The organism is Mariprofundus micogutta, assembly GCF_001895085.1.
Lineage (GTDB): Bacteria > Pseudomonadota > Zetaproteobacteria > Mariprofundales > Mariprofundaceae > Mariprofundus > Mariprofundus micogutta.
The window spans coordinates 1-52,787 of sequence record NZ_BDFD01000018.1 but is presented as its reverse complement, the minus strand read 5'-3'; the positions used below and the strand labels follow the sequence as shown (position 1 = coordinate 52,787).

The window sequence follows — 52,787 nt, the reverse complement described above, 5'->3', positions numbered from 1 at the left end:
AATGTGCTTCATGGCCTGAGTTCTCCGTTCTGTGAATTTGCTGTCTGGATAACTACAAATTTACCATAATCGTTGGGAATTCAGGCCTGTTTTCTTGCTGCTAATTCCTTAACCGGACAGCAGTGATATGCGATTTAGATCACAGAAATAAATTCACCTTTCTTCAGCATTGCCTATATCGTGGCCGAGTGCTGCCGGAGGTTGATCATGGCGACAGCAAGAAAACAGGTGAAGAAAAACAGTGACGTGAATGTGGTGGCTATTCCCAAGAAAGCTCCAGCACGTACAAGAAGAGCGGCTAAAGAAGCTGCTGTTGATCTGGTGGTATCATCCGGAGATCTTGCCACACCGCCTAGAATGGTGGCGTCGCGTCCGGCCAGCCGTGTCAATGCCAAACCCATGAATCTGGATGTGATGATTGAAACTGTAGCGCGAGCCATTGCGACAACACAGGATCATTATAAATGTATCATGTTCACTGACCTTGAAAGCTCAACCGAATACAAACGTTCGATGGGTCATACCAAAGGTTATATGCGCAACCGACTGTTCTGCGATATCTGTGAACAGGCAGTTGAACGTTATAACGGTCATGTCGTGAAACATCTGGGCGATGGTATTATGGCTGTGTTTGAACATGCTATAGATGCTGTTCTCGCCTCACTTTTGATCAAGCGCAGCATTTCTGACGGGCGTAAAAAACTGAAGAAACTTGTGGGCGGCATGAACTATCGCGTCGGTATTACCTGCGGTTATGTGAAAGAGATTCCCGGGCCTGCACAGGATTATATTGGTCATGCGATGGATAAGGGTGCGCGTATCCAGTCCAGTGCACTGCGTAATCAGATTCTCATCGATGAGATCGTTTTTGGTCTGATTCACACCAAGATCCGCGATTATTCAGGGGATATTCTCATTGGCGCACCGAAAAACATGACACTGAAAGGTGTGGGTGTGAGTACGCTGTATGAGGTATCACCCAAGCAGATGGGGCTGGAATCAAGTATCTCTACTCGTTTGAAGACCATATTCCATTAAACAACACCTCAACTAGCCGGGCCCCTGACATCGCAGTGATTTCAGGGGCTTTTTTGTCTCTGAGATTAACTATCCTGCCACTAGTGCTTCGGGCCCCTGCCCTTGTGTCAGATGAACGCACATGATGACAGGCATCACAGTTTCCGTTTGCCGCCCTTGCTAAGCTCAAAGCAAGCTGATGAAACATGCAGCACAAGGCCGAAGCAAGGAGGCTGTTATGAAAAGTATTATCTTAATCTCATCGTTGGTGCTGATTTCCGGTTGTGCAACAACACAGCAGGATCCGGCAGTCAGCAAAGGGACCGGGTCAGGTTCAAGCATAGAAAGTCAGGATCAGCCCTGCCATTTGCCAGCTTCCAGCAGCCGTTATCACAGACATACGTATGATGAGCAGGCCTATCTGAGTCGTATCTCCTACAGGTACTAAAGCGGATGAGTCACCGTTCAGAGCTTAAAGCGTTCCAGTAACCAGCTTCATTAATTCACCGGATGTGGTCGTTTGATATGAGCCGGCTACAAGTTTTGTTTCATTCAGCGATAGCGCTCCGATATGAGTGCGGCTTAATGTGTTCACATGATTGCCAACGGCAGCAAACATTCTGCGTACCTGATGATAGCGCCCTTCATGTAATACCAGAGAAACCTCTGTGTCGTTGATGATTGTTAATTCTGCGGGCAGGCATGGCCTGTCGTCGGCTTCCAGCATCAGCTTTCCACTGGCAAAAAGTTCAGTTTCATTACCGTTTAGCGGCCGCTCCAGTGTTACGGCATAAGTTTTAGAGATATGTTGTTTGGGGCTGGTCAGCTGATGATTGAGTTGTCCGTCATCCGTCACAATTAACAGGCCGGATGTCTCTTTATCCAGTCTTCCGACAGGCGAGAGTGGCGGTTTGCGATCGATCCAACGCTCGGGGAAATCAGCATAGATCAGCTGTCCATCCTCTTTGCGCGAGCAGACTGCTCCAAGAGGTTTATGGTAAATGATTGTCAGACCATGCGGATGATCGAGCTCTTTACCTTCGAGCCTGACCTGATCGGCCAGCACCTTCTGGGCCGGTGAAGTGGCCGGCTTTCCATCCACGCTGATCCAGCCTTCCTTGATCCAGAAGCGTACATCTTTTCTGACCCCGTAACCGAGATTGGAGAGCAGTTTATCCAGCCGTTCTTCTTTTTTCATTTCAGCGTATTCCCTTGATGACTTTAAAGCCGTTTGCTTCGATCAATTTCTGACCCTCATGTAGTTCAGATTCCAGCACATGCTCATAGGGAAGCTGGCGATTGGCTACCAGATAAATCGTGCCGCCTTTTTTCAGGCTCTTGCAGGCGCGTTTGATAATCGTCTGGCCAAGATCAACATCCCTTGTTTGACCTGTATGGAATGGTGGATTGCAGACGATCCAGTCGAGTTGTGTCGGCAGCTCATCCTTTGTTGCATCAGACCATTGCAGTTGAACCTTGTCCCGCCACTTGGCTGTGTTTGTCCGGGCGCATTCAACAGCGAGGAAATCGGCTTCAATCATGTGCAGGGTTTGAATGCCAGGTGAACCGGCAAGGATCTGTTTGCCCAGTAGTCCGTAACCGCTGCACAAATCCATGCCGGTGCCAGTAAGCTTGGGTAGTTGTTCAAGCAGGAGCAGGGAGCCAATATCTGCGCGATCCCAGCTGAACAGGCCGGGCTGTGAAATAAGCCCCGGTAATTCAATCTTTCGTGGCTGTCCGGCCTCCATCCACTGCGTCATCCATTCAAAATTAAGAGAATCTGTTTTTCTCGCAGAGAAGATGCGGCACTTGGATTTGGAAGACGAACTGACATTGCCAGCCAGTTTTTTCAGGCTCGATTCATAACTTTTGGCCCCATGGTTATTGGCACAGGCAATCAGTAACTTGCCATGATCAGCAAGTATTTTCATTGCGGTAGCCATCCAGCCAAGCGTCTGTTGTTTGTTTTTGGCAGGCAGCATCAGAACCAGATCGAATGCTTGGTCAGAAACAGGCAATTCGGGTGAAACATTCAGCCCCATATATTTAATGGCATCATTTTCCGGCTTAAAATGCTGTCGGAGATCAAGCCGTTCTGTCTGTTTGTTCAGCTCTGCCAGCAATGGGTGAGCATGCGCGTTGATAACCAGCATCTTCGTTGCCGGAGTCTTCAGTGCGGCCTGATATAAAAGTTCAACAGCTGACATGGTCTGGGACTGTAGAAAGTGATTCAACAACTGTCCAACGCTCTGAGTGTGAAATAAAAAAGGAGCTGCATTTCTGCAGCTCCTTTTCATGTGGTGGGCAGGGAGGGAATCGAACCCCCGACACGAGGATTTTCAGTCCTCTGCTCTACCGACTGAGCTACCTGCCCTCAGTCGCCCCTTTCGGGAGGCCGGATTATGGGATAAAAGTTGTCAGATGCAAGCCTGAATTATCTGCGCATGGTGTTAGCCTGTTATGCGCTCATGTTGATGTACCAATCCAGGCAAATAGAGCCGAAATAAGCTAAGGCAATAAGCCAGATCAATACAATGACAACCACCACCTGAGTACGGTAGGGCGTTTCCATAGTCAATTCATTTGATGCCTGTTGCCGGCAAGCGTGCCAGACATCTTCGGGAACCGCTCTGATTACCAGGGCAATAGCGAGCGGCAGAAGCAGCAGATCATCGAGATAACCAATCACCGGAATAAAATCCGGGATCAGGTCAATCGGGCTGAGGATATAAGCGACAATCATCGCAATGAGAAATTTAGCGAAAGGTGAAACTTGCGGATTACGGGCTGCCAGATAGAGGGCATAGCTGTCCCGTCGTAATGATTCGGCCCAGCCTTTAAGGCGATTCATCTAGGTTTACAGTGAAAAAACACCCTCGAACGTCTGTGAGACTGGACCTTCCAGCTTGATGTTTTTCGGGCACCCAGAGATTGTCACAGTGCCACCGGGCATCTCAATGGTCAGCGGGCGTACTTCACCTTCGTTTGACCAGATAGCAGCAGCTGTTGCACATGCCCCGGTTCCACATGCCAGAGTATGGCCTGCACCGCGTTCGATAATGTCGATATAAACATGACTGGCAATCTGACCGGTAACAATTTCAACATTGCGGTCAGACGGGAAGGCTTCAGTGGTTTCAAAGAAAACCCGGTGTTCGTTACCGATATGGATATCGACATGTGCAGAGCTTGAATCAGTCACTGTAGCAGCTCCCATATCAACGCAGATGCCATTAATTGTAGCCTCGGCGTTTACATTGCGGTCAGCAAGCGCAATAGACACACACTCTTTACCAAGCTGCTGTATGAGCAGATGACCCACGCAGCGCAGGCCATTGCCACAGTTGGCAGCCTGGCTGCCGTCGTTATTAAAGATACGCATGGCAGCATCGGCTTTGTCAGACTTCTCAAGCACAAGCAACTGATCACAGCCTATGCCGTAACGGCGTTCGGTAATGCGCCGTACGAAGGCTTCCGTAAGTGCAGGCAGCTCCGATGTAAGGCCATTAAGAACAATGAAATCATTGCCTTGAGCCTGCATCTTGGTGAATGGAAGGGTGCTCATTTACTGTGTTCTACTTCAACAGTGGTGTAAACACCGCCGCGCACATTGAATACTGCAGTCACCTTGATCTGACGCGGATCAAGCAGCTTGATCAGGTCATTGGCAATCATATTGGTGACCTGTTCATGGAAGTGACCTTCATCGCGGAAGCTCCAGTAATAGAGTTTCAGAGATTTCAGTTCTACACAGACTGCATCCGGAATATAATCGAGTTTGATCTCGGCAAAATCCGGCTGCCCTGTTTTCGGGCAGAGGCAGGTAAACTCAGGAGAATCGATGCGGATATGGTAATCACGCTCGGGGTTCGGATTTTCGAATGTTTCCAGATAACGTGTTGGCTTGTTTAAAACAGCGCCCAGCTTCTCACTCATCGTTTAAAACCTCATTGTCTCAATAATATTGGTATAAATCTTTGTCAGCATAGCCAGCTCGGACACGGCCACACATTCACCCACCTGATGAATAGTGCTGTTGGTGAGCCCGAGTTCCACTACAGGAACACCGGCTGCGGCAAGGAAACGGCCATCCGAAGTGCCTCCTCCGGTATCACGCAGGGTATCAATGCCCGTAATGGTCTTGATACTATCACAGACCAGATCAAGGAAGGTGCCATCGGGTGTGGAAAAGGCAGTGGCTGAATGATCGAATTCCAGTGTCACATCGCAGTCAGCACAGGCAGTTTCAATGGCATTTTTGATGCTGTTAAAATTATTGGCCGGATTGTATCTGATATCAATCAGTGCTTCACAAAAGCCGGGAATCACATTGGTTGCGCCTGTGCCGCCATTTACGTTGGTGATTTGGCATGAGGTGGCAGGGAATCCATCGGCAGCTTCACCCCAGTCGATTGATGCAATGTTTGCCAATGCGGGTGTTGCATGATGTATGGCATTATCAGCATCCTGCGGATAAGCCGAATGCCCCTGTTTGCCGTGGAATGTAGCCTTGATCTGTACCACACCGCGTCGACCACGGCGGATGGTGTCACCCACATGTTTAAAGCTCGACGGCTCTCCGACAATGACAGCATCGGGCAATGTGCCATTTTCCTGCATCTGCTCGACGATGCGAATTGTGCCATCAATGGAGTCACCTTCCTCATCGGAGGTAATCAGCAACTGGATGGTTGGTAGCGGTGTATATTCACCACACAGTTCTGCAACTGCGGCAATCCAGCAGGCAATACCTGCTTTCATGTCCTGTGCACCGCGTCCATGCAGCATGCCGTCTTCAATCAGCCCGGAAAATGGCGGATGCGGCCACTGTTCTAGCGGGCCAGTCGGCACGACATCGGTATGGCCTGCATAAGCCAGTGTGCCTTTCAGTTCACCCGGTCGGGAGTAGATACTGTTGGTGATACCCCCTTCATCCACGGATGTTCGCACAAAACCCAGAGGGGCCAGCAGTGATTCGATATAATTCTGGCAGCCGCCATCTTCGGGAGTGACGGATTCACGCTGGATCAGTTTAACGGCAATGTTAGTGGCAATTTCGGACATGTGCGGACCCTAATCAAAACCCACTGCCGGTGGTACTGCTTATCTGTCAGGAGAATATTCAGGCTCGCCCTGAATAAGTCATAGCAACCCTGGAAAAGAGTAACTCAGAGTTTATCTATTCGCATAAAGCTTTCGCAGCGACGTTCGATATTCGTAAATACAGGATGTTGTGCAGCATGTTTCTCGATGCGAGTGATCGTTGAAGTCGTTACATCACTATAGGATTCCATGAACGTTGTTTTGCCATCATCCTTACGGACAAAGAGTTTGCCTCGCACGCCTGCTTTATCTTCGATTTCGTCAAGCCAGCTCATCAGTTCGGATTCCAGTTTTTCATGCGCATGATACCAGATAAATGCATCAGGCATGGCAGGCCTCCAGAGTTTCTACGGTCACACCATTATCCAGCGTCAACTGGACCGTTGATTCAGCGACTTCAATCGGCAATAGCGCAATGCCACAGCAGTTTCCTTCGTGGTCGATAGCTGCCGACTTCAATTCACCGATTTTCGCCGTTGTATGGACAGGGCAGGGAAGGGTGTCTGGTCGTCCGGCTATGGATACGCGGTACAGTTTCTTCTTGATGCCGCCGCGCCAGTTCATACGCGCAGTGATTTCCTGGCCGACATAACAGCCTTTTTTAAACGAAACGCCATCAAATTCGATTAGATTGGCATTTAAAGGGTGCAGACTCTCATCCCATTCCACGCCGAAATCGGGAAAGCCGCGAATAATACGCATGGCTTCCATCTCTTGTTCAGCAACCTGTTCATGCTTTTGAAGTATGGCATGGATTTGATCTGGACTACTGATAATCCAGAATCCGTGGGGCTTTTCAGGCATCACGACAGCAAATGTATCTTCACCAGCTTTCCGGCTACTGGATAACCAGCGTTCGCCGGGTTCATCCAGACCAAAATCATTCAATAACGTATGAGCATGCGCTCCCTGAACAGAGCAGATTGAGAGTGTTTTAACCAGACCAATACGGAGTTGGTGGCCGAGCGCGAACTGGCGCAAGCGGGCTACGGTAGTCTCGGCATGCGAGGCCGGAACAAGCATGATTAGTTCGTTATCATGCCCTTCAAGAATATAGAGCTCTGAAACTGCTTTTCCCTGAGGTGTTAACAGACAGCTATGAATGCCCTGCTCAGCAGTGATTTTTTCCATGTCCTGCGTCAGTTGTCCCTGCAGGTATTCTCGAGCAGTGGGGCCTGATGCCTTTAGAACTGCCCAGCGAGTGCGAACTGAGATAGTCATACTGTTTAGCAGTTGCTCTGCTGTTTGTGGCGATAGACGGGGGAGATCAAGATTCATCGAGCTATTCTAGCGTCTTGTGGGAAAAGTCCACCCACATCCTTGCAATGGTTTTCAGGATAGTTGCTATGCCCTACGCTCTCACTTCGGTATAGTTCCGCCCCCCGAAACTCGGCGTGGGCCGGGTATCGAGACTGGAGGTAAGATGACAACGCAGGCAGACAGCACGGATCTCGCAGAAAATCACTACGATGCTCAGCAGCCATTTCCCAATTCCCGCAAGGTATTTATTGAGGGGTCGCGACCTGATATTCAGGTGCCGATGCGTGAAATCACACTTTCTCCAACTCAGACCAGCGATGGTGTTGAGGAGAATGCTCCGATTCTTGTTTATGATACCTCTGGGCCTTATACCGATCCGAATGTGGAAATTGATCTTGAACAGGGTCTTCAGCCTATTCGTGAGGCATGGATTGCCGAACGCAATGATACCGAAGAGTTGGCAGGCCTGACGTCTGAATACGGGCGTGAACGTCGTGATAATGAAGGTCTGGATGATCTGCGTTTCGCGCATGTGCGTAAACCGCGTTGTGCGAAATCGGGTAAAAATGTTTCTCAGATGCATTATGCACGTCAGGGTATTGTGACGCCTGAGATGGAGTTTGTGGCGATACGTGAAAATCAGCGCCGTGAACATCTGCGTGAAATTACCAAACAACATCCGGGCCAAAGCTGGGGTGCAGCCATCCCTCAGGTGATCACTGCAGAATTTGTCCGTGAAGAGATTGCCCGTGGTCGTGCCATTATCCCGGCCAATATCAATCATCCGGAACTGGAGCCGATGATTATCGGTCGCAACTTCCTGGTGAAGATCAATGGCAACATCGGCAATTCAGCTGTTTCATCATCTATCGAAGAAGAGGTTGAGAAGATGACCTGGGCGACCCGCTGGGGCTCGGATACCATTATGGATCTCTCAACCGGTAAAAACATTCATGAAACCCGCGAATGGATTATCCGCAACTCCGCTGTTCCGATCGGCACAGTGCCGATTTATCAGGCTCTGGAAAAAGTGGATGGCATTGCAGAGAACCTGACCTGGGAAATTTTCCGTGATACATTGATTGAACAGGCAGAGCAGGGTGTGGATTATTTCACAATACATTCCGGTGTGCTGCTGCGTTATGTGCCACTGACTGCGAAAAGACTTGCCGGCATTGTATCCCGTGGCGGTTCGATCATGGCCAAGTGGTGCCTCTCGCATCATAAAGAGAATTTCCTCTACACCCATTTTGAAGATATCTGCGAAATCATGAAGAAGTATGATGTTTCATTCTCACTCGGTGACGGTTTGCGTCCGGGTGCGATTGCTGATGCCAATGATGAAGCACAGTTCGGTGAACTGAGAACGCTGGGTGAGCTGACAAAAATCGCCTGGAAGCATGATGTGCAGGTGATGATTGAGGGGCCTGGTCATGTGCCGATGCATATGATCAAAGAGAATATGGACGAGCAGCTCAAGCATTGCGATGAAGCGCCGTTTTACACCCTCGGCCCCCTGACGACTGATATTGCACCGGGTTATGATCATATTACTTCCGGAATTGGTGCTGCCCAGATCGGTTGGTATGGCTGTGCCATGCTCTGTTATGTGACGCCGAAAGAGCATCTGGGTTTGCCGAATCGTGATGATGTGAAAGCGGGTGTAATTACCTATAAAATCTCTGCACACGCAGCTGATCTGGCCAAGGGTCATCCGGGTGCACAGCAGCGTGATGATGCGCTCTCCAAAGCACGTTTCGAATTTCGTTGGGAGGATCAGTTCAACCTGTCACTCGATCCGGATACGGCTCGCTCGTTTCATGATGAAACCCTGCCGAAAGACAGTGCCAAGGTGGCACATTTCTGTTCCATGTGTGGGCCGAAATTCTGTTCGATGAAGATCACGCAGGATGTTCGAGATTATGCCAAAGAGCACGGCATGGAAACGCGTGAAGCCATCGAAGCTGGCATGAACGAGCAGTCGGAAGAGTTTGTTCGTACAGGTTCGGAGATTTATCACAAAGCTTGAGTCATGAACGGATGAGCAAAGCGACTGATAAAATCGGTCTGATTGAGATCGAATATATCAGGCGCGTAATCGGACTTACCTTTGTGGTAACCATTGTGTTCGATGTGATTTATCTGTTTCTGGGACGCGCGGATCTGTTTGCCCTGACGCTGCTCGAATCAGTCGTGTTTGCCGTGGCATTGTGGCTGATACATATCGGTAAAGTTCGCATAGCCATGCATATGGCTGCTTTCGTGCTGTCTACTGCAGTCATCATACAGTGTTATCTGGAACCATCGACCGGTTTCTGGATCTCAGTGATGATGGTAGGCATCGCACTGTTTCTTGGCAGAGAGGGGCTGGTATGGAGTATCTATACCTTCTCCGGCCTGTTGCTGATGTTATACCTCGATGCAGTACGGGAACTGCCTCTGTTCAGTCTTCAAAGTCGTATGAATCTTCTTATCAGTCTGGGGATTCTGTTTATTCTTAATATGCTCTTTTTCGCCAAGCTCAAGCAACAGCAGCAGGATACTGCACAGGTATCCGAACAACTGGCGGGTGAAAAAGCCGAGCGCAAGAAAATGGAAATGGCTCGCAATCTTGCCGGAGGCCTGGCGCATTTAATTAATAATGAGATGCAGGCGGTATCGTTGAATACCCATTTAATCCGACTTGAATCCGATGAAGAAACAGGCAGGAAGCTGGATCAGATAGATAATATTGCCAGCAAAGCCAGCCTGCATGCCAATCAGTTGCTCGCCTATTCGGGGTACAGTCAGAAATGTGAATTTGAAAGCCTTGATCTGCATGGGTTTCTGGATGACTGTATTGAGGAATATCGTGTGCATATGCCTCCATCTATCAGTTTGCAGCTAAGTGCATCGGACAAGCAGGTCTGCAGTGCCGGTGTAACCGGGATCAAATCAGGCAAGTGCTGTTCAGTCTGCTGGAGAATGCAGTCGAAGCCTGTGCTCAGGATGGTAAAATACAGGTCAGCTATACTGTGCAGAGTGAGCCATCATCTGTGAACGCGGTGATTCGAGTCAAGGACAATGGCTGTGGCATGGGTGCTGATATGCTGGAGCAAATATTCGATCCTTTTTATACCACGAAATTTACGGGGCGTGGGCTGGGTCTTGCTGCTGTTTCAGGCATTGTAAAAGTGCATGGCGGTGAAATCGATGTTGAAAGTATAGATGGCTCCGGTTCTGAATTCACCATTCGTTTGCCTTTGCTTGCAGACTAACTGCTCACTACATTCGGGCTTGAAGCATCCCGTTGCTATGTCGCTGATGGCATAGCCCTTTTTGTATCTGAGTTAAATGTTCTCCTCCATTATTTTCGGGTGTGTTTGTGCTTGCCTGAATATAGTTGCTGTTTATGATAACCTGATTGTTCGCGCGTGGTTTAATCCCTGTGCGATACGGTCTATAATCAAGTTATCAGGAGAGTGCTATGCCTTATTCAACAGTTCTGGCTCGTGACATCATGGACGACCATCCGGCTTACTGCCATCTGGACACACAGATTTCCGACATTGCCAAGCGCTTTGCTTCGGAAGATCTGACCGGCATGCTGGTGCTTGATGATGATAAACGTCTGCTTGGTATTATCACTGAAACGGATTTGATTGATCAACAGAAGAACTTGCATGTTCCGACTGCTGTGGCTCTGTTCGATATGGTGATTCCGATGGGTGAATCTCAATTTGAAGAAGAGCTTGCGCGTCTGCAGGCCATGACAGCCGAGGATCTGGCCCATACTGATGTGGTTACCATTCATGCGGATATTGATCTGGGTGAAGTTGCTACGATTATGGGTGATAAACATGTTCATCATCTGCCAGTGCTCGAGGGTGATTCGGTAGTCGGCATGATTTGCAAACATGATGTCATCAAAGCTCTGGTAAGCGCCTGATTCCACTGGTGCGTATTAGCCACAACGAATCTGAAACTGTATCTATTGCGGCTGAACTGGCTTCATCACTGAAGCCTGGCGATGTGGTTGCACTGTACGGAGAGCTGGGAGCAGGTAAAAGTGTGTTTTGCCGTGCAATCCTGCGTGCGCTCGGGGTGACTGATGAGGCTCTTCCAAGCCCAACCTTTGCGATTATTCAAGAGTATCAGGGCGAACATTGTCAGGTCGCACATATGGACTGGTATCGTCTGGATGCTGCTGATGAAATCGAAATGCTTGGGGTTCGGGATTTTTTTCAGCCTCCGTGGATTGCGCTGATTGAATGGCCGGAGCGCGCACCTGATATGCTGCAAAGTCACGTTATCAGGGTGTATATTTTACCCGATGCAAATGATCCGGAACTCAGAAGTATAGAGATTGAACGGAGCTGATATGCCGAGTGCGGCATACGAAGCAAGAATCCGGCAATGGAGGATGGCATATGCCTGATAAGCAATCAGAGGCTGCTGATTCGGTCACATACTCAGCCATGATGAAACCCGCATACGCTATTGCAGCGGCGGTGGTTGCACTGGGCCTATTGTTTGTTTCACTGTTGCCGCTGGCTGTGGAATATGCAGCAGAATCATGGTTGAAAGATCATGGTGTCCAACAGGCTGAAATTGAGAATATAGACATCAACCTCTTTACAGGCGAAGTGCTGTTGCAGGAATTGAAAGCAGGGGACGGGCTGAATATCAGTCATCTGGCAGTGAATATCGATTGGCTGCCATTGTTTAAAAAGATTGTATATGTCCGTTCATTTGAATTGCATTCGGCCAACTTTGATCTGCATCAGGATGACAAGCGGCAGTGGCAGTTGGCTGATATTCACTCTGAACCGGCGCAAGTCGATGCAAAAGAAGGCGAAATGGATGAGCAGGGTGATCCCTGGCTTACTGTTGTGGATGGTCTGGATATTCAGGCGCTGCGTGTAAATGTGAATGGAATCGATATGCAACTGAAGCTGCCGGTTGAATCATTGCATCTCAGTTTGTCGGGCCTGTTAAACAGGGAGCAGTCATTGAATGCCGAGGTGAAGCTCGGTGAAACTGACTTCACCAGTTTTGGATATAAGGTCAGCAATGAGAATCTGGAGTTGGCTGCAACATTATTCTTTTCCGTCAGTGCTGAAGATATTGCTTCTTCACTGAGAACTGAAAATACAGGGCTAAAGCTTTCAGGGCTGAAGTTTGCTCAGGATGATGGCAAAAAACTGGCGGCGATTGATGCGATTAAATTGGTCAATGTCCAGTCATCAGGTTTAAACAGGCATAAGGTAGAGGCATTAAATCTCGGTAATATTAGTATGCAGCCGCAACTTACCGGTGCAGGCGCTGTACAGCTTGCGAGCATTGATGTGCAAAACATAGATGCGAATCTGGACGGAAAGCTTGCTTTTGCATCGCTGCTATTGAAACAGTTGCAGGCAAGCGGCATGACAGGTGATGATGACAACATATCTTTGCGTCAGTTGAAGCTTCAGGGATTAACCACACAGCCGGGTGAAAACCTCAACCTGGACTCGCTTTCCATGCAGGGCTTTGATCTACATCAAAAGCAGGGTAAACAACTTCTTGCCGCTATCGAACAGCTTACTTTGAAGCAGTTTGCTATGAGCGGCACTGATAAGGGAGCTTTTGATTCCCTCAGTTTGAGCGGCATAAAGTTGCCTGCTTCAGGTAAAAAATCACTGGGATCAATCGGTGGCATTGTTGCCAGTGGCGCCACACTGGACACGGCAGGTCTGTATCATCTGAATAAGCTGCAGTTTAACGACCTGAACACGAGGCTGATCAAGAAGAAAAATGGAAAACTGAGTGTGCTGGATGAATTGAGCGGCAGGTCCAAGAAGAAGCCGAAAAAAACATCTTCTCAACATGAATCAACTGATAAGTCCGCTGATAAAAAGGAGAGCAGAAAAGAACCTGTGGTCATCATCGATGAGCTTTTGCTGGGTCGGGGTAGTAAAATCAGCTATCGTGATGAATCGGTGTTCCCTCCTCTGGATACGCGTATGACAGTGAAGAAGTTCCGTTTTGCCCCGCTGGATATGTCCGGCAAACGTGATGGAAGACTCGATATGTTGATGAGAATCGGAAGAAATGGCGAACTGAGTGCCAAAGGCAAATTGCGGCCGAATGGAAAACGACTGAAAACCGATCTGGTGATCGGTTTGAAGAATTTCGATATGCCGGGCTTAAGTGGTTTTGTTGAATCGGATTTCGGCAAATCCATCCAAACCGGTCAGTTTAATCTGGATACCAGTATCAGCATCAATAATAATAAAATCGATGCGAAAAACAGGTTGTTGATGCGTAAACTGACACTGGGCTCTTCCAAACAACTGGGAAAGGCCGAGCAGAAGATCGGTATGCCGGTCAATATGGCTCTGGATATGCTGCGTGATGATCGCGGTGATATTGAGATGAATGTACCCATTTCAGGCAACCTTGATGATCCGAATATCAATATTAATGAGATTATTAATAAAGCGCTGATGTCATCGCTTAGCAGTGGGGCCATGACCTACGCTTCGTTGGTTCTGCAGCCCTACGGCAGCATTATTTTGGCTGCAAGCCTTGCGGGTGATCTTATGAAAGAGGCAGGTAAGCCGAAGCTGACGCCTATCGCTTTTGAGCAGCTTGAGGCAACATTGAATCCGCAAATGCAGGATTATACATCGAAAATTGCCGGTCTTCTGAAAAAAAGTAAGGCATTCCGTCTGCAGTTATGTGGGGTAGCTTCACGTTATGAGGGTGTATCAGCAGATGGGCCTCAGGGTGAAGCCGGGCAAGCAGATGTGCCAGTGCCGGTAAAAACAGATGAAGAGTTATTACAGCTGGCTCAGGCCCGGTCTGACGCGGTTATGAGCGCGCTGCAGCTGCATGGTATTGAGAGCGAGCGTCTGTTTACCTGTCGAGGCAAGATTGATGAGGCCAGGAAAGTTGTAAAAGCCAGGGTGGAGTTGACGCTGGATTAATACTGGTTCCGTGGGGGAGATGGTGTGGGGAGTAAAGTCGTAAAGCTTGTTGTGACAGGGCCCGTGAATGCGGGAAAAACAACATTGATTCGAGGTCTCAGTGATGTACCAGTGGTCTGTACCAATGAGATGGCTACAGATGTTGTGAGCGAAGTAAAAGAGGGCACCACTGTGGCAATGGACCATGGTATCTGTTACCCGAGCGAAGATTTAGAGTTGCATCTGTACGGTACACCAGGTCAGCGGCGCTTTGATTTTATGTGGGAAATTCTGGCTGTTGGTGCCAATGGTGTGTTGTTTCTCGTTGATGGCTCAGATGAAACATCGCTGGAAGAGCTGAAATATATTTATAATCACTTTGGCGAGCGTACCACCTTGGGGAGACTGGTTGCAGTGACAAGGCAGGATGTCAGTGGGGCTGTTCAGTCGGAAGATCTGGCAGCGATGCTTGGAATCAGCTCTGATGATGTCTTCGGGCTGGATGCCAGAAGCTGTGATCATATCAAACCATTACTGTTATCCCGCTTTTCCGATACTGAATGAACGGGGTGACTCAGGTCTGTAAGACGATATCTGGATTCTAAAAAGCTGCGTCCTGCACTTTTTCAGAGTATCCCCCCCCGGCTGATAATGAACTCCTGAAGGTAGTTTTCCGGCTTTCAATAGATTTTGGCATGTGACTTGATAGTAGAATCAAACGGATGATTCAGCCGTCATTGAAGGGAGATGTGTATGAGGCTTCGCCAGAAGAGCCAGTTACTGATAATGATTAGCACTATAGTGATCACAGTACTGTTTTCAGCTGTCTCATTGATGACATACCGGGTCTATCATTTTGACGCTCTGCAGGAGCAGGGGCGTATGGCTGCAGAGATGATTCGGCTGGCCGTTACGCATGAGATGGATGAAGGAAACCCGGAACACAAAAATCCCTATGTGGAAAGCCTGATTGGCATAACCAGTTTAAAATCTGCACATATCATTCCATCGAAACAGGTTGTTGAGCAGATGGCGATTGACACCTCTGGCCGTGATCCGGTGAGTGATGTGGAACTGAAGGTGATTGAAACAGGCAGTGAATATGAGGAAATTCTCTATGGAGAAAATGATATTCGTTTTCACTATACGATCCCTTACGTGGCCAGTAGTGGCGGAAAAACCAACTGCTTGAATTGTCATGACGTCGCTGAAGGTACGATTCTCGGCGCGGTGAGTCTTGAGATTGATGTGACAGGGCAGTTTTATGCAGCAATCAGGAACACTGTAGGCATCGTATTTCTGTTCGTGTTGTTTGGTTTTGCCCTGGCTATTGCATTGCGGCGGTTGCTCAAGCCTGTGGATATCACTGCCGATGAACTCAAGCATACCGTATCTCTCGCGGAAAGCGGCAATTTCTCCAGCCGTATCACCAAATACAGCGATGACGAGATGGGTGAGATTGCTGATCGTACCAATCATTTCATGGATACGCTGGAAAACAGTATCGGTTCGATTGCCAATGATGTGGACACCCTGATGTCCCATCATCAGTTCACTGAAAGAGATAATCTGCTCAATACGACTGTATCTGTGGTGAATACCATGGCCATGGTTTCCCGCTTCAAACAGGTGATTGAAAACGACCGCACGCTTGAAGATGTATACGAGCGTTTTCAGGCCCTGTTGAGGCAACAGTTTAAATTAACGCGCTATTCGTTCTATGAACTTTCCGAAGACAATAATTCCCTGATTCCGGTGTTTAATAGTGGTTTGGCAGAAGGTGAGGAATTATGGTGCACCAAAGAGATTACTGAAAACTGTGATTATTGCAGGGCTTCACGCACAGCCCTGTTAACGTCATCACTGGATGAGATGAACATATGCCCCTCTTTTAATCCGGGTGCGCAGCAGGATAAATTATACCATGTCTGCATGCCGATGATTCTATCCGGAAAGGTTGGCGGTATCCTTCAATTGGTATTTAGCGAAGAAGAGAAGCAGACAGTCAGCGATGATCTTCCAGTGCTGCAGGCATTCATACATGAAGCAGCACCGGTGATCGAATCGAAGCGTTTGATGAAATCGCTGAAAGATTCTTCCTTGCGTGATCCGATGACCAACTTATACAACCGCCGTTTCCTGGATGAGTATCTCTCCTCATTAACAGGAACCATTAAACGCAGGAAATCCCAGATTGGTGTAGTGATGTGTGACATTGACCACTTTAAGATGGTCAATGACACCTATGGTCACGAAATTGGTGATGACGTACTCAAAGGGGCCTGTTCGATTATCACGAACACGATTCGTAATTCGGATATTGCAATTCGCTTTGGAGGTGAGGAATTCCTGATACTGCTTCTCGATTCTACGGAAGAGGGATCACTGATGGTGGCGGATCGCATCCGCATTCAGCTCGAAGCATTCAAATTCAAGACTTCTCAGGGTGATATTACCAAAACCATGTCATTGGGTGTTTCCATGTTTACTGCTGAAAATGAAGATTTCTGGGCAGTGGTGAAACAGGCCGATGTGGCACTGTATCAGGCGAAGAACAGTGGTCGTAATCAGGTGATTCGTTACATCGACGGGATGAAATCTGAAGATTAATTATCGGGGCGCAGTTTTCTCATATCTTGAGTTCAAAATCTCCATCCGAGTCATCGTCTGATCGGATTTCCTGCCCGGCTTCCAGAATACTTTCTGCAGAGCCATCTACCGTGGCCAGTTTCATCTTCAATCTCAGGTTATTTGCTGAATCAGCATTTCTGAGAGCCTCAATTTCAGAGATGATGCCACTTTCCCACAACTGGAATAGTGCCTGGTCGAAAGTGCGCATGCCATGTTGTCCGCCGGACTCCATCGCCTCTTTGATGTCGCCGACATCGCCTTTAAGAATAAGGTCGGAAATGCGAGGTGTATTGATCAGAATTTCAATAGCAGCTACCCGTTTGCCATCGATCGTTTTGACCAGTCGCTGAGACAGAATTGCACGCAGGTTCATGGCCAGGTTCATATAGACCTGTTGATGCTGCTCTTTGGGAAAGAAGTTGATAATGCGTTCCAGCGCCTGATTGGAATTGTTGGCATGTAATGTGGCCATAGCCAGATGGCCGGTCTCGGCAAATGCGATGGCGTGTTCCATAGTCTCCTGTTCGCGAATTTCACCGAGTAGAATGACATCGGGTGCCTGACGCAGTGTGTTTTTCAGGGCGGCATGAAATGAAACCGTATCGGAGCCGACTTCACGTTGAGTGACAAAGCTTTTTTTATGGGTATGCATGAACTCAACCGGATCTTCAATAGTGATAATGTGGCCTGCCTGATTGCTGTTTCGCCAGTCGACCATGCCGGCAAGCGATGTGGATTTACCCGAGCCGGTTGCACCTACCATCAGCACAAGCCCGCGTTTGGACATTGAGATATCTTTAAATACCTCCGGCAGTCCCAGGTCATCGAGACTGGGAATATCGGTGGTGATCTGACGAATCACCATACCAACCGTGCCGCGTTGACGATAGATATTTACCCGGAATCGCCCAAGCCCCGGATGAGCGGAAGAGAGGTTCATCTCCATGCTGGAAGCAAAATCACCTTTTTGTTTTTCACTCATCAACTCACTGGCCAAATGCTCTACAGTGGCCGGGTTCAGGTTGTCTTTGCCCAGTCTTTGAATGGTGCCCTGAATGCGGTAACCCGGAGGTGCACCAGCCATCAGATAAAGGTCTGATGCATCCTGATCCACCATGACCTGTAACAATTGTCGAATCGAAATGGTTTCGCCCATGTTTTTGCTCCGGGTTTGAAGTTGTTATCATGAGAATCAAGCAAATCACATACCATTAACAGCATGTGTCAGGAACTGCATGCAGGCAGATGCTGTTTATGTATGATTCCCAGCCATGGATGCATCAACTGAACAAGCATTACCGCTTCGCCCGATTCTGGTGGGATTGATGGGCTCCGGTAAAAGTAGTATTGGAAAACGTCTGGCTGCAAAGCTGGATCTGCCACTGATTGATCTCGATGAATACATCGTTGAGAAAGCAGATCGATCTATACCGGAAATCTTTGAGCAGGATGGTGAGTTGGCTTTTCGCAAGATGGAAACTGAGGCGCTGTGCGAAGTGATTAGCAAGCCGGCAGTCATTGCCACGGGTGGTGGTGCGGTCTTGTCTGAGACCAATCGCAGGATTCTGCAGGAGCATTCTCCGGTGATATGGTTGAAGGCAAGCCCCGAGTTTCTGGCCAGGCGTATTGAAGGTGACAGCAATCGGCCATTGATTGCTGAGGGTGATACATTGAAGAAACTTCAGGAACAGGTTGAAGTCCGTTATCCGCTCTATGAAGCCTGCGCAGATTTTGTACTGCCACGTGGAGATATGAAGAAAAAGCAGGTTTTACAGGCTATTCTTGAATTTCTGGGCGACTGGCAAGCAAGACGATAGCTGTAGATGGCTTTGCAGGGCGGGATGGCTACACTGCCCGGGAATCCGAGATTATGGAGGGGTTAAGTGTCCGAAGACAATTCCGGCAGTGGTAAGCAGGGGCAATCATCAGCACAGGTGGATGGCGAACAGGCAGAATATCTGGATTCGCTGATTGCTCAGTTTCAGAGTGAATCCGATGCGGATTGGCCGCAGGCAACAGCCAATGATGGTGTTGCAGAGAACGAACCCGAAATATCCGAGCCGGATCTTTCCCCCGCAGATGCTGCAACAGCGAATGAACAGGTCGGAGTACCCGAGCCCGGGCAGCAGAGCAACACGCTAAACTATCTGTTGGCCGGTATTGTCTCGATAGCCCTGATCGGCGTTATCTGGTCGGCTTCAGGTGGAGATGATGACAAACATGCTGTCAATGATGTCGCCCAATCAGAGACAAAGACGATGCCCGTACTGAAGGGGGCGTCTGCGCCCGTAGTTGCAAAAAACAGGCCGCTTCAGGCCGACAGGTCTGAGCAGGTCGAGTCATCTGCATCTGTGAGAAAGCAGGCACAAGCGGATGTTCTGGAAGCCAGGGAAACGGCTGGCAGCGCTCAGCATCCGGAAGACGCTCCGTCATCATCCCCTGTGGTCACTCCCCGGACCGGCAAAACTGCATGGGTAGTCAATTTAACATCGGTTTCCACACTGGCTATGGCCGGGCAAATTCAGAAAGAGCTTGGCAGCAGAGGGATTGAGACCAAACGGGTGCAGGTCACCGTTGCTGGCAAGCCATATTATCGCATATTTGTTCCCGGCTTCAGCAGCAAGCAGGAGGCCGGACTGGCACGCTTGCCATTTCTTAAAGAGAGTGAATTCAGTGGTGCATGGGTCACCAGATACCAGACAGCGATTCGATCACCGGAATAAGGTCACCACTCGATTGAATTGATGACCTTGTGGGCTTTGGCCGGTTGATTGGGTTATCGTATTAATACAGGCGTAAAACCCACATGGATTTTTCGCAAGGAAGCAACAGCGATTATAAAACCATCTTCACAGAGGGGTGGGCATTGATAGCACGATAGAGCTCATCGATCTGAGCTTTGCTGGTGGCAATGAATGTAACCGTTACAGCGAGATATTTGCCGCCGCTGCTTGGTCTTGATTTGATGGCCGCTTCACTGAGATCAGGCACATGCTTGCGAGAAATGACAGCAATCTCATTTTCAAAATTCGCCGTATTGGTACCCATCACTTTGATCGGGAAACGGCAGGGGAATTCCAGCAGGGTCTCTTCACTCATGGGGCGCTACTCTAGCTCTCATTTTTTGATTGTGTAGTGCACAGGAGCACCTTTGCGAAGGCCGTCAAAAATCATGATCAAACTGTAGGCTTCGGTAGTTTCCGAGAGCAGGGCCAATCCTTCGGCTTTGCCGCTGTCGGGTCTGGTGATTTCGCTCAGCAGTTTCATACGACCAGCGCCTCCCGGTATACAGTCCTTGCCATTCCAGTGAAGCAATTGAAAGGATACAGCTTCGTCACCAACCGGGCCTGCCAGAATCAGGAAGCCATCGGACACGGCGGCGATATCACGTATGCCGCGCCCCTCGAGAGCAACATAAAGAAGCTGGTAACTCAGTTCGGGCTTCTCAAATTTCAGCTGCATCACCGGCACATAACCATCACGCAGTACCGGCCCACGAAAACCGAGATAGAGTAGTCCGTTTTTTGTGGCAAGGCCTTCAATATCGATACCATTTTCTTTGCTAGGAATGTTTGTGAAACGCGATAACACCGGGTCACTATTGAATAGGGCTGACAAACTGACCTGTTCACGGCTGTTGATTTGATTTGAGTCATTCAGTGTGAGACGAAAGAGCTGATTGCGGCTGCTTTCATGTTTGATGTTGCTGAGGCGCAATCGGTTATCTGTATAGCTGTTGCTTTTTTTCAGACGTTTTCTGGCCAGAGAATGGGAGCCGATAACGTACAGGTATTGATCTTCAGCGGCGATGGCCTCGATATCGAGTTCTTTTCCATCCAGCTTGTTTCCCCGATAGATTAGTATGTCATTAACGGTACGGTATGCGTGGGGATTTTCCTGCTTGAGCAGCTGGATATAGTTTTTATTACTCTTGTTGCCTACAGCTTCATCGCTACCGATAACAAGCATGCCTCTGAATATAGCGATAGCACTGATGTCTTTATCAGCAAGGATGTTTCCGTGAAATGAAACCGCTTTTGTTGTGGCGGTCTCAGCATGTGGCATTGCAGGCCTCAGTAAGATGGTCGCGATGATGGCGATGCCGTATAGATAGCTGTTCACTGCTTACAGCATAAGCCAGACGATCGAACTGGCAAGAAAAAGGGCTGCCGAATCTGTCGGCAGCCCTCAATTGATCGCTGTTATTTTTTATCTGAGAATTTGCACTCTTTCTTTTTACCGTAACGAGCCTTTTTAGCAGCAGCATATTCTGCCTTACTCAAATTGCCGTCTTTATTGGTATCGGCAGCAGAGAAGAAATCGTCGATACGTTTGCTTCTGCGTAGTTCACTATCGGCATCGGTAATGAAACCGTCACCATCAGCATCCAGATATGCAAACTTGGATTTCATGCGTGAATCATGTGCTGCATTAAACTCTTTCATGGAAACCTTGCCATCTTTATTGGAATCCATATTGCCTACTGTACCTGCCTTGCCGCAGTCATGTTTTCCCAATGGGCAATCCTTATGATTGGCACAATCCTTTTGCCCGAGAGGGCAGGCCTGTTTGCTGTCGCATTGATGACCATCGCCATGATGGCCACCATGACCATGACCATGACCATGACCATGACCGGCGAGCGCAGCCGTTGGCAGTGACAGTAGTGCGAGCGCAGAAAGTGTTAGAAAAAACTGTTTCATTTATTCACCCCGGAGGAAATATTTGTGAAATTCAGATTGCGATAATGAATGATGAATCTGCAATTCGTCAACCTGAGACTAATCAGTATGTTGTTCGCGCATTGTAAAAAAGCGTAATTTTTCTTTCTCCAACATATAAAAGTAAGGGTTTTCTGCGGTGTACGGGACTGGCAGAGCGCCCTATACTCCCGCACCATGACCGAAATCGCCCTTATTTTGCTCTCATCCGTGCTGGTGAATAACTTCGTATTGACGAAGTTTCTCGGCATCTGCCCGTTTCTGGGCACCTCGAGCAAGGTGGAGACGGCTGTGGGCATGTCATTTGCCGTTATGTTCGTCATGACTGTGGCCTCAACCGTATCATGGCTGGTGCAACAGTATGTGTTGATTCCGTTGGAGCTGGAATATCTGCAGACGATTTTCTTTATTTTGATTATTGCCTCACTGGTGCAGTTTATTGAGATGATGATCCACAAAACCAGTCCTGTGCTGTATCAGGGGCTGGGTATTTTCCTGCCGCTGATCACTACCAACTGCGCAGTACTTGGTGTGGCTATTCTCAATGTGCAGCAGGAACAGACCTTTCTGACTTCGGCGTTGTACGGTTTTGGCGCAGCCGCAGGTTTTGCGCTGGTACTGATTCTGTTTGCAGGCCTGCGTGAGCGCATTGAGATTTCACCTGTGCCTGAACTGTTTAAGGGATCACCGCTGGCATTAATTACAGCCGGCATGATGAGCCTGGCATTCATGGGCTTCTCAGGCCTGGTAAAGTTCTGATTCCATGATTTCGTTGCTGTATGCTTTAGCCAGTCTTGGCGCCTTTGCACTTGTTGCCGGTATTGTGCTGGCGATTGCCCAGAAGGTGTTCCATATCGAGGGCGATCCGATGGTGGACAGACTCGATACTCTTTTACCTCAGACCCAGTGTGGTCAGTGCGGTTATCCGGGTTGCAAACCCTATGCGATTGCTGTGGCCTCTGGTGAGGCTGATGTGAACCACTGCGTGCCCGGTGGTGAGCGCACCATGTTACAGATTGCCGACCTGATGGGCGTGGAACCCAAGGATCTGGAAGAAGAGGCAGCAGCACCCATGCTGGCATTTGTGCGTGAAGATGAATGCATCGGTTGCACATTGTGTATCAAGGCATGCCCGGTGGATGCCATTATCGGCGCACCGAAACAGTATCACACTGTCATCGCTGATCACTGTACCGGTTGCACGCTATGCATTGAGCCATGCCCGGTGGATTGTATTGATATGTTGATGAAACCGGAGTTGATCGAACACTGGTCCTGGCCGTTGCCGGATACCAAACGTGCTCAACTCGGTCACGAGAGGCGGGAACAACATGCCGGCCATAGTTAGAAAACTCGCCCAGAGACTGGGTATGCTGCAGCACAGCTTTGTTGGTGGTGTGCATCCGAATATGCACAAGTTATCGGCAGATTGCGGCATAGAGGATTGCGATCTTTCCCCGGTGCATGTGCTGCCGATGAAACAGCATATCGGCGAAATATGCTCGCCACTGGTTGCAGTCGGTGATCAGGTACTGCGCGGCCAGAAGATTGCCAAGTCGGAAGGGTACCTGTCCGTACCGGTGCATGCGCCGACTTCGGGGCGTGTGGTGAAGATTGAAGAGCATGCGATTGCGCACCCGTCCGGCATGGGTTTGCCAAGTATCTTTATCGAATCCGATGGTGATGACACCATAGATGAGAGCCTTTCACCCATCAGCGACTGGGCGAATAGTGATCCGACACAGTTACGCGAGCGCGCCCGTATGTGTGGTCTGGCCGGTCTTGGCGGGGCTGTATTTCCAACGTTTATCAAGCTGGTACAGGACAAACGTTTTCCGATTGAAACCGTTGTACTCAACGGAATTGAGTGTGAACCCTTTCTGACCAATGATCATCGCCTGATGCTTGAACATGCTGAAGAAATTCTCGAAGGCATGGCTATTCTCATGCATATGGTAGGAGCAGCATCCGGTATCATCGCAATTGAGAATAATAAACAGGATGCAGCTGAGGCCATGCAGCTGGCTTTGGACGCACGTAGTGATATGGATGACGTTGCAGTGATGGTGCTGCCAACCCGTTATCCACAGGGTAGTGAAAAGCAGCTGATTTATACACTTACTGGCCGGGAAGTTCCGGCGGGTAAGCTGCCCATGCATATAGGCGTCCTGTGTCAGAATGTAGGTACCACCAAAGCCCTGTTTGATGCAGTGGTACACGGCAGAGCGTTGACCGAACGTATTGTCACTGTCAGTGGTGATGCCTTGCCGAATCCTGCGAATTTGCGTGTTCGGCTTGGCACATCGGTGCGTACCCTGTTTGCCCGTCAGGGGCTGGAAGACTTTTCCGGCACTCATATTGTGCATGGTGGCCCGATGATGGGTGAGCGACTGAAACATCCTGACTTCCCTGTTGTAAAATCATCAACAGGGCTGCTGGCGATGAGTTCACAGTTCATGGGCTCTGCACATACGGTTGAACAGCCTTGCATCCGTTGCGGTCATTGCAGTGAGGCCTGTCCGATCTCTCTGGTACCCAATCTTCTGGCTGACCAGTGCAGGAGCGATCAGTTTGACAAGGCTGCCAGCTATGACCTGTTTGATTGTATTGAGTGCGGTGCCTGTTCGTATGTCTGTCCGTCCAATATCCCGCTGGTTCACTATTTCCGTTATGGCAAAGGGCAGCTGGCCCTGCAGCGCCGTGAACAAGCCTTTGCCGATGCATCGCGCCAAAGATCGGAAGCGCGTGATGCCCGTATTGAACGTGAAAAAGCTGAGAAGGCGGCACGCCGGACACGTGTACGCCAGACTCATGCTCCGAAAACAGATCAAGCCAAGGCTGACACGGATAAACCTGCAGCAGTTGATTCTGGTGCTGCAGCTGTAAGCAAGGAGAGCAAAGACTGATGCCGTTGATTATGTTGAGCTCCCCGCACGCGCATGGTGGTGATTCGGTGCGCATGATTATGTTGACCGTTATTCTGGCTCTGCTGCCGGCAGCGGCAGTGAGCGTTTACCTGTTTGGCTGGTTGGCTCTGCTGCTGATCATGACCTGCATGCTGAGTGCACTGATCACAGAGGCTGTATGTCTGAAATGGATGGGGCGTCCTGTTTCCACTCTGCTGGATAATTCGGCAGCACTGACAGGTTTGTTCCTGGCGCTGACGCTGCCAGCGGCAACGCCGTGGTGGATGGCGGTATTAGGTTCCGTGTTTGCCATAGTTCTTGGCAAGCAACTCTATGGTGGCCTGGGTTATAATATTTTCAATCCGGCACTATCGGCACGCGTGATTCTGCTGATTTCATTTCCTCTGAATATGACCACATGGATCATGCCGATGACAGCCGGAGATCCGGCCATCAATCTGTACGACTTCTCAACATGCGCTACACTGTTTTTAGCGGGTCCCGGTGCATTGCAGCTGGGCTTTGATGCGATCTCCATGGCCTCACCACTGGGTTACGTGAAAACCGAAGCAACGCTTGGTGTGCCGGTATCTGAGGCGCTGAAGGCTTACGACTATAGTTATCTGGATGCATTCCTCGGCTTTGAAGCGGGCAGCATTGGTGAGACCAGTGCCCTTGCACTTTTAATCGGTGGTATCTTCCTGCTCGCCCGTCACTCGATTACCTGGCATATCCCGTTCACCTATATCGCTACGGTACTGCTGTTGTCGGGTTTGTTTAACACACTGAACCCGGATCAGTTTGCACCGCCGATGTTTCACCTGTTTGCCGGAGGCCTGATTCTCTGCGCGTTTTTTATGGCGACTGATCCGGTTTCATCACCGGTTACCCCCCTGGGGCAGGTGGTGTTTGCTGTGGGTTGCGGTGTAATTACCTGGGCCATTCGTACCTGGGGTGGTTATCCGGAAGGCGCAATGTTTGCAGTGCTTCTGATGAACTGCGCGGTACCGTTAATCGATCACTATTTCAGACCGCGTGTGTACGGGCATGATCACAGGAACGAGTCATGAAGTTTGATCGCGAACAGATTCAGATGGTGATGGCCCTGTTTGTTGTGGCGGCAGTCGCAGCAGTATTGCTGGGGCTGACCGATATGCTTACACGCGAACCAATTGCGCAGGCCGAGAAAGAGGCACTGCACAAAGCACTTACGCAGGTTTTGCCGGCGCATGCCAATGATGCGCAGTCGGACATGTTTAAAATCGGTAAAGACAAACAGGCTGTTTCCGTCTATCCGGGTAAAACCAAAACAGGTCGGATTAGTGGATTTGCCTGGGAAGTCATTGCCAGGGACGGTTATGCGGGTTCGATTCGCATCCTTGTCGGCGTCTCTCCTGATGGCAATATTCATGCGATTCGTGTGACCAGCCACAAGGAAACGCCGGGGCTGGGTGACGGGATTGTGAATAATGATAGCTGGCTGGCAGCTTTTGTTGATCAAACCATCGATAGTCGAAACTGGAAAGTGAAAAAGGACGGTGGTGATTTTGATCAGTTTACCGGAGCTACGATTACACCGCGTGCTGTGGTCAAGGCAGTCAGTCGTGCTTTACAGTTTTTTAACAGCAACCGGGAATTAATGCTTGCCACCGTAAACGGTGAAAAAAGTGGAGGTGCGAAATGAACAAGTCTGAAGTATTTTTTGATGGCTTCTGGCACAACAATGCCATCTTTGCACAACTACTTGGCATGTGTCCGCTGCTCGGCGTGACCACTTCTGCTGAAAACGGATTCTGGATGGGTGCAGCTACCATGTTGGTGCTGCTGGGCTCCAATCTCGTGGTGTCATTGATTCGCGGAGTGATTCCAAAGAATGTCCGTATTCCTGCTTATATCACCATTATTGCAGCATTTGTCACTATCGTCGGCATGGCTATGAATGCATGGATGCATGAAATGTATCTGGTGCTGGGGCTGTTTATTCCATTGATTGTAGTGAACTGCGCCATCCTTGGCCGTGCTGAAGCCTTTGCCAGTAAAAACAGTCTTTCCGATTCGCTGGTGGATGCGATTGCCGTCGGCGCAGGATTTACTTTTGCACTGGTGTTGCTCGGTGGTGTTCGCGAGCTGTTCGGTCAGGGCGAAATTTTTGGTCTGTCTGTATTCGGCAGCTCCTATCCGGACATGCTGATGTTTATCCTGCCGCCGGGTGCATTCATCGCGCTGGGATTTATTCTTGCAGGGGTGAACCTGATCAATCGCAAACTCAAGGCTAGAGCTGAGCAACAGGCACAGCTTGTACAGAATGAAGCTGTGGAGGCGCAATCGTGAGTACTTTGGAGTTCTGGTCGATTGTCGTTGTTGTAGGCGCTTTTCTCTGGTGGATTTCTTATGTTGCCACTGCTCGCATGCGGCACGGAAAAAATCAGGAACGTGAAGAGCAGGCAAAAAGGAATCTTGAATGGCTGGCTCAACAGCAGTCTTCTGACCAGCAGTCAGAGATTCAGAAAGCTGACAGTCAGAAAGAAGTTGAGGCTGCGAAGAAGGAGGAAAGCTGATGCCATATTTGCATGTGCATACCAATGTGGTGGTAGGAAACCACACTGACTTTCTAACACTCTGCTCTCAAGCAACAGCTGCTGCACTATCCAAGCCTGAGTCGTATGTCATGGTTGAACTGAGCGATCAGCAATCCATGTTGTTTGCAGGTTCTGATATGCCACTGGCATTTGTAGAACTGAAAAGCCTTGGTCTGACTACGGGGCAGACTGCAGCATTATCCAAACAGATTTCTGAACTGCTCTGCGAACAATTACACATTGATCCGGCGCGTATCTATATCGAGTTTGCTGCACCGGAACGTGCCATGTTCGGCTGGAAAGGCGGTACATTCTGATGGCAATTCGAGACATTCTTATTCATCCCGATGATAAGCTGCGCGAGATAGCAAAAGAGGTGGAATTTCCACTCTCTGATGACGTTAAACAGCTGATTCAGGATCTGGCTGACACCATGTATGACGCGCCGGGTGTGGGGCTGGCTTCTACGCAGATTGGTGTACCATTTCGCGTAGCAGTTACCGATATTCTCTGGCGTTCTGAAGAGGTGCGCCATGATTCGGATGAGGCGGGTGGCAAGCGCGATTTAAAAGTGTGGATAAATCCTGAGTTTGTCTGGAAATCAGATGAGATGGCAAGCTGGGAAGAGGGATGTCTGTCGGTGCCGGAACAATATGCCAATGTGTCACGCCCTGCGGCTGTCCGTCTGCGCTGGTTTGACGAAGAAGGGACGCAGCACGAAGCCGATTTTGAAGGTTTCCAAGCCGTGGCTTTACAGCATGAATTCGATCATCTGGATGGCAAATTGTTTATCGATTATCTCTCGCCGCTCAAACGAAGAATGATCACCAACAAAATGAAGAAACTGTTTAAGCAAGGCAATTAAACCAATGGGTATTGGTTTAATTGCTGCGATAGTGAAAAGGAATCAGCGATGCGCATAGTGTTTGCCGGTACGCCCGGGTTTTCCGTTCCCTGTCTGAATGCCCTGATAGAGGCAGAAGGCATGGATGTAGTTGGTGTCGTCTCACAGCCTGATCGTAAATCCGGTCGTGGCATGAAACTTAGCCCAACACCGGTCAAACAGGCTGCTATTGATGCAGGTGTCGATGTTATTACTCCGGAAAAAATACGTGATAATGATGAGGCTTTGGCATGGCTTGAGAGTAAACAGGCTGACATGCTTGTGGTTGTGGCTTTCGGTATGATTTTGCCTAAATCGTGGCTTGATGCGGTCACTGTAGCGCCAGTCAATGTACATGCCTCACTGCTTCCACGCTGGCGCGGTGCGGCTCCCATTGAGCGCTCCCTGCTGGCCGGAGATAATGAGACCGGCGTATGCATTATGCAGATGGAGGAGGGGCTGGATACCGGTGCTGTTTATGCCTGCCGTACATTGCCCATTACAGCTATGACAACAGGTTCTGAATTGTGGTTTAAACTGGCCCCGATGGGTGCGGCATTACTTGTTGAGACATTGCCGAAAATTGCTGCAGGCCTTCAACCGGAACCACAGCAGCAAGCCGGTGTGACTTACGCGAAGAAGATCACCAACGAAGAGCGCATCATTGACTGGTCCATGTCAGCGGCTGAAGTAGACCGTTTAGTGCGCTGTTTTTCGCCCCGTCCCGGTGTGCGTACCATGTGCAATGGCAAATGGCTAAAGCTGATTGCCGGTGAGCTTTTGCCAGTCACGACGGACCTGAATCAGGGCAGTGTGGTCGCAGTTGATGCAGCACTTGATATCAGTTGCTCCGAGGCCTCTGTATACCGCATTACTGAACTGCAACCTGAGGGTAAAAAGGCAATGAGTGCTGCAGACTTCTTAAGAGGTGCCCAACTCAGGGTTGGTGAGCCGCTCAGCTGATTCAACTCGTCCGTTCACTGTTTGCGGCGCGCTAAAACTCTCAGGAATAATTTTTCCGCTTCTACAAGGAACAGTACCGAGCTTGCTACCGTTACAACCCTGATCCAGGCATCGATACTCATATTGGCAGTGCCAAACATCAGCTGCATGGGTGGGGTGTAGGTGAAGATGATCTGGAAGGTGATCAGCAGAGCAATGGCATATAGCGCATAACGGTTGCCGCTTATTCCCTCATGCGTAAGTGAAGGAGCCAGCAGATAGCGGGAACTGAACAGATAAAAAATTTCGAACATTACCAGTGTGTTGACAGCCACACTACGTGAGACTTGTAGCGATGAACCCTGAGCCTGTTCCCACAAAAACAGGCCGAAAGTACCCGCTACAATGATCAGTGAAACAAACAATATCCGCCAGAGAAGAAAACCTGAGAGTATCGGCTCCCCTGAGTCACGCGGGGGGCGCTGCATGACATTCTGTTCCGGTGGCTCAAAGGCCAGGGTCAGGGCCAGTGTGACTGCGGTAATCATGTTCACCCAGAGAATCTGTGCAGGTGTGATTGGCAGTGCACTGCCCATGATGATAGCAGCGATGATGATGAAGGCTTCACCGCCATTGGTGGGCAGAATAAACATAATCGATTTTTTCAGATTGTCGTAAACCGTACGACCCTCTTCGACAGCACGAGCGATAGACGCGAAATTATCATCTGCCAGTACCATTTCAGAAGCTTCTTTGGCCACTTCGGTACCATTGATGCCCATAGCTACCCCGACATCGGCGCGTTTCAGCGCCGGTGCATCATTCACACCATCACCGGTCATCGACACCACTTCGCCACTGGCTTGCAGAGCGGTAACCAGTTGCAGTTTCTGTTCAGGAGAAACGCGTGCGAACACATCGGATTGCTGAGCGATCTGTTGCAGTTCTTCTTTACTGCATTTGCTCATTTCAACGCCATTGACGACTGAAACACCATCGCCAATTCCCATCTGTGCAGCGATGGCAAGAGCTGTGATGCTATGGTCGCCAGTAATCATTTTGACGCGAATACCGGCGTTCTGGCAGGCATTAACAGCAGTAATTGCTTCTTCGCGAGGAGGATCGATGATGCCGACCATGCCAAGCAGCGTCAGTTCACCCTGCACATCTTTAAAACTGAGTGCCTGCTTATCTCCCGCTACAGTCCTGAAGGCGATGGCTAGCAGGCGTTGTCCACGTGCAGCGATATCGTTGATGCATGATTCCCAATGCTGCTGATTCAGCGGCATGTCTTCACCACCTTTACGCTCCAGGCTGCACATTTCCAGAACGCGTTCAGGAGCACCTTTAATATAAACGAATCCATGCCCATTATGATCGTGATGTAAGGAAGCCATGAATCGGTGTTCGGATTCAAATGGGATAGCATCAATGCGCGGGAACTGTGTCTGATAATGAGCTTGTTGCAGGCCGGCTTTCAAGGCGAGTGTCACCAGAGCTCCTTCTGTAGGATCTCCCTGCATCTGCCAGTCGCCTTCAGCTTCACTGATTCTGGCGTCATTACATAACAGTGCGGCCTGCGCCATTTCATGTAGCTGCGGGTGATGTTCAAGACTGATTTCCAGGCCATCCTGCATGAATGTGCCATGTGGGTCATAGCCGCTTCCAGTAACTTCCACGATGCCTGTGGCTGTGGTAACTGTGCTTACAGTCATTTCATTGCGGGTTAGCGTACCTGTTTTATCCGAGCAGATCACCGTGACAGAGCCCAGTGTTTCTACTGCTGGAAGACGGCGAATAATCGAATTCTTCCTGGCCATGCGTTGCACACCTATAGCCAGTGTAATGGTCATGATGGCAGGTAAGCCCTCCGGGATACCTGCTACAGCCAGTCCAACGGCTGCCAGAAACATGTCACTGGCAGAATAATTCTGAAACAGGATGCCGAAAGCAAAAGTGATGGCGGCGAGTCCAGCGATACCGATGGTGAGCCTTTGGCCAAAGAGTGTCATCTGCTTGAGCAGTGGCGTGGTCAGGCTCTGAACGTGACGAAGCATGCCACTGATGCGTCCAATTTCGGTGTTGTCCCCTGTGGCAATGACCAGTCCCTGTCCTTGTCCGTAGGTAACCAGCGTACCTGAATATGCGAGATTATTTCGATCTCCAATGGCTGCATCTTCAGTAACAGTCTGCGTGGATTTCTCTGCCGGCAGCGATTCGCCGGTGAGCATTGCCTCTTCGATACGCAATTCCCGTGTTTTGAACAGACGCAAGTCAGCCGGAACCCTGTCACCTGATTGCAGGGATATGATATCACCGGGTACCAGCTCTTCTGCTGCAAGACTTACGAAATGGCCATCACGCTTCACCATGGCCTGTTGCGACAGCATATTCCGGATAGCATCCAGAGCTTTTTCCGCTTTGCCTTCCTGAAGATAACCAATGATGGCATTGACAATGACTACTGCGAATATCACGCCACTATCTACCCAATGTCCGAGCAAAGATGTAACGATGCCTGCACCGATCAATACATAAATTAATACATTGTGAAATTGCATCAGAAAACGCATCAATGGGCTTTGCTTATCCTGAGGTTTCAGGCGATTGGGGCCATACTCCTGTAGTCGCTTTTCGATCTCATCGGACAGCAGGCCATCAGGAGTTGAACCTGACTTTGCAAAGGCATCCTCGACTTCACAGGCATGCCAGTTGGGAGCCTGGTTGGTCTGGCCATCTACCATATCCGTCTCTCCTTCACTGTGACTTTCACGCCAGTCCGTACAGATGTGGAAGTCAGCCGTTTATAAAATTTTCTCACTATCCGCTGATTTTGTCCATGCCCGGTGAATCTGACGCTGAAAACAAAAAAGGCCTCGCAATATTGCGAGGCCTTCTGTTTGGATCGTTTTTGCTTTCTGATCCGCTTAATTATCGAGCTCTGCGTTGTGATAAACCTTTTGCACATCATCGCAGTCATTCAAAGCATCAAGAAATTTTTCAAACGTTACAGCATCTTCACCACTGACACTGCACAGGGTCTGGGGTTCGTATGAGATGTCATCAACTTCAAATTCAATATCCGGGCTGGCTTCGGTGAGTGCGGTTTTGATTTTAAAGAACTCGGTGTTAGGGGCAAGCACAGTGATCATGCCATCTTCACATTCAATATCGCTGACATCGATATCAGCCATCATCAGTGTTTCGAGTACCGCATCTTCGTCATCACCCTTGAATACAAATACAGCCTGATGGTCAAACATGTGGGCCACTGAGCCGGGGCCTCCAAGTTTGGAACCATTTTTTGTAAAGCAGAGACGAACATCATTGAATGTGCGGGTAGAGTTGTCGGTCAGACAGTCCACGATAACCATGCAGCCACCGGGTCCAAAACCTTCGTAACGGGCAGTAGCATAATCTTCACCACCGACACCGCTGGCTTTTTCAAGTGCCCGTTCGATAACATGAGTGGGAACCTGATCTTTTTTTGCATTATCCATCAGTCGACGTAACGACAGGTTACCATTGGGGTCGGTGCCACCACTTTTGGCACACACATAGATTTCTCTGCCGTATTTGGAATAAACCTTGGTTTTTGCTCCGGCGGTCTTGGCCATGGATTCTTTGCGGTTCTGATATGCTCTTCCCATATTTGTTCACTCTCACTTTTACTGATAACTGTTGTTCTGCTGGAGGGGCCTGAATGCCCGACTCAACAGCACGGCCGATATATTAGTCGGGAATGCATCAGGATGGTACCGGAGGTTTTTCGGCTTTGATGAAGCACTGTCTGATTAAAGCCAGTATCACCAAAAGTTTGCTATCGGTTATTGGATTGAAGCTATTCAGACCTTGTGATGTACCCTTGGGAAACAGATTCTCGCCAGAACGAAATAGTTTTTTCCATGCTCAGATTTCGGACGAAAACTGTAGCAGCGTCGAGATTGCTTGAGGCTTTCACACTCATGGGACTGCCGAGTTCGAACTGAAACCCACGAATGCGCAGCAGAAACGCAGGGGGAGGATCTGTTTTATATACAGTTCGATAGGCATGTAGCAGGGCATGCGGTGTCATGGCATGGCTGGTGTAACTATCATCTTTTGCGCCACTGATTTCAGAGAAATGGAACGGTTCAGCGCATGAGGCATCGGCATCGATGAACAGGATCAGTTCCCGATCCATGAGATCGATGACATGTTCCACCTGCAGTTGCATGTCGGTCTGACATTCGACATCAGGCAGTTTCTCTAACTCAATGGCAGCAGTCAATTCAGGCCCGAGCGCATCGTCGCCGCGACCGGGGTTGCCGTAAGCGAATATCAGTATTTTCGCGGTGCTCAAAGCGTACGGGTAATGCTGCCGTTAGAGCCTTTGGCGATGCGATCCACAGCTTTCCCATTGCTATTCAGTAATTCGATTTCCAGCGGCATCTTGCCGAGTGCATGTGTTGCACATGACAGGCATGGGTCATAGGCGCGGATGGCGACTTCCAGGTGATTCAATAAGCCTTCAGTGATTTCGTTGCCATCCAGATATTCGTTGGCGACCGAGCGTACTGATTCATTCATGGCCTGATTATTACTCGTGGTTGAAACAATCAGGTTGGCTTTTTTGATCGTGCCATCTTCATTGACTTTATAATGGTGGAAGAGGGTGCCGCGCGGTGCTTCGATCACGCCTATACCTTCTTCCTGTTTTTCACCTTTCATGAGCAGATCAGTGCCGGTGATATCCTGATCAAGCAGTAACTCATGGATGGATTCAGCGCAGTGCAGCACCTCAATCATGCGTGCCCAGTGATAGGCCAGCGTATCATGTACGAATCCGCCATTGCCGAACTCGACAAAACGTTTGCGAGCAGCTTCGGCCAGTGGTGTGGAGATGAAATCGCAGTTGTTGATCCGCGCCAGCGGGCCAACGCGATACCAGCCATCATCGCGACCGAGTTCAGTCAAATACGGGAATTTCATGTACGACCATGAGCGAACCTCTTCGCGGATGATATTGTAGTAACCGCGATAGTCGAACTGATCAAAGATGTTTGCACCACCGGGACGACTGGCACGCAAACCGCCATGATAGAGTTCCAGTTCACCGCTTTTTCCGACCATGCTCAGATAGTTGCTGTGTAAACGGCCAAAGCCGTGGTTTTCAGGGTGTTCGGTATGAATTTTTTCGTTCAGTGTCACAGCATCCTGAGCCCAGGTCAGAATATCATTGATATCGACCAGAAGCCGGTCACGCTCTGCCATGGTCAGTGCCTTATTCATGCCTCCGGGTACGGTTGCTGCACCATGGATGCGTTTGCCTGCAATGACTTCGATTACCTGTTGACCGTATTTACGAAGCTTTACGCCTTTCAGTGCCAGATCCGGATAATCCTCGATCACACCGACAATATTGCGATGTTGCAGATTGGAGCCGAAACCGAACAAAAGATCGGGTGAGGAGAGATGAAAGAAGTGCAGCGCATGGCTCTGCAAGGTCTGACCGAAATGCAGTAGCTTGCGCAGTTTCTCTGTGGTCGGAGTCAGGTCATAAACACCGACCAGTTGGTCCACAGCTTTGGCAGCTGCCAGATGATGGGAAACCGGACAGATGCCGCACAGGCGCTGCACAAAATAAGGAACCTCCCAGTAGGGGCGGCCCTGAATGAACTTCTCAAAACCGCGGAATTCAACGATGTGAAAACGCGCTTCCCGCACATGGTTTTCATCATCAAGCAGCAACGTGATCTTGCCGTGACCTTCAACACGCGTGACCGGATCGACAGCGATTCGGCGCAGCCCCTGTTCATTTTTCATTCCGACTCCTTCAGTCATAATGCAGCATCTCTTTCGGCAGGCTGGGTTCCTTGCCTTCCAGCAGATCGGTTAAAATTTTCACAAATGCGTCAGCCGGCGGTGGACAGCCGGGCAGATAATAATCCACCTTTACCACTTCATGCAGCGGGTGCACTTTGGCAAGCAGCAGCGGAATTTCAACGTCATCGGGAATATGTGGATTGTCCACACCGATTTCATCGAGAAAGGCTTCTTCAAGACATTCCTGCAGACTGAAGTGGTTACGCATGGCAGGCACGCCGCCATTGATTGCACATGCACCAACGGCAATCAGTATTTTACAGTTTTCACGAAACTCTTTGAGCACATGTACATTATCGGCATTGCACAGTGCACCTTCGACAAGGCCGATATCGCAGGGCTCGCAGTGTTTGATATCGTTGATCGGTGAACGGCTGAACTCGACATGTTCAAGCAGGCCGACAATGCGTTCGTCCATATCGAGAAATGACATGTGACAGCCAAAGCAACCGGCCAGTGAGGTAGTAGCAACGCGAACTTTAGACACCGTATACGCCTCCCTCTTTTTCGACGGACTCATCATCCTGATCATGGTGTACCGTCTTTTTTAGAATGACCTCTTCAAGATCAGTTTCAGCAACAGAGTGCAGATCGAATGTGCGCCGACCGATCGGCACTTCATAACCGTGATCCTTGATCAGGATCGCTCCAACAGGGCAGATATGGGCGGCCATGTCATCCGGTTCTATGTCTGAGTCAGCCAGTTTTCCGGTTTCAGAGTTAACAATCAGCTGGCGGCTTGTGCCGCGTCCTGAGATGGCAAACACATCCTTGCCGTCACACTCACGACTGGCACGCACGCACAGCTCGCACATGATGCAGCGATCACGATCAAGTACGAGTGTGGGATGTGAAGCATCCACCTCACGGCGCGGATAGAATTGCGGATAGTGGCCATCAAGCATGCCCAGATGATAAGCGACGGCCTGTAATGTGCAGTCGCCGCTCTTTTCGCATGATGGGCAGAGATGATTGCCTTCAACGAACAGCATCTGTGTGATGGATTTCCGTACTTCATTCAGTTCTGGCGTATTATTATCTATCTCCTGTCCTGCTTCGGCAGGCATGGTGCAGGCGGAGACTGCACGACCATTTACATCCACAGTGCAGAGTTTGCAGCTGCCATGCGGGCTCAAACCGGGTTTGTGGCAGAGATGAGGGATATAGATGTCGGCAGCAAGTGCTGCATCCATGATGGTTTGTCCTGTTTCGAATGGCACTTCAATGCCATCTATTTTTATTGTTTTGCTCATAGGTGTGCCTCGGCGTCATCACGACGGGTCAATTGGCGTGCCTCTTCCAGTGAGGCGTCCAGGTTGAATTCCGGCTCCATCTCCTTGTGCAGTAGTCGTTTCTCAAAGCAGTCAGGGAAATATTTCAGGCCATCGCGGATGGCATTGGGGGCAGTCATACCCAGTCCGCAATGCGAGCGGCGCGATACCAGGGCCGCGGTGCGAGAAAGTTCGTCCAGATCGTGGGCAGTTGCGTGACCGCTGCAGACTTTGTCCATGCCGTTTTTAAGCAATGTTGTGCCGACCCTGCAAGGGGTGCAGAAGCCGCAGCTTTCATGAGCAAAGAAGCTGGAAAAGTTGTGGATGATCTCCAGCAGGTCACGTGATTCGTCGAAGATCATAAACGAACCACCGGTGGCAAGGTCTTCAAAAGCGATTCGATGACTGAAATGATCAGCTGCAATAAGGCGGCCGGCCGGTCCGCCAATCTGTACGGCCTGCACATTTTCAGCTCCGGCATCATCCAGAATCTCCTGCACGGTAATACCGAACACATATTCGTAGATGCCGGGTCGGCCACAGTCGCCGGATACAGAAATCAGTTTGCTGCCTTTGGACTGCCAGGTGCCTGCGGTTTCAAACCAGTGATGCCCATGCAGCACAATCCCTGCCGCAGCTACCAGCGTTTCAACATTGTTCACTACTGTCGGTTGTCCCCAGAGGCCCTGTGTGACCGGGAAGGGGGGGCGAATACGTGGAATGCCCGCTTTCTCTTCTATCGATTCAATCAGGGCTGACTCTTCACCGCAGATGTAGGCACCTGCGCCGACGACAATGGCGATGTCGAAATCAAAGCCTTGATCGAGGATATTGTTACCCAGTAGCCCTGATTCACGCCTCTGTTGCAGTGTGGATTCAAGGTTTTCCAGCATGTAGCGGTATTCACCGCGCAGGTAGAGATAACCACGTGTGGCGCCGATGCTGCGTGCACAGATGGTCATGCCTTCAAACAGTGTGTCGGCATGACTATTGAGCAGGATACGATCCTTGAACGTGCCGGGTTCACCCTCATCGGCATTGCAGATCACATAGCGTGTGTCAGCTGCGGCATCACGGCAGAAGCGCCATTTCATACCCGTGGCAAAACCGGCACCACCGCGGCCTTTCAGACCTGAAGCCGTGATCTCTTCGATAATGTCATCATGGCTGCGTTCTGCCATGGCCTTCAGAGCCGAGCCCGGTTCAAAGAACTCGGAGAGTAGCAGGCCTTCCTTGCGGATGTTGTTGCCAACCTGGAACCAGCTGCCCGGCCAAAGCGATAAAGATGTTTCTGATTCAATCAATTCAGCCATACGGTCGATGATCTTAGTAGAGAGTGAGGTGATGGTGACACCGTTGATCAGCATGGAGGCGTCATGATCACACATGCCGATGCAGGAGGTCTGACCTATGGAAACCAGCCCGTCCGCACGAGTTTTATCAGCTTCGACGTTTAATCTATCACACAAGCGCTTCATTAATGACAGGTCACCACAGCAGGTGCAGTTGCTGAACAGTATATCAAAGCGTCCACGCGGCTGCCGATGAAAAAAACTGTAGAATTCAACCACGCTTTCCACCTGTGATCTGGGCAAATTCAAGCTGTTGGCAATGCTGCTTATCGCGGTTTCGGAAATATGCAGAGACTTCTGTTGCTCTTCGAATAATACATGCAGCAGATGCTCTGAATGATTGTGCTGATATAAAGATGGCATATACGGTCCGGTAAAAGTTTGTTGCTACATGTTACTGCGATTTTGAGCTGATGTGAAGTCAGTTTCAGCAGATAGTTGCGGTTTATCAGTCTGCATGTATGACGTCAGAATTATCGTAATGATTGCCAGAGTGCGTGCAGTTTTTTGAGTGAGACTGAAACGCTGGTTTTCAACTCCTGTGCGAAGAGTGAAACGCGTAACTCCTCAATCAGCCAGCGGAACTCTTCCAGTGCGGCAGTGTCTGTCTGTGATTTCTGTAAGGTCTCAAGGCGGTTGCTATAATCACTCCAGAGTTGCTCAATGGCCTGCCTGTGTTGGCTATCCTGTTTGAGGTTACGACCGGCTTTTGTCAGGCGTATTTTTGCCGCCTCGATAAAGCGGGGCAAGTGCACCAGCCATGTGGCGGGTGTCTTACCGACAAAGCCGGGGTAAACAAGGTGGCCAATCTGGCGGCCTATATCATCCACCACAGGCTTAAGCAGTGGGGAGCGAACATTGCCAAGCGCGGTGAGTAGTTCGGCGTGAGCGGTCAGGGTAACACTGACCTGGTCGGCCAGTCCGCTTGCCTGATTCACGATCCGGGCCCGGCCTGCATCAAGGCGAGCGGTGAATTCAGTCTCAGAGTAGGTTAGCGGTCCATTCAGAAACAGTTCATCAAAAGACGCTGCGATCAGTTCATCCTTGAGAGTGACCGGATTACCGATCAGGGCATAGTTAAGGGCCATCTTTTGGAGCTGCGGTGTTGTTTTCTTTAACAACTGCACTTGCTGATGCAGGTGTAACATAAACAGTCTGCGCAGGCCTTTAAACATAGCCTGTGCCGCTTCATGGCGGCTTTCAAAGATCCGGATCGAAACACTTTGTCCATCATCGTGCAGGGCCGGAAAAAACTGTAGCTCTAAGCCTTTCTGTGTGCTGCTTACAGATTCAGGCAGATCGCCGAAGTCCCAGCGGGTGATACCGCTACGTTCCAGCTTCTGAACAGCGTCCATGGCTTGCAGACTCTGGCGACTGCTTTCCGCATATTTATTCTGCAGGGCTCGCAAGTTGCTATCGATTGCTACGGTTTTACCCTGTTCATTGATGAGTTTGTATTTCATGCTCAGGTGTCCGGGCAACTGTTCGCATTTCCAGTCGCTGTGATGCGGCTGTACTCCGGTTAAACGTGCGAGCTCTCGCGAAAAAGTATCGATCAGCTCACCCTTGCCGAATACCATACTTTCAGCACAGGCGCGGGCGAATTCCGGTGCAGGTACGAAATTCCGGCGCAGCGTTTTGGGCAGGCTTTTGATCAGTAAAATTAATTTTTCCTGCAGCATGCCGGGCACCAGCCATTCGAAGCGGTTCGCATCAAGTTGACCCAGTACAGAAAGTGGCACAACCAGAGTCACGCCATCGGCCTTATGAGTCGGATCAAAGTGATAGCTGTATTTCAGTTTCAGTTTACCGTCGAGGTAATAGTCAGGATAAACATCACCACTGACTGTTCTGGCATCATTGTGCAGCAGCTCTTTTTTATCGAGGTAGAGCAGTTTCGGCTGCTTCTGCTCAGCACCTTTGCGCCACTGCTCGAAGAGTTTACCGCTGAAAACGCTGTCCGGAATTATGGCATCGAAGAAATCGAAAATAGCCTGCTCCTCGGCCATCAGATCACGTCGCCGTGATTTGGCTTCCAGTTTTTCCAGCTCGGCAATCATTTGCCTGTTATGGTTCAGGAATTTGCCGTGGCTGCGGAATTCGAACTGCACCAGCGCATGCCGGATGAACAGCTGGCGCGAAATGACAGGATCAATGATTCCGAAATTGATGCGACGTTTACCGACCACGGGCAGACCGTAGAGATTCACCTTCTCAAAGGCGGCCACCTGCATCTGTTTGGAAGACCAGTGTGGTTCGCTGTAACTTTTTTTCACCAGATGCGGGGCCAATGGCTCCAGCCATGCCGGGTCAATGCGTGCAGCCATGCGACCATACAGGCGGGTGGTTTCAACCAGCTCTCCGCAGACCACCCATTTCGGCGGTTTCTTGAACAGGGCAGAGCCGGGAAATATGGAAAACCTGAGTCCGCGCGCACCGAGGTAGTTGCGCTTCTCATTATCATACAGTCCGATATGACTGATCAGGCCGGCAAGCAGGGCACGGTGGATTGCATCGCTTTTGGCCTCCTCCCTGTTCGGGGTCATCTTCAGCTCGCGCACAATGCTCAGTAACTGGCTATGCAGGTCATGCCATTCGCGCAGCCGGATATAGGAGAGAAAACGATCATGGCAGAGCTTACGCAGTTTTGTACGCGAGAGATGGCGTGCCTGTTCGTGATACCAGTTCCACAGCTTCAGCCAGCTGAGAAAGTCAGAGTCCGGGTCGGCAAAGGTACGGTGTTTTTCATCGGCCTGTTGCTGCATATCCATCGGCCTTCCACGTGGATCCTGTACTGAGAGTGCAGATGCGATAATCAGTACCTCGTGCAGTGAGTGTTCACTATTGGCCTGCAGCAACATGCGCCCAATACGCGGGTCTACCGGCAGACGCACCAGTTTGCGGCCGATCGGGGTGAGTTTTTTATTGGCATCAACCGCCTGTAACTCTTCGAGTAGCAGGTAACCATCGCGGATAGCCTTTTTCTCAGGCGCATCCATGAACGGGAATTGACCCAGCTCGCCAAGCCCCAGATTACTCATCTGCAGGATGACACTGGCAAGATTCGTACGGCGGATTTCAGGATCAGCCTGCCCGGGTCGGTTGTTGTAGCTCTCCTCCGAATAGAGGCGGATGCATATGCCTGCTGTCACGCGGCCGCAACGCCCTGAGCGCTGGTTGGCCGAAGCCTGTGAGATCGGTTCAATCGGCAGACGTTGCACTTTGGTACGGGAGGAATAGCGACTGATGCGAGCCAGTCCCGAATCAATGACGAAGTGGATGCCGGGTACGGTCAGCGAGGTCTCCGCCACATTCGTAGCCAGCACGATGCGACGCCCCGTATGTTTCTGGAAGACCTTGTCCTGCTCGGCGGGCGACAGACGTGAGAGCAGCGGGATGACTTCGGTGTGCAGCATCTTGTGCTTGTGCAGCGCATCAGTGGCTTCACGTATTTCTCGTTCTCCGGGCAGGAAGACAAGAATATCCCCGAGCGGATCGCTGGCTGCTGCTTCGTCCACAGCATCACAAATGGCCATCGGCAGGTCACGGTCGCGATCGTCATCATCGTCGGAAATCGGGCGAAAGCGGATTTCGACAGGATAACTGCGTCCGGAGACTTCTATAACAGGAGCATTAGAGAAAAAAGTAGAGAAACGGGCTGTATTGATTGTGGCCGAAGTGATGATCACTTTCAGGTCGGAGCGTTTCGGTAATAGCTGTTTGATATACCCGAGCAGGAAATCGATATTCAGACTGCGTTCATGGGCTTCATCAATAATGATTGTATCGTAGGACAGTAGTTGCGGATCATTTTGAATTTCGGCCAGCAGGATGCCGTCGGTCATCAGTTTGATATATCCGTCTTTACGCGTGTGGTCGGAAAAACGTACTTTATAACCGACATGCTCACCGACGGGACTATTCAGTTCCTGGGCAATACGTCCAGCTACGGAGCGGGCTGCAATACGACGAGGCTGGGTATGGCCGATCAGACCAGCGATGCCGCGCCCCAGTTCCAGACATATTTTAGGGATCTGGGTGGTTTTTCCCGAGCCGGTTTCACCGGCAATAATGACGACTTGATGTGCCGCAATCGCATCGCTGATCTCAGAACGTTTGGCGGATACCGGTAGTTCTTCAGGGAAGGTGATGGCAGGGATGCTGTTTTTTCGTTGGTTGAAGGTGTTCGCTGAGCTTTTAATATCCACTGTCAGTTTCGCCAGCGAGCGGTCGACCGGTTTGCCTTGTTTCAGCCGGTGGCGTAAACCGTGCAATCGTTTGGAGAGCGCGCGCCGCTCTGTAAGCATGCATGTAGCAAGCTTGGAAAACAGGTCATTGATGGTTTGCGTGTCGCTGGCCATAGGAGCGGGGCAGTATATCCGATTGCGCCATCAGCGCATCTCCCCTGCTGATTTTTGCCAGGATGACAACAAATCAGCATCTACCTAGTGTGGCCATACTTTTTTGCAGGGATGGTATCCATGACTCAGCCGCAAACCGTATATCTGAAAGATTATCTGCCACCGGCATTTCTTGTCGACCATGTGGCACTGATATTCAGGTTGAATCCATCAGCGACCGAAGTGGTGAGTAAAGTGAACTACCGGCGCAATCCGGTGGCTGCCGCTGGCGCAGCTCTGGAGCTGAATGGCCATGATCTGGAACTGATTAGCATCAGCCTGAATGGACGTCTGCTGGAACAAAGTGAATACCAGCTGCATGCGTCGGGCCTGAGTCTGAATGATCTGCCGGATGCCTTTGAGCTTGAGATTATCACGCACTGCAATCCGGATGCCAATACGGCTCTGGAAGGGCTTTATCGCTCCGGTGGCAATTATTGTACCCAGTGTGAAGCGCAGGGCTTTCGCCGTATTACCTATTATCAGGATCGTCCAGATGTCATGGCGACCTTTGATGTGCGTATCGAGGCAGACAAAACAACGAATCCGGTATTGCTCTGCAATGGTAATCCGGTCGCAGCGGGTGAACTGGAGGGCGGCAGACACTGGGCGGCATGGTCCGATCCGTTTGCCAAACCCTGTTACCTGTTTGCGCTGGTGGCTGGTGATCTGGCATGTGTGGAGGATTCGTATCAAACGGCTTCCGGTCGTGATGTGAGACTGCGCGTCTATACTGAACCGCATCATATCGAGCATTGCGGTCATGCCATGGATTCGCTTAAACGGGCCATGTCCTGGGATGAAGCACGTTTTGGTCTGGAGTACGACCTTGATCTGTTCATGATCGTTGCCGTAGATGATTTCAATATGGGGGCGATGGAGAACAAGGGATTGAACATCTTCAATTCCCGTCTGGTCTTTGCCAGCCCTGAAACGGCAACCGATGATGATTACATTGCCATTGAGGCGGTGATCGGCCACGAGTATTTTCACAACTGGACTGGTAACAGAGTAACCTGCCGCGACTGGTTTCAGCTCAGCCTGAAAGAGGGGTTGACGGTATTTCGTGATCAGGAGTTTACTGCAGATAACCATTCGCGGGCTGTGAAACGTATTGAGGATGTGCGCCTGTTGCGCACGCATCAGTTTGCTGAGGATGCCAGCCCTATGGCGCATCCGATCCGGCCCTCTTCGTATATGGAGATCAATAACTTTTATACCGTGACTGTGTATGAGAAGGGAGCCGAGGTGGTGCGCCTGTATCAGAGTCTGCTCGGTGTGGATGGATTCCGTCGTGGCATGGACCTCTATTTTCAGCGTTTTGACGGGCAGGCTGTGAGTACGGAAGACTTTCTTGCTGCCATGGCCGATGCCAATGAAACCGATCTGTCCCTGATGCAGAACTGGTACGATCAGGCTGGTACACCGAAGCTGACTGTGTCTATGGATTATGATGCGGACAGGCAGTTCTGCACCTTGCACTTCACACAATCCTGTCCGGCAACACCGGAAGCTTCAGAGAAACAACCCTTCCTGATTCCAGTTGAGATGGGCCTGCTACTGCCTGATGGCTCAGAGCAGCCATTACAGTTGCTGGGTGAGAATGTTGCACAAATTGGTAGTCGAACCTTGCTGCTCAGGGAGAGGGAGGAGTCATTTATCTTCGTGGGTGTAGCTGAGAAACCGATGCCGTCACTGTTGAGAGGGTTTTCGGCTCCGGTAGAGCTCGATTATCCTTATACAGTTGAAGATGATGCGTTCCTGATGTCTCATGACAGCGATGCATTCAATCGCTGGGCTGCGGCACAAAGGTTGGCTATGCAGACGCTGCTTGCTTTGCTTGATGGGAAAGAACCTGATGGCTCAGTCGCCACGGCCTTCGGGCAGCTGCTGGCTGATGATGGACTTGATGCAGCCCTGAAGGCGGAGGCATTGATGTTGCCATCGGAGGCGGATATTGCTGAAGTCAGCCTGCCTGCTGATCCCGGACGTATTCATGCAGCGCGTGAACAACTACGTTGTTTTATTGCATCATCTTTATCTGAGCAGCTTGAAAGTTGTTACAGAGACCTGTCGCAGGCAGAGGGGTTGAATGATGAGGCCATGCAGAAGCGCAAGCTGAAAAATGTATGCCTTGCTTATCTGGTGGCTCTCAAGAACGACAAGGCAATAGCTATGGCTTCCGGCCAGTTTCATACAGCAAATAATATGACCGATCAGTATGCCGCACTGGCTCTGCTGGCAGATTGCGATTGTGAGCAACGCGAAAAAGCAATACAGGCCTTTGAACAGCAGTTTGAACATGATGCCAATGTGATGGATAAGTGGTTTGCAGTTCAGGCTGCATCAACGCTTACCGGTACGCTGGATGCTGTGCGATTGCTCATGCAGCATGAGAAATTTGATCTGCATAACCCGAATAAGGTGCGTTCGGTGATCGGCACCCTGGCTATGCGAAATCCTGTAATTTTCCATGCTGAGGATGGCAGCGGTTATCGATTTATTGCTGATCAGGTGTTGGAGCTGGACCGGCTTAATCCTCAGATTGCTTCGCGTATTGTGCGCAGCCTTATGAACTGGAAGCGTATTGAGTCCAGACGCAGTGCCTTAATGCGTGCCGAGCTGCAACGTATAGCCGGTAGCGAAGGGCTGTCTGGTGATGTGCATGAGATCGTCAGTAAAAGCCTCTGCTGAATACAGAGCTTACTGTTTAACCCGTTTCTTCTCGCCAAGTCTGCGGTCTGTGCGGTAGAGAAAGGCCAGTAGTTCAGCGACCAGCTGATAGGCCTCTTCGGGAATCGCCGTGCCTACAGGAACCCGGGCAAGTAACTCGACAAGGTTGTCATCCCGGTGGATGTGAATCTTGTTTTCTTTGGCAAGTTCCATAATACGTTTGGCAATTTCTCCGTAGCCTGATGCAACAATCGTCGGTGCTGAAAGGCCATCCGGGTCATAGGTGAGGGCAATGGCAGCGCCCCTGTCGCTGGCTCTGTGTTTTTTCATGCCATGGTTCTCACTGGGTGTTCGGGTTTGATAATCGGTTCATCTCCTTCGCTCAGTTGTCCTTCGATACCATCCTCTTGTACTTTCTCGGCCAGCCAGTGACTGAAGGGTTCGTGCAGGCTAAGGAAAGCATCGTGTTCTGCTGTTCTGAGTTTTAGTTGGAGCGGGCTATCCGGTTTTTTCTCAATGGCGAAATAGACGGTGCCAAGATGATCGAGATCAAGGCGGCCATGCAGGGCAGAGCGGTTTTCCTTTTCATCTTTCTGAACCATGCCTTTAGTGGCACCATTCTGGCGATCTTCCAGCATGAGCATATTACCATTGGATGCAGGGTGCAGGTGATATCCTGACTGGGATTGCTGTGGCAAAGGCCACTCCTGTTGCTGACGAAGCAGATGCTGACTTGGCGTTTTTTTTTCACTGCCTGCAGCCATTTCGGCGAGGCGTTCTGCCAGCATGGATATGGCTCTGGATTCTGAAAGAATTCTGAACTGAGGAGGGTTTCCGCGTTCCATCAACTGGATCCATATATTGCCGGTGGGGAGCTGGCCGGGTGTTTTGGCCTGAAAGCGCTGGTTTCCAATTAGCAGTGTCGCGATGCCACTATCTGCCTGCTGTAGCACCTTTGCAGAGAGGATACTTCCATTGGGCCAGGGCAAGGCATTGCCCTGAGCTTTTGCTGCCCCCTGAGGCAGACTCAGAAATATGCTTCCGGGAATATTGACCATGATGCCATATTAGATTCTGTTTACAGAAAATGCGAGTGATGCACAGTCAGGCGAATTGCCCGGATTTTAGCTGCGGGAATATGAGTCATGATGCCAACGCCTGTGTGAATAAAAAAGGTTCATCGCGGAAGTCCGGGAAACAGTCTTTGTAAATAAGAACTGAATGCGTTTCCCGTCTTACTATTATGGCTGAGGTATTTGTTCATTTCTTTTCCAGAAAAGAAACGAACCAAAGAAAGCTGCCCGGCAATCTGCTTCTCCCTGCGCATTTATTGTTCAATGGGGCGAAACCTTTTTGATTCGAGCCTTGCATGACTCTCACCCTTCGGGCGAGCTAAAGCTCGTCCAAACGGTACCTTCTGTTTGTCGCCTCATCCCATTGAACAATAAATACTCCGGCGCATCTTGGAACGGGGTTGAAAATCCTGGTAGATCTATCACACATTGGACCTCAGCATTTGGATCCCCCGCTAGCAGGCTGCCGAGACAAATGTCCAAAACCGGAATAAAGCGGCGGAGCCGTGACCGGTTTTGGATATGCAGAATCGGGAATCCGCAGGACAGGCTGGTTCCGGGGCGGCTTTCTTTCACCCCTTTCTTTACCGCTAAAGAAAGGGGAATGCTCTGCTTTAGCAGAGTAGTAACTATTGAATGTATCTATTTAACAGGGATCAAAAGTTTTCTTCAGGCATGGTTCCCGCTAATGCGTGATGAACCTAAAAAAAGGCCCGACTTGCGTCAGGCCTTGATTTATTATTGTTGATGGTCGTTGAGTTAATGACCGACGGCAGGCATGGCTGGTTCAGTTGGCGCAACAGGTTCAGCCGGAGCGGCTGGTTCAGTTGGTGCAGCACCCATTGCAGCAGCAGCTTCATTCATAGCCGGCTCCATTGCAGTGGCCGCTTCACCTGCAGCTTTTTCAACTGCAGCAGTAGCTTCCTCAACAACTTCTTCTACCACAGCAGCAGCTTCTTCCATTGCAGGGGCAGCAGCTGGTGCAGCCGTTTCAGCTGGTGCAGCGGCCTTCTCAGCAGGCTTTTCACTAGAACAAGCTGCCAGGGAAAGCGTTAGTAGTGCGGAAATAGCGATGATAATTGATTTTAATTTCATAAGTGTTCCTCGCGAAAAGGTGTTCCTCACCTTGGGATAGTCCCCCCTCAGGGAACATTAACCAGCGTAGGATGATAGGCGAAGATGTCAACCTGTGTTCGCTACAAGGTTGTTTAAAGGTGGCTTCCTTGTCAGGCATTTTATGTGAACAGGCCCCGGGTATTTATCTGTAAAATATTGATACACAGGCATATTTCTGGGCTTGACTCAAACGCCGATCAGGCCTTTAATGGCTACGGTGGTTAGTGGTAGTCGTGCTTGATTGAAGTGCAGCTATGCGGGGGATGGGAGGATTGAAATGATTAAGGTCTGGTTTGCCGCATTGTTGCTGGCGATCAGCGCTCATGGTGCTGTCGCGCTTGCCGAAAGCTCTCATGTTGCCATTGTGAAAAATGTATCAGGTAGTGTTGAGGTTTTGCGGCATGAAAAAAGCATGCCCGCAACTCCCGGCATGCAGTTGATGCGTAAGGATAAGATTGTTTCAGGGCAGGAATCTCAGGCGGGTATCGTTTTTGTTGATGGAACTCTTATTACCGTGGGTTCATCAACCGAGATAGAAGTGAAAAAATATCTATTTGAACCCAGAGAATCCAAATACGGGTTTTCAGTCTATGTAAAAAAAGGCTCTGCCATCTACTCCTCGGGCAAACTGGGTAAACTGGCACCGGATTCGGTGAATTTAAAAACGCCCAGAGCTACAGTAGGGATTCGCGGTACACGTTTTATTGTGAAAGTTGATTAAGGAATGACGATGTTAAAATTAATCACCGGAATAATTCTGTTTGCACTTTCAGCCTGTGCATCTTCATCTATATCCATCGACCATGATGAGTTATCGGCAGCACGCACTGCTATTGATCAGGCGAGAATGGTCAAAGCAGATCGTTGTGCTCCGGAGTTGCTGGCAAAGGCTCAGTCGAGTCTGTACTGGGCAGCTCATGAGCTCACTGAACATACAAACATTGACCAGGCTGAGGCGAGTGAGTTAATCGCCAAGGCAGAAACGTACGCCAGGCAGGCCAGAGCATATTCCTTGAAAAACTGTAAGGAAGAAACAACGGTAATTCTCTTGCCTGATGAGGATGGAAATGTCGGTGCCGTATCGCTGAATGCAGGCGGTGCGTCTCAGACTGTAAGCGAGGCATTCCATGCATCTTCAGTAAGAGGTGATTCATCAAAACCCGAAGCAGCCAGAGCTCTGGATGAGAAGCAGGTGAGAAAACAATTTTCTGATATTCTCAAGGCTCAGCCACCTAAACCTGCTCGTTTTATACTCTACTTCGTTTCAGGGACCAGTGAGCTGACAGAAGCTTCACAAGCCATCATCCCGCAGGTGCTTAAGGCGACCAAAGAGCGCCAGCCAGCAGAGGTGAGTATTGTCGGGCATACCGATTCAACCGGCTCTAAAAGCACGAATATGAAAATTTCATCAGCCAGAGCAAAAGCAGTGGAATTGTTATTGAAGGCTTCAGACTCTGCTCCGGATTCAATCTACCTGAGGTTTCATGGAGAAAATGACCCTCTGGTTCCAACTCCGGACAATGTACCCGAGCCAAAAAACCGGCGGGTTGAAATACTTATTCTGTAGAACAGGGAGAATTTATTGAGTCCATTCTCTTTGTCCAGAAGGCTGTCTAAAAAATGGATGGTGATGATGATAGTGTTGGGGCTTTCTATCTCAACAGGCATTGCCTATATGGGCTATCAAGCTGTTTATCCCTTAAATCATGTCAGTAATATGTTTTACGATGTGTTTCAACAGCAGGTGGCATCAGGTCAGGCTGCATCGCATACGGTTATTATCGATATTGATGATGTCAGTCTGAATGCGGTTGGCCAGTGGCCATGGCCGCGCTATCGGGTCGCCACCCTTGTGAAGGCTATAGCTGATATGAAACCAGCAGCGATAGGTTTGGATATCATCTTTTCTGAAGAAGATAGAACTGCTTTGATGAATATTCGCAAAGCATTCAAGAGTGACTTTAATCTCGATATTAACTTTACCGGCATACCGCCGAATCTCACGGATAATGACGGGTATCTCGGTTCTGTTTTATCCGGCACAGGAACGGTTGGAGCAGAATATCTCTATTTTGATCATCAAAGCAAAGTAGATACACCTCATCGCTCTTCATTTGCGTTTACAGGCAGGACAGATTTGCTCGATCTGCATGATGCATCCGGAATTCTGGATAATACCTATAAGATTTCCTCGCAATTGAAATATGCCGGTTTCATCAATATTCAGCCGGATGATGATGGTATGCTCAGAAGATTACCTCTTTTGATTCGCCATCAGGGCAAGATTTATCCACATCTGGTATTGGCAACCTTCATGCGTTCGCATGGTTTGCATACTGCATCTGTTGAAGAGACAGAATACGGTCCTGTCATTCAAGCCGGAGAGCACAGGATTCCGATCACTGAAAATGGTTTTGCCCTGTTGCAATTCAATGGCTCACCTCATCTGTACAGGTCTGTTTCAGCCCGTGATGTCTTGAATGGCCATGTCGATGAACAGCGTATTCGCGATAAAATAGTGTTCATTGGTTCTTCATCTGCCGGCTTGAATGATCTTCACAGTACACTGTTTGATGCTCAATTTCCTGGCGTAAAAACACTTGCTGCAATGGTTGAGAATTTCACGGATGGCAACGCTGTGATTGAACCTGTCTGGGCTGATATTGCTATATTTTCAGTCAGCTTGTTGACCGGCTGTATTGTTTCACTGTTGTTTGCTTTTGTTTCGAACGCACTGCTTGTTCTGGTCGGTAGCTTAGCCTGGGGGACAGCACTGCTGGCAGGCAGTTTTAGCGCATATACAAGTGCGGGTCTGTTTCTAAACCCCGCGCCTGCACTGGTAATTACCCTGCTACTGTTGACACTGTTTTCTGCGACACGCTTTGTGTTGGAAAAGAAATCGTCTTCACTGTTTTTCCGCCAATTGACTGAAGCAAGAGCTGTGGTTCATGAAACGCTGGATGAGACTCTTATAGCCAGAAAACTGGTCATGGCCGCCTGTGATCTGCTGGAATGCACATCAGGAACTGTGGGTTTGTATAAGCATGGTAAAATGGTGTTCAGCGAGTATGTTGAAGGTGATGCCATCAAAGCGATTGATTTCAAATGTTTGCCGGGTCAGGGCGTTGCAGGTCTGGTGCTGCAGAATAAAAAGAGTTACCTGAGCAATCATGCGATGGAGGATCCGCATGTGATGCCGGAATTCCGCAGCGAACTGGCTTTCAACAGATTAATCAATGTGCCTATTTCTGACGGGGATGGCGAGTTACTCGGTTGCCTTGAGGTGCATGATCGTCTGGATGGGCGGGCATTTGCGCATCAGGATGTGGAGGTGCTGGAAAGTCTTTCGGATATCGTTGCCTCGGCATTGATGAATGCACATCTGCTTGCAAACATCAGGAATAACGAAAAGGAAATTGCTGCTGCGGCAGAACGTTTGAATAGAATCCTGGATGCGGATTTTGATGCTGTAATTGCGCATCAGCACTCAAAGGTGATTTATGCCAATAAAGCTGCCCGTGATCTGTTTGGTTATCCGACACTGGAGCAAACATTGGGCAAAAATCCCATGGATTATATCTCTGAAACCTATCGCGACAGGGCGATGCAGGCTGTTCGGAAAGCTGTTCAGAGTGGGAAATCCCATGGTCCGATTGAAATGGAAGCGTTGCACCCGGAAAGCAGAGAGGCTTTTCCTATCGAGCTTGCCAGCACCCCTATAGTTTGGGAAGGCAAACCGGCTCTGGTTTCGATTGTGCGTGACATAAGCGAGCGCAAACAAAGAGAGGAGGGGATGCGCCTTCTGGAGAGTGCAGTAGCCTCGATTAGCGAAAGCATCATCATTACTGATACTCAGGGTGTCATCGTGTATGCAAACCCTGCATTCACCAAAAACACCGGTTACACCGATCAGGAAGTCATAGGAAGCACTCCGTCAAACTTGCATAACAAACAGCCAGGATATGATTTTTATAACCGGCTTTGGGATACAGTCAGGTCTGGTCAGCTATGGCGAGGACGCATTCTGAACTGCAAAAAAGATGGTACGGTATACCCTGCCCAGATATCTGCCGCTCCGATTTTTAATGCAGAAGGAGTGATCTCTCACTTTGTAGCTGTTTATGAGGATCTTAGTGAAAATGAAGAGCTGCAGAAGAAAATGATGCAGGCTCAGAAGATGGAAGCTGTAGGGACCATGGTTGGTGGTTTAGCCCACGATTTCAATAATATGCTGGCCAGTCTGGTAGGTAATTTATACCTGATGAGTTTCGATCATGAAGATGATGAAGAGATGATGGAGCGTATTAGCAGTATGGAGGGCTCAGTTCATCACGCTGCGAACATGATCAAGCAGATGCTGACCTTTGCTCGCAAAGACAGACCATCAAAGCAGCCGATGGATATGCTTGTGTTTGTGAAAGAGGCATACAAATTATCGCATGCGACTTTGTCTGAGGATATCAACTTTCTTCTCAATTATCCGGGCAATAAACATATATGTGTTAATGGTGATGCAACGCAGTTGCAGCAGGTATTGCTAAATCTGGTGACCAATGCGCGCCATGCAGTCGAGCATGTGGATGATGCTGAAATCACTCTTGAACTTGACGAGTCGGAGCCATCAGCTGAACTGCTGAACCAGAATCTGGAAGCACATAGCGAGATTGGCTGGTGCCATATTCGCTGTAGTGATAACGGTTGCGGCATGAGCCCCGGTACCCTTGAACATGTGTTCGAACCATTTTTCACCACCAAGCAGGCCGGAGTAGGTACTGGTCTTGGTCTGGCTATGGTGTATGGCGCGATCCAGAACCATCAGGGCATCATTGATGTTGAAAGTGTTCAGGGGCAGGGAACGACTGTCTCAATTTGGCTGCCGTTGCAACAGGAAGAGGCGGTTCAGGTATATGATGAGGATAGACTTTCCGTTGATGGCAGTGGCAAAACTGTTTTGCTGGTTGATGATGAAAAAGAGTTACTCTCTGTCGTAGCGGAAGTGCTCAGTCGCAGTAATTTTTCTGTATTGCAGGCATCCGATGGAATTCAGGCCGTGGACTTGTTCCGTAGCCATTCGGCATCAGTGGATTTAGTGCTTATGGATGTCGTGATGCCGCATAAAGGTGGCGTGATTGCGGCAAAAGAGATTCGTGAGCTTGATGCAGAAGTACCAATTATTTTCCAGACCGGTTATGGCGAGCGGGCTCAATTAGAGGCTGCTGCATCAATCAGCAACAGCGACTCACTGCAGAAACCGGTATTGGTACCGGAATTATTGAAAAAAATAATGGAACTTATCGGCTAGCTAAACATCGCTTAACTCAGACTTACCCTAGGTCCATTAAACTTTATTTCTCTAAATGACTTGATCTGCCTACTGCCAACTTGACCGAGTGATGGGGTATCAATACTCTTCGCCGCCCTTGTGAGAGGGATACCCATACAGGCTCGTAGCTCAGGGGTAGAGCACCACCTTGACATTGAGATTTTGACGTATTCCGAAAATCTATACATAGCAACAAAATTAGCGAATAATCTAACAGAAACAAAAGCTTATGCTTTTTATATCCTGTCTATAACCGTGAATATCTGTCACTATCCGAGAATACTCACTGTGTATGCATTTGTGTACGCACCCTGTTTTATAGTGAATATTCCCTCGACAACCTAACTCCTTCTAAGAAGCAGTTTATTATATCGCTTTCAGTCACATTGTATTCAGCCAGTGTCGATTCAGCTTGTTATTCAGCGTTCAAAATTGACCCCCTAGAGGGGTAAATCAGCGTCCAAATTTGACCCCCCTGTAGTATCCCCAGCTAATGATTTAGTTGGAGGAAAAAACAGGAGTGATCACAGTGGAAACGAAAGCAAAAGTAAGGCGGGATTTTTACGTCCATAAGAAGAGCATCAAACAGATTGTTCGTGAGCGTCAGCTTTCGAGGTGTCAATCAGCACCCAAAATTGACCCCCCATCAGCGTCCAATTTTGACCCCCCTAAAGTCTGTTTAAATCATGCTCTATTTTTGAATCTCCAGCTCTCATTTCCGGTCTCTATAATGTCACAATGAT

Annotated in this window: 49 protein-coding genes and 1 tRNA gene; 26 read left to right on the top strand and 24 right to left on the bottom strand. The window is 49.6% G+C overall.

What is annotated here, in order from left to right; translation table 11 throughout:
- Positions 1-207: 207 nt before the first annotated feature.
- Together MMIC_RS09820 and MMIC_RS09815 are read left to right on the top strand one after the other, a co-directional pair.
- The gene (locus tag MMIC_RS09820) at positions 208-1,038 is read left to right on the top strand and encodes an adenylate/guanylate cyclase domain-containing protein (RefSeq protein WP_072660295.1); all 831 of its coding nucleotides are present in this window, start codon (positions 208-210) and stop codon (positions 1,036-1,038) included.
- A gap of 217 nt (positions 1,039-1,255) precedes the next feature.
- Positions 1,256-1,465, top strand: coding sequence for a hypothetical protein (locus tag MMIC_RS09815; protein ID WP_072660294.1), 210 nt, complete (start codon positions 1,256-1,258; stop codon positions 1,463-1,465).
- Between the two features lie 24 nt (positions 1,466-1,489).
- Here MMIC_RS09815 and MMIC_RS09810 read toward each other — a convergent pair whose 3' ends face one another.
- From MMIC_RS09810 to ygfZ, 9 genes are all read right to left on the bottom strand, one after another.
- Positions 1,490-2,215, bottom strand: coding sequence for a pseudouridine synthase (locus MMIC_RS09810; protein ID WP_072660293.1), 726 nt, complete (start codon positions 2,213-2,215; stop codon positions 1,490-1,492).
- A gap of 1 nt (position 2,216) precedes the next feature.
- Positions 2,217-3,224, bottom strand: a complete 1,008-nt coding sequence (locus MMIC_RS09805; RefSeq protein ID WP_072660292.1) for a class I SAM-dependent methyltransferase — start codon at positions 3,222-3,224, stop codon at positions 2,217-2,219.
- A 91-nt stretch (positions 3,225-3,315) separates the two neighbouring features.
- A tRNA-Phe gene (locus MMIC_RS09800) sits at positions 3,316-3,391 on the bottom strand.
- Positions 3,392-3,475: 84 nt separating this feature from the next.
- Positions 3,476-3,868, bottom strand: a complete 393-nt coding sequence (locus MMIC_RS09795; RefSeq protein WP_072660291.1) for a YkvA family protein — start codon at positions 3,866-3,868, stop codon at positions 3,476-3,478.
- Positions 3,869-3,874: 6 nt separating this feature from the next.
- Positions 3,875-4,582 (bottom strand): diaminopimelate epimerase, encoded by a 708-nt coding sequence (locus tag MMIC_RS09790; RefSeq protein WP_072660290.1) that lies wholly within the window; start codon positions 4,580-4,582, stop codon positions 3,875-3,877.
- Positions 4,579-4,953 (bottom strand): preQ(1) synthase, encoded by a 375-nt coding sequence (gene queF, locus MMIC_RS09785; RefSeq protein ID WP_072660289.1) that lies wholly within the window; start codon positions 4,951-4,953, stop codon positions 4,579-4,581. The genes MMIC_RS09790 and queF overlap by 4 nt, the downstream gene beginning before the upstream one ends.
- A 3-nt stretch (positions 4,954-4,956) precedes the next feature.
- Positions 4,957-6,081, bottom strand: a complete 1,125-nt coding sequence (gene dapE / locus MMIC_RS09780; protein WP_072660288.1) for a succinyl-diaminopimelate desuccinylase — start codon at positions 6,079-6,081, stop codon at positions 4,957-4,959.
- A 104-nt stretch (positions 6,082-6,185) separates the two neighbouring features.
- Positions 6,186-6,449, bottom strand: a complete 264-nt coding sequence (locus MMIC_RS09775; protein WP_072660287.1) for a DUF4936 family protein — start codon at positions 6,447-6,449, stop codon at positions 6,186-6,188.
- Positions 6,442-7,398: a CAF17-like 4Fe-4S cluster assembly/insertion protein YgfZ gene (gene ygfZ / locus MMIC_RS09770; protein WP_072660286.1), complete on the bottom strand. Its 957-nt coding sequence runs from the start codon at positions 7,396-7,398 to the stop codon at positions 6,442-6,444. The genes MMIC_RS09775 and ygfZ overlap by 8 nt, the downstream gene beginning before the upstream one ends.
- A gap of 145 nt (positions 7,399-7,543) precedes the next feature.
- On the opposite strand from ygfZ, the gene thiC reads away from it, so the two are divergent.
- From thiC to MMIC_RS09730, 8 genes are all read left to right on the top strand, one after another.
- Positions 7,544-9,409, top strand: a complete 1,866-nt coding sequence (thiC, locus tag MMIC_RS09765; RefSeq protein WP_072660285.1) for a phosphomethylpyrimidine synthase ThiC — start codon at positions 7,544-7,546, stop codon at positions 9,407-9,409.
- A gap of 11 nt (positions 9,410-9,420) precedes the next feature.
- Positions 9,421-10,419: a sensor histidine kinase gene (locus tag MMIC_RS12740; protein WP_072660284.1), complete on the top strand. Its 999-nt coding sequence runs from the start codon at positions 9,421-9,423 to the stop codon at positions 10,417-10,419.
- Entirely contained in the window at positions 10,323-10,637 is a 315-nt protein-coding gene (locus tag MMIC_RS09755) for an ATP-binding protein (RefSeq protein WP_072660283.1), read from the top strand. The genes MMIC_RS12740 and MMIC_RS09755 overlap by 97 nt, the downstream gene beginning before the upstream one ends.
- A gap of 209 nt (positions 10,638-10,846) precedes the next feature.
- Positions 10,847-11,308, top strand: coding sequence for a CBS domain-containing protein (locus tag MMIC_RS09750; RefSeq protein ID WP_072660282.1), 462 nt, complete (start codon positions 10,847-10,849; stop codon positions 11,306-11,308).
- Between the two features lie 8 nt (positions 11,309-11,316).
- The gene (gene tsaE, locus MMIC_RS09745; protein WP_072660281.1) at positions 11,317-11,739 is read left to right on the top strand and encodes a tRNA (adenosine(37)-N6)-threonylcarbamoyltransferase complex ATPase subunit type 1 TsaE; all 423 of its coding nucleotides are present in this window, start codon (positions 11,317-11,319) and stop codon (positions 11,737-11,739) included.
- Between the two features lie 50 nt (positions 11,740-11,789).
- On the top strand, positions 11,790-14,330 hold the full coding sequence (locus tag MMIC_RS09740; protein ID WP_072660280.1) for a DUF748 domain-containing protein: 2,541 nt from the start codon (positions 11,790-11,792) through the stop codon (positions 14,328-14,330).
- Positions 14,331-14,354: 24 nt separating this feature from the next.
- Positions 14,355-14,873, top strand: coding sequence for a GTP-binding protein (locus tag MMIC_RS09735; protein WP_072660279.1), 519 nt, complete (start codon positions 14,355-14,357; stop codon positions 14,871-14,873).
- 222 nt (positions 14,874-15,095) lie between these two features.
- Complete coding sequence (locus MMIC_RS09730) at positions 15,096-16,919, top strand: diguanylate cyclase (RefSeq protein ID WP_171966499.1); 1,824 nt, start codon at positions 15,096-15,098, stop codon at positions 16,917-16,919.
- Between the two features lie 19 nt (positions 16,920-16,938).
- Here the strand turns inward: MMIC_RS09730 and MMIC_RS09725 are convergent, their stop codons facing one another.
- Positions 16,939-18,096 (bottom strand): PilT/PilU family type 4a pilus ATPase, encoded by a 1,158-nt coding sequence (locus MMIC_RS09725; protein ID WP_072660277.1) that lies wholly within the window; start codon positions 18,094-18,096, stop codon positions 16,939-16,941.
- 115 nt (positions 18,097-18,211) lie between these two features.
- Between MMIC_RS09725 and MMIC_RS09720 the strand changes: the two genes are divergently transcribed.
- Positions 18,212-18,757: a shikimate kinase gene (locus MMIC_RS09720; protein ID WP_227819465.1), complete on the top strand. Its 546-nt coding sequence runs from the start codon at positions 18,212-18,214 to the stop codon at positions 18,755-18,757.
- Between the two features lie 66 nt (positions 18,758-18,823).
- Positions 18,824-19,663 carry an SPOR domain-containing protein gene (locus MMIC_RS09715; protein WP_072660276.1) on the top strand — a complete coding sequence of 280 codons (840 nt, stop codon included), beginning with the start codon at positions 18,824-18,826 and terminating at the stop codon, positions 19,661-19,663.
- A gap of 112 nt (positions 19,664-19,775) precedes the next feature.
- On the opposite strand, the gene MMIC_RS09710 is transcribed toward MMIC_RS09715, so the two are convergent.
- From MMIC_RS09710 to MMIC_RS12485, 3 genes are all read right to left on the bottom strand, one after another.
- The gene (locus tag MMIC_RS09710) at positions 19,776-20,039 is read right to left on the bottom strand and encodes an HP0495 family protein (protein WP_072660275.1); all 264 of its coding nucleotides are present in this window, start codon (positions 20,037-20,039) and stop codon (positions 19,776-19,778) included.
- Positions 20,040-20,057: 18 nt separating this feature from the next.
- Positions 20,058-21,062 (bottom strand): DUF3616 domain-containing protein, encoded by a 1,005-nt coding sequence (locus MMIC_RS09705; protein ID WP_227819464.1) that lies wholly within the window; start codon positions 21,060-21,062, stop codon positions 20,058-20,060.
- Between the two features lie 80 nt (positions 21,063-21,142).
- Positions 21,143-21,643: an EF-hand domain-containing protein gene (locus MMIC_RS12485; RefSeq protein ID WP_083530554.1), complete on the bottom strand. Its 501-nt coding sequence runs from the start codon at positions 21,641-21,643 to the stop codon at positions 21,143-21,145.
- A gap of 195 nt (positions 21,644-21,838) precedes the next feature.
- Here MMIC_RS12485 and rsxA point away from each other — a divergent pair, with 195 nt between their 5' ends.
- Genes rsxA through fmt form a run of 10 tightly spaced genes read left to right on the top strand, consistent with a single transcriptional unit; the run spans position 21,839 to position 28,992 of the window.
- The gene (gene rsxA, locus MMIC_RS09690; RefSeq protein ID WP_072660271.1) at positions 21,839-22,420 is read left to right on the top strand and encodes an electron transport complex subunit RsxA; all 582 of its coding nucleotides are present in this window, start codon (positions 21,839-21,841) and stop codon (positions 22,418-22,420) included.
- Positions 22,421-22,424: 4 nt separating this feature from the next.
- Positions 22,425-23,009 carry an electron transport complex subunit RsxB gene (gene rsxB, locus MMIC_RS09685; RefSeq protein WP_072660270.1) on the top strand — a complete coding sequence of 195 codons (585 nt, stop codon included), beginning with the start codon at positions 22,425-22,427 and terminating at the stop codon, positions 23,007-23,009.
- Positions 22,993-24,567 (top strand): electron transport complex subunit RsxC, encoded by a 1,575-nt coding sequence (gene rsxC / locus MMIC_RS09680; RefSeq protein ID WP_072660269.1) that lies wholly within the window; start codon positions 22,993-22,995, stop codon positions 24,565-24,567. The genes rsxB and rsxC overlap by 17 nt, the downstream gene beginning before the upstream one ends.
- Positions 24,567-25,637 carry an RnfABCDGE type electron transport complex subunit D gene (locus MMIC_RS09675; RefSeq protein ID WP_072660268.1) on the top strand — a complete coding sequence of 357 codons (1,071 nt, stop codon included), beginning with the start codon at positions 24,567-24,569 and terminating at the stop codon, positions 25,635-25,637. Before rsxC ends, MMIC_RS09675 begins: the two co-directional genes overlap by 1 nt.
- Positions 25,634-26,251, top strand: coding sequence for an RnfABCDGE type electron transport complex subunit G (locus MMIC_RS09670; protein ID WP_072660267.1), 618 nt, complete (start codon positions 25,634-25,636; stop codon positions 26,249-26,251). The genes MMIC_RS09675 and MMIC_RS09670 overlap by 4 nt, the downstream gene beginning before the upstream one ends.
- Positions 26,248-26,898, top strand: coding sequence for an electron transport complex subunit RsxE (rsxE, locus tag MMIC_RS09665; RefSeq protein WP_072660266.1), 651 nt, complete (start codon positions 26,248-26,250; stop codon positions 26,896-26,898). Before MMIC_RS09670 ends, rsxE begins: the two co-directional genes overlap by 4 nt.
- Complete coding sequence (locus MMIC_RS09660) at positions 26,895-27,125, top strand: hypothetical protein (protein WP_072660265.1); 231 nt, start codon at positions 26,895-26,897, stop codon at positions 27,123-27,125. The genes rsxE and MMIC_RS09660 overlap by 4 nt, the downstream gene beginning before the upstream one ends.
- Positions 27,125-27,463, top strand: a complete 339-nt coding sequence (locus MMIC_RS09655) for a phenylpyruvate tautomerase MIF-related protein (protein WP_072660264.1) — start codon at positions 27,125-27,127, stop codon at positions 27,461-27,463. The genes MMIC_RS09660 and MMIC_RS09655 overlap by 1 nt, the downstream gene beginning before the upstream one ends.
- A complete protein-coding gene (gene def, locus MMIC_RS09650; RefSeq protein WP_072660263.1) occupies positions 27,463-28,011 on the top strand; it encodes a peptide deformylase in 549 nt (182 codons plus the stop codon). The genes MMIC_RS09655 and def overlap by 1 nt, the downstream gene beginning before the upstream one ends.
- A gap of 48 nt (positions 28,012-28,059) precedes the next feature.
- Positions 28,060-28,992 (top strand): methionyl-tRNA formyltransferase, encoded by a 933-nt coding sequence (gene fmt / locus MMIC_RS09645; RefSeq protein ID WP_072660262.1) that lies wholly within the window; start codon positions 28,060-28,062, stop codon positions 28,990-28,992.
- 14 nt (positions 28,993-29,006) lie between these two features.
- Here the strand turns inward: fmt and MMIC_RS09640 are convergent, their stop codons facing one another.
- The 8 genes from MMIC_RS09640 to hrpA form a co-directional block, all read right to left on the bottom strand.
- A complete protein-coding gene (locus MMIC_RS09640; protein ID WP_072660261.1) occupies positions 29,007-31,715 on the bottom strand; it encodes a cation-transporting P-type ATPase in 2,709 nt (902 codons plus the stop codon).
- A 183-nt stretch (positions 31,716-31,898) separates the two neighbouring features.
- Entirely contained in the window at positions 31,899-32,621 is a 723-nt protein-coding gene (locus tag MMIC_RS09635) for a YebC/PmpR family DNA-binding transcriptional regulator (protein WP_072660260.1), read from the bottom strand.
- Between the two features lie 191 nt (positions 32,622-32,812).
- The gene (locus MMIC_RS09630; RefSeq protein ID WP_072660259.1) at positions 32,813-33,313 is read right to left on the bottom strand and encodes a hydrogenase maturation protease; all 501 of its coding nucleotides are present in this window, start codon (positions 33,311-33,313) and stop codon (positions 32,813-32,815) included.
- Positions 33,310-34,776 carry a Ni/Fe hydrogenase subunit alpha gene (locus MMIC_RS09625; protein ID WP_083530558.1) on the bottom strand — a complete coding sequence of 489 codons (1,467 nt, stop codon included), beginning with the start codon at positions 34,774-34,776 and terminating at the stop codon, positions 33,310-33,312. Before MMIC_RS09625 ends, MMIC_RS09630 begins: the two co-directional genes overlap by 4 nt.
- Before the next feature lie 10 nt (positions 34,777-34,786).
- Complete coding sequence (locus MMIC_RS09620) at positions 34,787-35,356, bottom strand: NADH-quinone oxidoreductase subunit B family protein (RefSeq protein WP_072660298.1); 570 nt, start codon at positions 35,354-35,356, stop codon at positions 34,787-34,789.
- On the bottom strand, positions 35,316-36,089 hold the full coding sequence (locus tag MMIC_RS09615) for a 2Fe-2S iron-sulfur cluster-binding protein (RefSeq protein ID WP_072660257.1): 774 nt from the start codon (positions 36,087-36,089) through the stop codon (positions 35,316-35,318). The genes MMIC_RS09620 and MMIC_RS09615 overlap by 41 nt, the downstream gene beginning before the upstream one ends.
- Positions 36,086-37,822 (bottom strand): NADH-ubiquinone oxidoreductase-F iron-sulfur binding region domain-containing protein, encoded by a 1,737-nt coding sequence (locus MMIC_RS09610; protein ID WP_072660256.1) that lies wholly within the window; start codon positions 37,820-37,822, stop codon positions 36,086-36,088. Before MMIC_RS09610 ends, MMIC_RS09615 begins: the two co-directional genes overlap by 4 nt.
- A gap of 110 nt (positions 37,823-37,932) precedes the next feature.
- A complete protein-coding gene (gene hrpA / locus MMIC_RS09605; protein ID WP_072660255.1) occupies positions 37,933-41,820 on the bottom strand; it encodes an ATP-dependent RNA helicase HrpA in 3,888 nt (1,295 codons plus the stop codon).
- Positions 41,821-41,940: 120 nt separating this feature from the next.
- On the opposite strand from hrpA, the gene pepN reads away from it, so the two are divergent.
- A complete protein-coding gene (pepN, locus tag MMIC_RS09600) occupies positions 41,941-44,553 on the top strand; it encodes an aminopeptidase N (RefSeq protein ID WP_072660297.1) in 2,613 nt (870 codons plus the stop codon).
- A 9-nt stretch (positions 44,554-44,562) separates the two neighbouring features.
- Here the strand turns inward: pepN and MMIC_RS09595 are convergent, their stop codons facing one another.
- From MMIC_RS09595 to MMIC_RS09585, 3 genes are all read right to left on the bottom strand, one after another.
- On the bottom strand, positions 44,563-44,862 hold the full coding sequence (locus MMIC_RS09595) for an EscU/YscU/HrcU family type III secretion system export apparatus switch protein (protein WP_072660254.1): 300 nt from the start codon (positions 44,860-44,862) through the stop codon (positions 44,563-44,565).
- Positions 44,859-45,590, bottom strand: coding sequence for a hypothetical protein (locus MMIC_RS09590; protein ID WP_072660253.1), 732 nt, complete (start codon positions 45,588-45,590; stop codon positions 44,859-44,861). The genes MMIC_RS09595 and MMIC_RS09590 overlap by 4 nt, the downstream gene beginning before the upstream one ends.
- A gap of 774 nt (positions 45,591-46,364) precedes the next feature.
- A complete protein-coding gene (locus MMIC_RS09585) occupies positions 46,365-46,700 on the bottom strand; it encodes a hypothetical protein (protein ID WP_072660252.1) in 336 nt (111 codons plus the stop codon).
- A 298-nt stretch (positions 46,701-46,998) separates the two neighbouring features.
- Here MMIC_RS09585 and MMIC_RS09580 point away from each other — a divergent pair, with 298 nt between their 5' ends.
- The 3 genes from MMIC_RS09580 to MMIC_RS09565 are packed head-to-tail and all read left to right on the top strand — an operon-like array spanning position 46,999 to position 52,023.
- Entirely contained in the window at positions 46,999-47,442 is a 444-nt protein-coding gene (locus tag MMIC_RS09580; protein WP_072660251.1) for a FecR family protein, read from the top strand.
- Between the two features lie 9 nt (positions 47,443-47,451).
- On the top strand, positions 47,452-48,288 hold the full coding sequence (locus tag MMIC_RS09570) for an OmpA family protein (RefSeq protein ID WP_171966498.1): 837 nt from the start codon (positions 47,452-47,454) through the stop codon (positions 48,286-48,288).
- Between the two features lie 15 nt (positions 48,289-48,303).
- The gene (locus tag MMIC_RS09565) at positions 48,304-52,023 is read left to right on the top strand and encodes a CHASE2 domain-containing protein (RefSeq protein WP_143144932.1); all 3,720 of its coding nucleotides are present in this window, start codon (positions 48,304-48,306) and stop codon (positions 52,021-52,023) included.
- The last annotated feature ends 764 nt before the right edge of the window (positions 52,024-52,787 follow it).

Excerpts from the sequence above, each read along its gene's own strand:
- MMIC_RS09570 (WP_171966498.1), top strand. The coding sequence starts at position 47,452 with ATGTTAAAATTAATCACCGGAATAATTCTGTTTGCACTTTCAGCCTGT.
- MMIC_RS09585 (WP_072660252.1), bottom strand. The coding sequence starts at position 46,700 with ATGAAATTAAAATCAATTATCATCGCTATTTCCGCACTACTAACGCTT.
- MMIC_RS09580 (WP_072660251.1), top strand. The coding sequence starts at position 46,999 with ATGATTAAGGTCTGGTTTGCCGCATTGTTGCTGGCGATCAGCGCTCAT.
- MMIC_RS09635 (WP_072660260.1), bottom strand. The coding sequence starts at position 32,621 with ATGGGAAGAGCATATCAGAACCGCAAAGAATCCATGGCCAAGACCGCC.
- fmt (WP_072660262.1), top strand. The coding sequence starts at position 28,060 with ATGCGCATAGTGTTTGCCGGTACGCCCGGGTTTTCCGTTCCCTGTCTG.
- MMIC_RS09620 (WP_072660298.1), bottom strand. The coding sequence starts at position 35,356 with ATGAGTCCGTCGAAAAAGAGGGAGGCGTATACGGTGTCTAAAGTTCGC.
- rsxA (WP_072660271.1), top strand. The coding sequence starts at position 21,839 with ATGACCGAAATCGCCCTTATTTTGCTCTCATCCGTGCTGGTGAATAAC.
- MMIC_RS09730 (WP_171966499.1), top strand. The coding sequence starts at position 15,096 with ATGATTAGCACTATAGTGATCACAGTACTGTTTTCAGCTGTCTCATTG.
- MMIC_RS09595 (WP_072660254.1), bottom strand. The coding sequence starts at position 44,862 with ATGAAAAAACACAGAGCCAGCGACAGGGGCGCTGCCATTGCCCTCACC.
- thiC (WP_072660285.1), top strand. The coding sequence starts at position 7,544 with ATGACAACGCAGGCAGACAGCACGGATCTCGCAGAAAATCACTACGAT.
- MMIC_RS09805 (WP_072660292.1), bottom strand. The coding sequence starts at position 3,224 with ATGTCAGCTGTTGAACTTTTATATCAGGCCGCACTGAAGACTCCGGCA.
- rsxE (WP_072660266.1), top strand. The coding sequence starts at position 26,248 with ATGAACAAGTCTGAAGTATTTTTTGATGGCTTCTGGCACAACAATGCC.
- MMIC_RS09775 (WP_072660287.1), bottom strand. The coding sequence starts at position 6,449 with ATGCCTGATGCATTTATCTGGTATCATGCGCATGAAAAACTGGAATCC.
- MMIC_RS09815 (WP_072660294.1), top strand. The coding sequence starts at position 1,256 with ATGAAAAGTATTATCTTAATCTCATCGTTGGTGCTGATTTCCGGTTGT.
- MMIC_RS09590 (WP_072660253.1), bottom strand. The coding sequence starts at position 45,590 with ATGGTCAATATTCCCGGAAGCATATTTCTGAGTCTGCCTCAGGGGGCA.
- MMIC_RS09610 (WP_072660256.1), bottom strand. The coding sequence starts at position 37,822 with ATGCCATCTTTATATCAGCACAATCATTCAGAGCATCTGCTGCATGTA.
- MMIC_RS09710 (WP_072660275.1), bottom strand. The coding sequence starts at position 20,039 with ATGAGTGAAGAGACCCTGCTGGAATTCCCCTGCCGTTTCCCGATCAAA.
- MMIC_RS09750 (WP_072660282.1), top strand. The coding sequence starts at position 10,847 with ATGCCTTATTCAACAGTTCTGGCTCGTGACATCATGGACGACCATCCG.
- MMIC_RS09810 (WP_072660293.1), bottom strand. The coding sequence starts at position 2,215 with ATGAAAAAAGAAGAACGGCTGGATAAACTGCTCTCCAATCTCGGTTAC.
- ygfZ (WP_072660286.1), bottom strand. The coding sequence starts at position 7,398 with ATGAATCTTGATCTCCCCCGTCTATCGCCACAAACAGCAGAGCAACTG.
- MMIC_RS09720 (WP_227819465.1), top strand. The coding sequence starts at position 18,212 with ATGGATGCATCAACTGAACAAGCATTACCGCTTCGCCCGATTCTGGTG.
- dapE (WP_072660288.1), bottom strand. The coding sequence starts at position 6,081 with ATGTCCGAAATTGCCACTAACATTGCCGTTAAACTGATCCAGCGTGAA.
- MMIC_RS09655 (WP_072660264.1), top strand. The coding sequence starts at position 27,125 with ATGCCATATTTGCATGTGCATACCAATGTGGTGGTAGGAAACCACACT.
- MMIC_RS09625 (WP_083530558.1), bottom strand. The coding sequence starts at position 34,776 with ATGAAAAATGAACAGGGGCTGCGCCGAATCGCTGTCGATCCGGTCACG.
- rsxB (WP_072660270.1), top strand. The coding sequence starts at position 22,425 with ATGATTTCGTTGCTGTATGCTTTAGCCAGTCTTGGCGCCTTTGCACTT.
- pepN (WP_072660297.1), top strand. The coding sequence starts at position 41,941 with ATGACTCAGCCGCAAACCGTATATCTGAAAGATTATCTGCCACCGGCA.
- MMIC_RS09795 (WP_072660291.1), bottom strand. The coding sequence starts at position 3,868 with ATGAATCGCCTTAAAGGCTGGGCCGAATCATTACGACGGGACAGCTAT.
- MMIC_RS09675 (WP_072660268.1), top strand. The coding sequence starts at position 24,567 with ATGCCGTTGATTATGTTGAGCTCCCCGCACGCGCATGGTGGTGATTCG.
- def (WP_072660263.1), top strand. The coding sequence starts at position 27,463 with ATGGCAATTCGAGACATTCTTATTCATCCCGATGATAAGCTGCGCGAG.
- rsxC (WP_072660269.1), top strand. The coding sequence starts at position 22,993 with ATGCCGGCCATAGTTAGAAAACTCGCCCAGAGACTGGGTATGCTGCAG.
- MMIC_RS09615 (WP_072660257.1), bottom strand. The coding sequence starts at position 36,089 with ATGAGCAAAACAATAAAAATAGATGGCATTGAAGTGCCATTCGAAACA.
- MMIC_RS09740 (WP_072660280.1), top strand. The coding sequence starts at position 11,790 with ATGCCTGATAAGCAATCAGAGGCTGCTGATTCGGTCACATACTCAGCC.
- hrpA (WP_072660255.1), bottom strand. The coding sequence starts at position 41,820 with ATGGCCAGCGACACGCAAACCATCAATGACCTGTTTTCCAAGCTTGCT.
- queF (WP_072660289.1), bottom strand. The coding sequence starts at position 4,953 with ATGAGTGAGAAGCTGGGCGCTGTTTTAAACAAGCCAACACGTTATCTG.
- MMIC_RS09640 (WP_072660261.1), bottom strand. The coding sequence starts at position 31,715 with ATGGTAGATGGCCAGACCAACCAGGCTCCCAACTGGCATGCCTGTGAA.
- MMIC_RS09670 (WP_072660267.1), top strand. The coding sequence starts at position 25,634 with ATGAAGTTTGATCGCGAACAGATTCAGATGGTGATGGCCCTGTTTGTT.
- MMIC_RS09725 (WP_072660277.1), bottom strand. The coding sequence starts at position 18,096 with ATGGGCGAAACCATTTCGATTCGACAATTGTTACAGGTCATGGTGGAT.
- MMIC_RS12485 (WP_083530554.1), bottom strand. The coding sequence starts at position 21,643 with ATGAAACAGTTTTTTCTAACACTTTCTGCGCTCGCACTACTGTCACTG.
- MMIC_RS09790 (WP_072660290.1), bottom strand. The coding sequence starts at position 4,582 with ATGAGCACCCTTCCATTCACCAAGATGCAGGCTCAAGGCAATGATTTC.
- MMIC_RS09820 (WP_072660295.1), top strand. The coding sequence starts at position 208 with ATGGCGACAGCAAGAAAACAGGTGAAGAAAAACAGTGACGTGAATGTG.
- MMIC_RS12740 (WP_072660284.1), top strand. The coding sequence starts at position 9,421 with ATGAGCAAAGCGACTGATAAAATCGGTCTGATTGAGATCGAATATATC.